The 54022-nt window shown below is 68.1% G+C and carries 58 protein-coding genes (2 of these 58 cut by a window edge); 32 read left to right on the forward strand and 26 right to left on the reverse strand.

Annotation, left to right across the window (positions count from 1 at the left end):
* Positions 1 to 194, reverse strand: partial view of a DUF4184 family protein gene (locus ACYVN4_RS39695; protein WP_460728488.1) — the 5' portion only. Its footprint begins 502 nt before the window's first position; only the first 194 of its 696 coding nucleotides appear in the window; the start codon lies at positions 192 to 194; its stop codon lies beyond the left edge, outside the window.
* Between the two features lie 82 nt (positions 195 to 276).
* Here ACYVN4_RS39695 and ACYVN4_RS39700 point away from each other — a divergent pair, with 82 nt between their 5' ends.
* Complete coding sequence (locus tag ACYVN4_RS39700; RefSeq protein WP_460728490.1) at positions 277 to 966, forward strand: pyridoxamine 5'-phosphate oxidase family protein; 690 nt, start codon at positions 277 to 279, stop codon at positions 964 to 966.
* Here ACYVN4_RS39700 and ACYVN4_RS39705 read toward each other — a convergent pair whose 3' ends face one another.
* Positions 967 to 2208, reverse strand: coding sequence for a hypothetical protein (locus ACYVN4_RS39705; RefSeq protein WP_460728492.1), 1242 nt, complete (start codon positions 2206 to 2208; stop codon positions 967 to 969).
* Positions 2209 to 2313: 105 nt separating this feature from the next.
* Positions 2314 to 3075 (reverse strand): crotonase/enoyl-CoA hydratase family protein, encoded by a 762-nt coding sequence (locus ACYVN4_RS39710; protein WP_460728493.1) that lies wholly within the window; start codon positions 3073 to 3075, stop codon positions 2314 to 2316.
* A gap of 65 nt (positions 3076 to 3140) precedes the next feature.
* On the opposite strand from ACYVN4_RS39710, the gene ACYVN4_RS39715 reads away from it, so the two are divergent.
* On the forward strand, positions 3141 to 3770 hold the full coding sequence (locus ACYVN4_RS39715) for a TetR/AcrR family transcriptional regulator (protein WP_460728495.1): 630 nt from the start codon (positions 3141 to 3143) through the stop codon (positions 3768 to 3770).
* A 13-nt stretch (positions 3771 to 3783) separates the two neighbouring features.
* Entirely contained in the window at positions 3784 to 5406 is a 1623-nt protein-coding gene (locus ACYVN4_RS39720; RefSeq protein WP_460728497.1) for an acyl-CoA dehydrogenase family protein, read from the forward strand.
* On the opposite strand, the gene ACYVN4_RS39725 is transcribed toward ACYVN4_RS39720, so the two are convergent.
* Positions 5399 to 5590 (reverse strand): helix-hairpin-helix domain-containing protein, encoded by a 192-nt coding sequence (locus tag ACYVN4_RS39725; protein WP_460728499.1) that lies wholly within the window; start codon positions 5588 to 5590, stop codon positions 5399 to 5401. The genes ACYVN4_RS39720 and ACYVN4_RS39725 overlap by 8 nt on opposite strands.
* Before the next feature lie 74 nt (positions 5591 to 5664).
* Here ACYVN4_RS39725 and ACYVN4_RS39730 point away from each other — a divergent pair, with 74 nt between their 5' ends.
* Positions 5665 to 6744, forward strand: a complete 1080-nt coding sequence (locus tag ACYVN4_RS39730; RefSeq protein WP_460728501.1) for a CaiB/BaiF CoA transferase family protein — start codon at positions 5665 to 5667, stop codon at positions 6742 to 6744.
* A gap of 8 nt (positions 6745 to 6752) precedes the next feature.
* Here ACYVN4_RS39730 and ACYVN4_RS39735 read toward each other — a convergent pair whose 3' ends face one another.
* Both ACYVN4_RS39735 and ACYVN4_RS39740 read right to left on the reverse strand, forming a co-directional pair.
* Positions 6753 to 7484: an SDR family oxidoreductase gene (locus tag ACYVN4_RS39735; RefSeq protein WP_460728503.1), complete on the reverse strand. Its 732-nt coding sequence runs from the start codon at positions 7482 to 7484 to the stop codon at positions 6753 to 6755.
* Positions 7484 to 7888: a DUF3224 domain-containing protein gene (locus ACYVN4_RS39740; RefSeq protein ID WP_460728505.1), complete on the reverse strand. Its 405-nt coding sequence runs from the start codon at positions 7886 to 7888 to the stop codon at positions 7484 to 7486. The genes ACYVN4_RS39735 and ACYVN4_RS39740 overlap by 1 nt, the downstream gene beginning before the upstream one ends.
* Positions 7889 to 8107: 219 nt before the next feature.
* Between ACYVN4_RS39740 and ACYVN4_RS39745 the strand changes: the two genes are divergently transcribed.
* From ACYVN4_RS39745 to ACYVN4_RS39760, 4 genes are all read left to right on the forward strand, one after another.
* Positions 8108 to 8584, forward strand: coding sequence for a hypothetical protein (locus ACYVN4_RS39745; protein ID WP_460728507.1), 477 nt, complete (start codon positions 8108 to 8110; stop codon positions 8582 to 8584).
* Between the two features lie 70 nt (positions 8585 to 8654).
* Entirely contained in the window at positions 8655 to 10037 is a 1383-nt protein-coding gene (locus ACYVN4_RS39750) for a DUF1731 domain-containing protein (protein ID WP_460728509.1), read from the forward strand.
* A gap of 87 nt (positions 10038 to 10124) precedes the next feature.
* Positions 10125 to 11702 carry a cytochrome bc1 complex cytochrome b subunit gene (gene qcrB / locus ACYVN4_RS39755; protein WP_460728511.1) on the forward strand — a complete coding sequence of 526 codons (1578 nt, stop codon included), beginning with the start codon at positions 10125 to 10127 and terminating at the stop codon, positions 11700 to 11702.
* Entirely contained in the window at positions 11699 to 11938 is a 240-nt protein-coding gene (locus tag ACYVN4_RS39760) for a hypothetical protein (protein WP_460728513.1), read from the forward strand. The genes qcrB and ACYVN4_RS39760 overlap by 4 nt, the downstream gene beginning before the upstream one ends.
* Here ACYVN4_RS39760 and pcrA read toward each other — a convergent pair whose 3' ends face one another.
* Positions 11939 to 14416: a DNA helicase PcrA gene (gene pcrA / locus ACYVN4_RS39765; RefSeq protein WP_460728515.1), complete on the reverse strand. Its 2478-nt coding sequence runs from the start codon at positions 14414 to 14416 to the stop codon at positions 11939 to 11941. It abuts the gene before it with no gap.
* A 322-nt stretch (positions 14417 to 14738) separates the two neighbouring features.
* On the opposite strand from pcrA, the gene ACYVN4_RS39770 reads away from it, so the two are divergent.
* Positions 14739 to 15044, forward strand: coding sequence for a chorismate mutase (locus ACYVN4_RS39770; protein WP_033085726.1), 306 nt, complete (start codon positions 14739 to 14741; stop codon positions 15042 to 15044).
* Between the two features lie 158 nt (positions 15045 to 15202).
* Here ACYVN4_RS39770 and ACYVN4_RS39775 read toward each other — a convergent pair whose 3' ends face one another.
* The gene (locus tag ACYVN4_RS39775; RefSeq protein WP_460728518.1) at positions 15203 to 16654 is read right to left on the reverse strand and encodes an NAD-dependent succinate-semialdehyde dehydrogenase; all 1452 of its coding nucleotides are present in this window, start codon (positions 16652 to 16654) and stop codon (positions 15203 to 15205) included.
* A gap of 108 nt (positions 16655 to 16762) precedes the next feature.
* Here ACYVN4_RS39775 and pgi point away from each other — a divergent pair, with 108 nt between their 5' ends.
* Positions 16763 to 18403, forward strand: a complete 1641-nt coding sequence (pgi, locus tag ACYVN4_RS39780; protein WP_460728520.1) for a glucose-6-phosphate isomerase — start codon at positions 16763 to 16765, stop codon at positions 18401 to 18403.
* Positions 18404 to 18534: 131 nt separating this feature from the next.
* On the opposite strand, the gene ACYVN4_RS39785 is transcribed toward pgi, so the two are convergent.
* Positions 18535 to 19500, reverse strand: coding sequence for a M23 family metallopeptidase (locus ACYVN4_RS39785; RefSeq protein WP_460728682.1), 966 nt, complete (start codon positions 19498 to 19500; stop codon positions 18535 to 18537).
* Positions 19501 to 20221: 721 nt separating this feature from the next.
* On the opposite strand from ACYVN4_RS39785, the gene sucC reads away from it, so the two are divergent.
* The 6 genes from sucC to purH all read left to right on the forward strand — a co-directional run bounded on the left by sucC (position 20222) and on the right by purH (position 27402).
* A complete protein-coding gene (gene sucC, locus ACYVN4_RS39790) occupies positions 20222 to 21388 on the forward strand; it encodes an ADP-forming succinate--CoA ligase subunit beta (protein ID WP_460728522.1) in 1167 nt (388 codons plus the stop codon).
* A gap of 12 nt (positions 21389 to 21400) precedes the next feature.
* Complete coding sequence (sucD, locus tag ACYVN4_RS39795; protein WP_460728524.1) at positions 21401 to 22315, forward strand: succinate--CoA ligase subunit alpha; 915 nt, start codon at positions 21401 to 21403, stop codon at positions 22313 to 22315.
* 173 nt (positions 22316 to 22488) lie between these two features.
* Positions 22489 to 23487 (forward strand): DUF5336 domain-containing protein, encoded by a 999-nt coding sequence (locus tag ACYVN4_RS39800; protein WP_460728526.1) that lies wholly within the window; start codon positions 22489 to 22491, stop codon positions 23485 to 23487.
* Between the two features lie 134 nt (positions 23488 to 23621).
* Entirely contained in the window at positions 23622 to 25151 is a 1530-nt protein-coding gene (locus tag ACYVN4_RS39805; RefSeq protein ID WP_460728528.1) for a cell division protein PerM, read from the forward strand.
* Positions 25152 to 25177: 26 nt separating this feature from the next.
* A complete protein-coding gene (gene purN, locus ACYVN4_RS39810) occupies positions 25178 to 25831 on the forward strand; it encodes a phosphoribosylglycinamide formyltransferase (protein ID WP_460728530.1) in 654 nt (217 codons plus the stop codon).
* Complete coding sequence (gene purH, locus ACYVN4_RS39815; protein WP_460728532.1) at positions 25828 to 27402, forward strand: bifunctional phosphoribosylaminoimidazolecarboxamide formyltransferase/IMP cyclohydrolase; 1575 nt, start codon at positions 25828 to 25830, stop codon at positions 27400 to 27402. Before purN ends, purH begins: the two co-directional genes overlap by 4 nt.
* Positions 27403 to 27483: 81 nt before the next feature.
* On the opposite strand, the gene ACYVN4_RS39820 is transcribed toward purH, so the two are convergent.
* On the reverse strand, positions 27484 to 27948 hold the full coding sequence (locus ACYVN4_RS39820; protein ID WP_460728534.1) for a hypothetical protein: 465 nt from the start codon (positions 27946 to 27948) through the stop codon (positions 27484 to 27486).
* A gap of 216 nt (positions 27949 to 28164) precedes the next feature.
* Here ACYVN4_RS39820 and ACYVN4_RS39825 point away from each other — a divergent pair, with 216 nt between their 5' ends.
* Positions 28165 to 28725 carry a LysM peptidoglycan-binding domain-containing protein gene (locus ACYVN4_RS39825; RefSeq protein WP_460728536.1) on the forward strand — a complete coding sequence of 187 codons (561 nt, stop codon included), beginning with the start codon at positions 28165 to 28167 and terminating at the stop codon, positions 28723 to 28725.
* A gap of 86 nt (positions 28726 to 28811) precedes the next feature.
* Here the strand turns inward: ACYVN4_RS39825 and rpsR are convergent, their stop codons facing one another.
* The 4 genes from rpsR to rpmB are packed head-to-tail and all read right to left on the reverse strand — an operon-like array spanning position 28812 to position 29824.
* Positions 28812 to 29066, reverse strand: coding sequence for a 30S ribosomal protein S18 (gene rpsR, locus ACYVN4_RS39830; RefSeq protein ID WP_011211513.1), 255 nt, complete (start codon positions 29064 to 29066; stop codon positions 28812 to 28814).
* A gap of 33 nt (positions 29067 to 29099) precedes the next feature.
* On the reverse strand, positions 29100 to 29405 hold the full coding sequence (gene rpsN / locus ACYVN4_RS39835; protein ID WP_460728538.1) for a 30S ribosomal protein S14: 306 nt from the start codon (positions 29403 to 29405) through the stop codon (positions 29100 to 29102).
* Between the two features lies 1 nt (position 29406).
* Positions 29407 to 29577 (reverse strand): 50S ribosomal protein L33, encoded by a 171-nt coding sequence (rpmG, locus tag ACYVN4_RS39840; protein ID WP_379359948.1) that lies wholly within the window; start codon positions 29575 to 29577, stop codon positions 29407 to 29409.
* Positions 29578 to 29587: 10 nt separating this feature from the next.
* A complete protein-coding gene (gene rpmB / locus ACYVN4_RS39845; protein WP_460728540.1) occupies positions 29588 to 29824 on the reverse strand; it encodes a 50S ribosomal protein L28 in 237 nt (78 codons plus the stop codon).
* Positions 29825 to 29935: 111 nt separating this feature from the next.
* On the opposite strand from rpmB, the gene mrf reads away from it, so the two are divergent.
* The 3 genes from mrf to rpmF are packed head-to-tail and all read left to right on the forward strand — an operon-like array spanning position 29936 to position 31729.
* Positions 29936 to 31264 carry a ribosome hibernation factor-recruiting GTPase MRF gene (gene mrf / locus ACYVN4_RS39850; protein WP_460728542.1) on the forward strand — a complete coding sequence of 443 codons (1329 nt, stop codon included), beginning with the start codon at positions 29936 to 29938 and terminating at the stop codon, positions 31262 to 31264.
* 4 nt (positions 31265 to 31268) lie between these two features.
* Entirely contained in the window at positions 31269 to 31553 is a 285-nt protein-coding gene (locus ACYVN4_RS39855; RefSeq protein ID WP_460728544.1) for a type B 50S ribosomal protein L31, read from the forward strand.
* A 2-nt stretch (positions 31554 to 31555) separates the two neighbouring features.
* On the forward strand, positions 31556 to 31729 hold the full coding sequence (gene rpmF / locus ACYVN4_RS39860; protein WP_460728546.1) for a 50S ribosomal protein L32: 174 nt from the start codon (positions 31556 to 31558) through the stop codon (positions 31727 to 31729).
* On the opposite strand, the gene ACYVN4_RS39865 is transcribed toward rpmF, so the two are convergent.
* Both ACYVN4_RS39865 and ACYVN4_RS39870 read right to left on the reverse strand, forming a co-directional pair.
* The gene (locus tag ACYVN4_RS39865) at positions 31726 to 31950 is read right to left on the reverse strand and encodes a hypothetical protein (protein ID WP_379359938.1); all 225 of its coding nucleotides are present in this window, start codon (positions 31948 to 31950) and stop codon (positions 31726 to 31728) included. The two genes, rpmF and ACYVN4_RS39865, sit on opposite strands and share 4 nt — an antisense overlap.
* Before the next feature lie 325 nt (positions 31951 to 32275).
* Complete coding sequence (locus tag ACYVN4_RS39870) at positions 32276 to 33304, reverse strand: DUF1906 domain-containing protein (RefSeq protein ID WP_460728548.1); 1029 nt, start codon at positions 33302 to 33304, stop codon at positions 32276 to 32278.
* Positions 33305 to 33458: 154 nt separating this feature from the next.
* Here ACYVN4_RS39870 and ACYVN4_RS39875 point away from each other — a divergent pair, with 154 nt between their 5' ends.
* On the forward strand, positions 33459 to 34253 hold the full coding sequence (locus ACYVN4_RS39875) for a VOC family protein (RefSeq protein WP_460728550.1): 795 nt from the start codon (positions 33459 to 33461) through the stop codon (positions 34251 to 34253).
* Positions 34254 to 34256: 3 nt separating this feature from the next.
* Here the strand turns inward: ACYVN4_RS39875 and ACYVN4_RS39880 are convergent, their stop codons facing one another.
* The 5 genes from ACYVN4_RS39880 to ACYVN4_RS39900 are packed head-to-tail and all read right to left on the reverse strand — an operon-like array spanning position 34257 to position 39733.
* Positions 34257 to 35081, reverse strand: coding sequence for an MHYT domain-containing protein (locus ACYVN4_RS39880; protein WP_460728552.1), 825 nt, complete (start codon positions 35079 to 35081; stop codon positions 34257 to 34259).
* A gap of 12 nt (positions 35082 to 35093) precedes the next feature.
* Positions 35094 to 35822, reverse strand: a complete 729-nt coding sequence (locus tag ACYVN4_RS39885) for a GTP-binding protein (protein ID WP_460728554.1) — start codon at positions 35820 to 35822, stop codon at positions 35094 to 35096.
* Positions 35803 to 36180 carry a DUF742 domain-containing protein gene (locus ACYVN4_RS39890; RefSeq protein WP_326306162.1) on the reverse strand — a complete coding sequence of 126 codons (378 nt, stop codon included), beginning with the start codon at positions 36178 to 36180 and terminating at the stop codon, positions 35803 to 35805. The genes ACYVN4_RS39885 and ACYVN4_RS39890 overlap by 20 nt, the downstream gene beginning before the upstream one ends.
* Before the next feature lie 11 nt (positions 36181 to 36191).
* Positions 36192 to 36602, reverse strand: coding sequence for a roadblock/LC7 domain-containing protein (locus ACYVN4_RS39895; RefSeq protein WP_040812791.1), 411 nt, complete (start codon positions 36600 to 36602; stop codon positions 36192 to 36194).
* Complete coding sequence (locus ACYVN4_RS39900) at positions 36599 to 39733, reverse strand: sensor histidine kinase (RefSeq protein WP_460728556.1); 3135 nt, start codon at positions 39731 to 39733, stop codon at positions 36599 to 36601. The genes ACYVN4_RS39895 and ACYVN4_RS39900 overlap by 4 nt, the downstream gene beginning before the upstream one ends.
* Positions 39734 to 40065: 332 nt before the next feature.
* Between ACYVN4_RS39900 and ACYVN4_RS39905 the strand changes: the two genes are divergently transcribed.
* From ACYVN4_RS39905 to ACYVN4_RS39945, 9 genes are all read left to right on the forward strand, one after another.
* A complete protein-coding gene (locus ACYVN4_RS39905) occupies positions 40066 to 40755 on the forward strand; it encodes a response regulator transcription factor (protein WP_460728558.1) in 690 nt (229 codons plus the stop codon).
* 89 nt (positions 40756 to 40844) lie between these two features.
* A complete protein-coding gene (locus ACYVN4_RS39910; RefSeq protein ID WP_460728684.1) occupies positions 40845 to 42230 on the forward strand; it encodes an ATP-binding protein in 1386 nt (461 codons plus the stop codon).
* A gap of 442 nt (positions 42231 to 42672) precedes the next feature.
* Positions 42673 to 44199: a S1C family serine protease gene (locus ACYVN4_RS39915; protein WP_460728686.1), complete on the forward strand. Its 1527-nt coding sequence runs from the start codon at positions 42673 to 42675 to the stop codon at positions 44197 to 44199.
* Between the two features lie 98 nt (positions 44200 to 44297).
* Positions 44298 to 44792 carry a MogA/MoaB family molybdenum cofactor biosynthesis protein gene (locus tag ACYVN4_RS39920; protein WP_460728688.1) on the forward strand — a complete coding sequence of 165 codons (495 nt, stop codon included), beginning with the start codon at positions 44298 to 44300 and terminating at the stop codon, positions 44790 to 44792.
* On the forward strand, positions 44789 to 45031 hold the full coding sequence (locus tag ACYVN4_RS39925; RefSeq protein WP_460728560.1) for a hypothetical protein: 243 nt from the start codon (positions 44789 to 44791) through the stop codon (positions 45029 to 45031). The genes ACYVN4_RS39920 and ACYVN4_RS39925 overlap by 4 nt, the downstream gene beginning before the upstream one ends.
* A 247-nt stretch (positions 45032 to 45278) precedes the next feature.
* Positions 45279 to 45950, forward strand: coding sequence for an MspA family porin (locus ACYVN4_RS39930; protein ID WP_460728562.1), 672 nt, complete (start codon positions 45279 to 45281; stop codon positions 45948 to 45950).
* Between the two features lie 60 nt (positions 45951 to 46010).
* Positions 46011 to 46682 carry an MspA family porin gene (locus tag ACYVN4_RS39935; RefSeq protein ID WP_379359918.1) on the forward strand — a complete coding sequence of 224 codons (672 nt, stop codon included), beginning with the start codon at positions 46011 to 46013 and terminating at the stop codon, positions 46680 to 46682.
* A gap of 363 nt (positions 46683 to 47045) precedes the next feature.
* Entirely contained in the window at positions 47046 to 47723 is a 678-nt protein-coding gene (locus ACYVN4_RS39940) for an MspA family porin (RefSeq protein ID WP_460728564.1), read from the forward strand.
* A 64-nt stretch (positions 47724 to 47787) separates the two neighbouring features.
* Positions 47788 to 48468, forward strand: coding sequence for an MspA family porin (locus ACYVN4_RS39945; protein WP_460728566.1), 681 nt, complete (start codon positions 47788 to 47790; stop codon positions 48466 to 48468).
* Between the two features lie 75 nt (positions 48469 to 48543).
* On the opposite strand, the gene mscL is transcribed toward ACYVN4_RS39945, so the two are convergent.
* The 5 genes from mscL to ACYVN4_RS39970 all read right to left on the reverse strand — a co-directional run bounded on the left by mscL (position 48544) and on the right by ACYVN4_RS39970 (position 52402).
* Entirely contained in the window at positions 48544 to 48945 is a 402-nt protein-coding gene (mscL, locus tag ACYVN4_RS39950; protein WP_460728567.1) for a large conductance mechanosensitive channel protein MscL, read from the reverse strand.
* 87 nt (positions 48946 to 49032) lie between these two features.
* Positions 49033 to 49680 (reverse strand): SAF domain-containing protein, encoded by a 648-nt coding sequence (locus ACYVN4_RS39955; protein WP_460728569.1) that lies wholly within the window; start codon positions 49678 to 49680, stop codon positions 49033 to 49035.
* A 94-nt stretch (positions 49681 to 49774) separates the two neighbouring features.
* On the reverse strand, positions 49775 to 50080 hold the full coding sequence (locus ACYVN4_RS39960; RefSeq protein WP_460728571.1) for an FmdB family zinc ribbon protein: 306 nt from the start codon (positions 50078 to 50080) through the stop codon (positions 49775 to 49777).
* A 70-nt stretch (positions 50081 to 50150) separates the two neighbouring features.
* Positions 50151 to 50735: a 5-formyltetrahydrofolate cyclo-ligase gene (locus ACYVN4_RS39965; RefSeq protein WP_460728573.1), complete on the reverse strand. Its 585-nt coding sequence runs from the start codon at positions 50733 to 50735 to the stop codon at positions 50151 to 50153.
* Between the two features lie 23 nt (positions 50736 to 50758).
* Entirely contained in the window at positions 50759 to 52402 is a 1644-nt protein-coding gene (locus ACYVN4_RS39970; protein WP_460728575.1) for a purple acid phosphatase family protein, read from the reverse strand.
* Positions 52403 to 52600: 198 nt separating this feature from the next.
* Between ACYVN4_RS39970 and ACYVN4_RS39975 the strand changes: the two genes are divergently transcribed.
* Both ACYVN4_RS39975 and glp read left to right on the forward strand, forming a co-directional pair.
* A complete protein-coding gene (locus ACYVN4_RS39975; RefSeq protein ID WP_460728577.1) occupies positions 52601 to 53524 on the forward strand; it encodes a UTP--glucose-1-phosphate uridylyltransferase in 924 nt (307 codons plus the stop codon).
* A gap of 88 nt (positions 53525 to 53612) precedes the next feature.
* Positions 53613 to 54022, forward strand: partial view of a molybdotransferase-like divisome protein Glp gene (gene glp / locus ACYVN4_RS39980; protein ID WP_379359900.1) — the 5' portion only. 850 nt of this gene lie beyond the right edge of the window; the window shows 410 of its 1260 coding nt (coding positions 1-410); it begins with the start codon at positions 53613 to 53615; its stop codon lies off the right edge, out of view.

The following is a 54022-nucleotide window of genomic DNA, read 5'->3' on the forward strand; positions in this document are numbered from 1 at the left end:
GCGATCGCCAGCAGGATCGCGCCCAGCAACATGTCCGCGGGCAGGCCGAGCAGCGAGTGGGTGAACTCACCGTCCACCCAGACCGGCACGTAGTACGGCACATCGGGCGCGATGCTCCCGGCGACCAGCCCCGGAAACCACAGCGTCCGCCGCAGTGGCAGGACGGCAGCCGGATGCGCGAGTGTGAACGGCACGATGGATCCCCCGGAAGTGGTCTGTAGATCTTGTGAAGAATTGGCTATTCAGGAATGCCATTTCCCCCTCGAAACTGGACTCATGAGTGAGACAGCTTCGACTCGGACCCTACTGTCGCCCACCCCGCGCAGCAGCCTCACCCGTGCCAAGGAGCGGGGTCGCACCGACCGCGCCGAGCTGGACGCGGTGCTCGACGCGGGCCTGATCTGCCACCTGGGAGTGGTCCTGCACGGCGCCCCGGTGGTCATCCCCACCATCTACGGCCGCGACGGCGACACCCTCTACCTGCACGGCTCGACCGGTGCGGGCAATCTGCGCGCAGCCATGACCGGTGATGTGTCGCTGACCGTGACCGAGGTGAACGGCATCGTGTATGCCCGTTCGGCCATGCACTTCTCGATGAACTACCGCTCGGCGGTGATCCACGCCCGCCCGGTCGAACTCACCGATCCGGACGAGCGCATGCACGCCCTGCGCGTCATCGTCGAACACGCCGCACCCGGTGCCTGGGATGCCGTCCGCTCCCCGAACAAGAAGGAGATGGCCGCCACCATGGTGCTGGCCCTCGACCTGACCGAGGCGTCCGTGAAAGTCCGTACCGGCGGTCCCCGCGACGACGCGGAAGACATTGCAGCGGGCGGTGTCTGGGCTGGGGTGCTGCCCATGCGTCAGGTCTTCGACGCCCCGATCAGCGCCGAGAACCTGGATGCGGGAGTCGAAGTGCCGCAACACGTCCTGGCCCGGGTGACCGAAGCCGTCCTGGCCGGATAGTCACCAGCTCCGGCCGTGCAGCCCCAGCTCCGCCAGCGCGGACTGGGCCAGCGCCGTCAGCGCCGACGGTGTGGGCACGGCCTCCGGATCCAGGCTGATCAGCGACAACGTATAGGTGTCGGCGATGCGGGTCAGGTAGCCGGAGAGCCGGGTCCGGGGTAGCGCGTCCGCGCGCAGGCCGGGGTGGATGGCGCGCGCCGCCACCCCGGTGCACGCGTGCGGCCCCAGCGCCAGCAGGGATTCGGGCAGATTGCCGATGTTCGAGCAGAGGATGTCGCGTTCGCCCGCACCCTTGGCCAGTCGATAGGCCAGCCGGTCGGGGACGACCTGCAGCAGTTCCTCCGGAATGCCGCCCGGGCTGGTCATGCGGTGCTCGTAGGCCGCGCGCGCCTGCTTACGCAGGGTGGCCGGGGTGTCGGCGCGGGTGATGGCGACCTCGGTCATGGACATGTCGTTGTCCACGCGGGGCTCGTCGCGGGTGTCGACCGGGAGGCTCGCGGCAATGGTGTCGGCGGTAAACCCGCTGGCCCACAGCATGTTCGCGATCAGATACACGAACAGGCTGTTGGCGGTGCCGCCGTGCGACACGGCGACGCGGTTCCAGTCGCGGGCCGGGATCTCCAGCACGGCCGCGCAGGTGGCCGCCTCGGACCGGGTGCCGGGCAAGGCTTTTCGGTCGGGCGCCGCGGTGGGTCGCGCGGGGATGCCGTGGCGCAGGGCGCGGGCGGTGCCACCCAGGACGGTGGCCCACATGCGCCGCGCGTCGGCCCAGTCGGAATGGCCCGCCACGGGTGCCGCGAGGGGTGTGCCCGCGAGCGCATTGTCGATGGCCAGGGTCAGCGCCCGGCCGTCGGCGAGGGCGTGCGAACAGGTCAGCGCGACCACGCAGCCGCCGTCCTCGACCAGTGCCGCGGACAGCCGCCAGCCGGGTCCGCGCTCGGGGTTCAGATCGTCGCCCTGCCGGTCGGCCCAATCCAGTACCGCCGCAACCGGGATCGGCTCCCGGACCAGGTCGAACGGGTAGGCCGACTCGTTGGTCTGCCAGCGCGGCCGCGCACCGGGCACCTTCGGGCGCACCACTCGGCGGCCGAGCGGTCCGGTGCGCAGCTCGCGGTGCACCCGCCAGAGCAGGGCGGGATGGACGGGTTCGGCGGTACGCCAGAGTCCCTGCAGGACGATCGGGGTGCCCATGCCCCGATGCGACCGCAGGAAGATCTCGTCCAGCACGCTCAGCCGATTCATCGAACGGCTAGCGTACCGATCGGTTGCATGTGGTGCTGCCGGGTGTATTCGGGGCTATCACTCCGACCCGATTTCCCCGGTGCTCAGGCCCGGCCGCGGTGGCATTCAGGCCCGGCTGCCGTGACGGCCCGCACCCGAGGCGAAACGCTGCGCGCCATCGAGGGCCCCGTCCATCAAGGCCTTCATACCGTGCCGCAGCTCGTTGGCGATGGCCTCGGGCTCCTCGAGTCCGTCCTGCTCCAGCACCGACATCCGGTCCGAGCGCAGGCAGGTCTGGGGGAGGGCGGCCAGCTCCAGCGCGAGTTCCTCGGCGGCGCGCCGGGATTCGCCGGTCGGCACCACGCGGGTGACCAGGCCGATCTGCAGCGCCTCCGGCGCGCCCACCGCGCGGCCGGTGAGGATCAGGTCCATGGCCCGGCCCTCGCCGATGATGCGGGGCAGCCGCACGGTGCCGCCGTCGATGAGCGGCACGCCCCAGCGGCGGCAGAACACGCCGAAGGTGCTGTCCTGCTCGGCGATTCGCAGATCGCACCAGAGCGCGAGCTCGATGCCGCCCGCGACCGCGTAGCCGGAGACGGCGGCGATGACGGGCTTGGACAGCTTCATCCGGGTCGGGCCCATCGGTCCGTCGCCGTCCTCGGTGACAGCGTTCGAGCGCTCGGTGCCCAGCGCCTTGAGGTCGGCTCCGGCGCAGAAGGTGCCGCCGTCGCCCCACAGCACCGCGACCGCCGCGGTGGGGTCGGCGTCGAACTCGCGGAAGGCATCGGCCAGGGCTTTCGCGGTGGGTCCGTCGACCGCGTTGCGGGCTTCGGGGCGGTGCAGGATCACGGTGTAGACGGGGCCGTTGCGTTCCACTCGTACTGTCACGGCCGCGACGTTACGCCGTAAACCGGGGGTTGCGTCAAGAAATGAATCGGTGGTTCACTTCTTGCATGGCCTATCGCAGAACCCCCGCTGTCCAGGCGCGCCTGGACGCCCAGGCGGGGTCGATCGTGCGGTCCGCCATGACCGTCCTGTCCCGCGACGGCTTCGCCGGACTGTCCATGGCCGCCGTCGCCGCCGAGGCGGGCGTCGCCACCGGCACCGTCTACAAGAACTTCAGCGGCAAGGCCGAACTGGTGACCGCCGTCTTCCGCGAGGTCGTCACCCGCGAGGTGGAGGCGGTCGCCGCGGCCGGGGCGGCGGGGGAGGGGCGCAGCGCCGCCGACCGCGTCACCGCCGCCGTCGAGACCTTCGCCGGGCGCGCACTCAAGAACCCGAAACTGGCGTACGTCCTGCTCGCCGAGCCGGTGGATGCCGCCGTCGACGCCGAACGCCTGCGCTTCCGCCGCGCCTTCGCCGAGACGTATGTCAACGCGATCGCCGACGGTGTCGCGAATGGTCAACTGCCGCCGCAGGATCCGCGCACCTCCGCCACCGCACTGGTCGGCGCCATCGGCGAAGTGCTGGTCGGCCCGCTCTCGGAGCAGTTGCAGAGCGAATCGGTGCTGCCGGAACTCGTCGCCTTCGCGCTGCGCGCGCTCGGTGTCCCCGCCGAATCCCGCAGCGTCCCCCACGAATAGGAGTCACTCCGCCATGCATACGCACGACGTCTTCAACCAGGTGCCGCCCATCGCGCCGTTCGACAACTCCCGCCATCCGGCGCTGATCGAGGGCCTGCACCGGGAGGGCGCGGGCTGGGCCGAGGCCGAGGTGCGGGAACTGGGCGAGCTCGCGGGCGGCGTCGAGGCGCAGGAGTGGGGGCGGCTGGCCAACGAGAACCCGCCGATCCTGCACACCCACGATCGCTACGGCAATCGCATCGACGAGGTGGAGTTCCACCCGTCCTGGCATCAGTTGATGGATGTCGCTGTCTCCCACGGCCTGCACGGCACGCCGTGGCGCGACGACCGGCCGGGCGCGCACGTCGCCCGCGCCGCCAAGCTCGCCGCCTGGGGCGTGTCCGACGCCGGGCACATGTGCCCGATCTCCATGACCTACGCGGTGGTGCCCGCGCTGCGCCACAATCCGGAACTGGCCGAGAAGTACGAGCCGCTGCTGGCGTCGCGGGTCTACGACTTCGGGCTGCGTGAGCCCTCCAGCAAGGCCGGTCTGATCGCGGGCATGTCCATGACCGAGAAGCAGGGCGGCTCGGACGTCCGCGCCAATACCACCACGGCCACACCGCTTTCCGACGGCACCTACCGCATCGTCGGCCACAAGTGGTTCACCTCGCACCCCATGGGCGACATGTTCCTGACGCTGGCCCAGGCGCCCGGCGGGCTGTCGTGCTTCATGCTGCCCCGGGTGCTGCCCGACGGCACCCGCAACGCGCTGCGCATCCAGCGCCTGAAGGACAAGCTGGGCAACAAGTCCAACGCCTCCTCGGAACTGGAGTACGAGAACGCCATCGGCTGGCTGGTCGGCCAGGAGGGCGCGGGCGTGAAGACCATTATCGAAATGGTCAATATGACCCGCCTGGACTGTGTGATCGGCTCCGCGACCGTCATGCGCACCGGCGCGGTCTTCGCCACCCACCACGCCCGCAATCGCCAGGCGTTCGGCAAGTATCTGGTCGATCAGCCCGCCATGCGCAATGTGCTGGCGGACCTGGTGATCGAGGCCGATGCCGCGACCACCGTCATGATGCGGCTGGCCGGGGCCACCGACCGCGCCGACAGCGATCCGACCGAGGCGGCACTGCGCCGCATCGCGCTGGCGGTCACCAAATACTGGGTGTGCAAGCGCGCCCCCGCGCACGCGGCCGAGGCGCTGGAATGCTTCGGCGGCAACGGCTATGCCGAGGAGTCGGGCATGCCGCGGCTCTACCGCGAGGCCCCGCTCATGTCCATCTGGGAGGGTTCGGGCAATGTGGCGGCGCTGGATGCGTTGCGCGCCATGGGGCGTCAGCCCGAGACCGTCGAGGCGTTCCTCGCCGAGGTGAACCTGTCGCGGGGCGCGAACCGGCACCTGGATACCGCCATCGATCGAATCGGCAAGGAGCTCACCGACTTCGCCGATATCGAATACCGGGCGCGGCGTGTTGTGGAGCTGATGGCCCTCGTGCTGCAGGGTGCGCAGTTGGTGCGCCACGGCCACCCGGCTGTGGCGGATGCCTTCTGCGCCACCCGCTTCGGCGGCGATTGGGGTATCGCCTTCGGCACCCTCCCGACCGGTGTGGACGCCGAGGCCATCATCGAGCGCGCTTACGTCAACTGAAGTCGAGGCCCCGGGCCATGAGCTCCTCCCGGAGGATGCGAATGGACTTGGGGCCCATGCCGTGCAGGGCCAGCAGTTCGCGCTCGGCGACACCCGCCAGTTGTTCCACGCTGCGGTATCCGGCGGCGGTCAGGGCGCGGGTCGCCGGTGCGCCGATCCCGCGTGGCCAGGTCGAATCGGTCATGGGCCGAGCCTAGATCGACTTCGTCGGCCGCGCGGGAGGTGGCACACCGTTGTAGAACGTGTTCTACTTTTGCCATGACCAAGGGACCTTTGGCGGGGGTGCGGATCGTCGAATTGGCGAGCATCGGACCCGGACCGCACGCGGGGATGATGCTGGCCGATCTGGGCGCGGACGTGGTGCGGGTGCAGCGGCCCGGCGACGGATCGGCGGTCGGACCGATGCGGGCGCAGCTGCGTGGCCGGACCATCGTGCAGGCCGACTTCAAGAACCCGGACGACATCGCCGCGGTGCGCGGGCTCATCGACAAGGCCGACGTGGTGTTCGAGGGCTACCGGCCGGGCGTGGTGGAGCGGCTCGGGCTCGGGCCCGAGGAAGCGCTGCAACGCAATCCGCGGCTGATCTACGGCCGCATGACCGGGTGGGGGCAGGACGGGCCGCGCGCCGACCGGGCCGGGCACGACATCAACTACATCGGGCTCACCGGTGCGCTGAACGCGATCGGGCGCAAGGGCGAACGGCCGGTGCCGCCGGTCAATCTGCTCGGCGACTACGGCGGCGGTTCGGTCTTCCTGGTGCTCGGCATCATCACCGCGCTGTTCGAGCGGGAGCGCTCCGGGCAGGGGCAGGTCGTCGACGCGGCCATGGTGGACGGGGCCCTCACGCTCGCGCATTCGCTCTGGATTCTGCACCAGGGCGGCATGTGGTCCGACGAGCGCGGCACCAACCTGCTCGACACCGGAATGGCTTGGTACGACACGTATTCCACTGCCGACGGGAGGCATCTGGCGGTCGGCGCGTTCGAGCCGCAGTTCTACGCGGAACTGCTGCGCGTACTCGAGCTCGACCCGAAATCGCTGCCGCACCAGATGGATCCGGCCGGACAGGACGTGCTGCGCAAGGTCTTCACGGAGAAGTTCGCGACCCGCACCCAGGACGAATGGGCCGAGTTGTTCGACGGTGTCGACGCCTGCGTCACCCCCATCCGCATCTGGACCGAGGCCGCCCAGGACGAACACCTGCGCGCCCGCGGCTCCCTGATCGAGGTGGACGGCATGCTGCAGCCCGCTCCCGCGCCCCGGTTCTCGCGTACCCAGCCGCCGACGCCGCAGCCGACGCCGGCGGATCTGACACCCCTCGGTGAGGTCTGGGTGTAGCGCGACGGCTAGGCCGTACCGCCGTTGACCCGAATGTTCTGCGCTGTCACCCAATTCGCGGCATCACTGGCGAGAAATGCGACGACAGCGGCGATTTCGTTCGGCTTACCCAGTCGATTGAACGCGCTCATGGCCTCCAGGCGGGACAGGAACTCCTCGCTCTTGCCCGTCCGGTAGGTCTCGGTCTCGGTGGCGCCCGGGCTGACCGCGTTCACCGTGATGCCGCGCGGCCCGAACTCCTTGGACAGGATGTGGGTGAACTGCTCCACCGCACCCTTGGTCGAGTCGTAGACGGCGTAGCCGGGCAGCATGAGCGCGGTGGTGGAGCTGGAGATGGTGATGATCCGGCCGTTGTCGGCCATCTTGTTCCAGGCCAGCTGCATGCCGTGAAAGACGCCCTTGACGTTCACGGCGAAGCTCAGGTCGAACTCCTCCGACGTCACCTCCGCGAACGGCTTGGTGATCGCGACCGCCGCATTGTTGACCAGAATGTCCCAGCTGCCCCAGGTTTCGAGCACCCGGTCGACCATGGCCGTGTACTCGTCGCGGTCGCGCACGTCGGCGGCCACCGCCAGCGCCTGACCGCCGTCCGCCTCGATCTTCGCGACCACTTCGTCGGCGAGTTCGGGGGTGTGCGGATGGTTGATCGCGACCCGGACACCCTGCGCGGCCAGCGTTTCCGCGATGGCCCGGCCGATGCCGGTGGCGGCCCCGGTGATCAGGGCGGTCTTCGGTGACATCACTCGAACCAGTAGTCGAGCCAGATCTGCGCGCCCTCACCGAGATTGGCCTTGAAGCCACCCTCGCCGCGCAGTCCAGTCAGATCACCGGTGCCGGAACCGGGGACCACGAACCATTCGCCGCTGACGATATTGTCGGCGACGCTGCCCTGATCCTGCAGCAGGAAGGTGCCGGACTTGCCGTCCACCGAGCCGGTGATGCGCTCGATGCCGACGAAACTGGCGGTGCCGTCGGGGCTGGAGGACTGCAGGAATTCCACCACGCCGTCACCCTCGATACCGCCGGAGAAACTCTCCTCCACGTGAATTCGGGTGAGCACCGGGCCCTGCTCGGGTTCGTCATAGGGGACCGGCTCGTACTTGTGCACCGTGATGGTGCCTTCGACGCGAATCTTCTCGGTCATCACATGCCTTCTGTTGTGCTGTGGTGTTTTGGTTGTGCTGAGGCGTCGACGCGACGCCATCGCTATCTTGCTCCGGCAGTGAGGTTTTCGCGTCCCATAGCGGGACATATCGCTAATAGCGGACATTATCGAGAAGGTGTGTTTATCGATCACCGAATCCTGATTATCAATCGAATGTTCGCTGGTGTCGGTGAGATCCGATGGCTATGGTCGATGATCATGAACGCACGTACATTTCTCGGCGCGGCCGTGGCATCGGTGGCGCTCATTATCGCCGGAAACGGCGTCGCCTCAGCGGATATCGGATTGACCGAGGCCGACAACTCCCAATTCCTCGATGGTGACACGCTGTACTTCTCCGACTGGCTCGGCTCCTCCAACTGCGCCATCCACGCCAATGGCGACGTCGGCTGCGACCTCGGCCCCGGTCAGTCACTGTGGGGGATCATTCCGATCGGCGATGTCGTCATCGACAACTCCGTCCTGCCCGCCCACCCGACCTTCGGTCTCGGTGGCCAGCACGGCCGCCCGGGCAGCCGCTGGATCACCGACGTCCCCCGCGACGCGAACGTCTACCAGGGCACCCGCATCGACTACGCGGGTGTCACCTGCATCGGCGGGCTCCCGCGCGGCGGCCTGAACTGCACCTCCCGGGGGCACAAGTTCACCCTGGGCTCGTCCGTCACCATCTCCTGATCCGCGACACCACTGGGCTGCGACGAAGGCCACGCTTCCGGCTGCAGCCCAGCGGTAATAGCGTCGAACCATGCCTCGTACAACGACGTACACCCAGTGGATCGCCCTCGAACCACAGCAGCTGTGGACCGTGCTCGGGGATCCCACCCGGTGGCCGCAGTGGAATCCGGCCGTCACGGCGCTGACCCTGCACGGCGCGCCCGCCACCGGGACCACCGGCGACTACCTGCCGCGCGGCCGCGTCAACGAGGCGGTGCACGGGCGACTGGCGAAACCGTTCGTTGTATCGACCTTCGTACCCGATCGCGAACTCACCATCGAACAGCCCGAACCCGCGGGCACCCTGCGGATGCGCTGGGTGCTCACCCCGCGGGACGGCGGCACCCTGCTGACTCAGCAGCTCACCTTCACCGGGCCCTCGGGCAAGCTCATGCGCAAGGTCGTCGGCAATCTGCTCGAGACCGACACGCACACCTGCTTCGCGCGCCTCGGGCAACTGGCCGGACTGCAGCCCGCCGCCGACGCGCAGACCGTGGTGATCGCGGGCGGCACCGGCGCACTGGGCCGCACCCTCGCCGCCGATCTGACCTGCCGGGGGCAGCGCGTGGTCATCCTGACCCGCCGCACCGTGCCGGAACTGCCCTACCCGCAATACGAATGGGACGGCCGCACCGTCGGCGCCTGGGCCGACGCCCTGCGTAATCCCGGTCGCACCGCCGTCATCAATCTCGCGGGCAAGCTCGTCGACTGCCGCCCCACCGCCCGCAATGTCGCCGAATTGCGCCGCAGCCGAGTCGATTCGACGCGGGCACTGGTGGAGGCGTCCAAGACCCTGGACCGGCCCATCGAACACTGGATCCAAGCCAGCACCACCGCCATCTGGGCCGACGCGGGCGAAATCCGTTGCACCGAAAGCACTCCGCTGCCCGACCCCGGCCTGCCGCAGATGACCGGGGTGGCGCAGCCCTGGGAGGAAGCCTTCGACGGGGCCAATGCCACGCACTGGACCATCTTGCGCACCTCGATCGTGCTCGACCCGGACGCGCCCGCCATGAAACGCCTGGTGGGGCTGACCAAGGCCGGGCTCGGCGGCAGCGTCGGCAATGGCAGGCAGTGGTTCAGCTGGATCCACCTCGAGGACTGGCTGGCCATCGTGCGCGCCGGGCTCGGCCTGGATCCCCATGTGGCACTGCCCAATGGGGTGTTGGTCGCGGCCACCGACTTCCCGGTGCGCAACAAAGAGCTGATGGCGACCTTGCGCCGGCAGTTGCGGCGGCCCTGGTCGCCGCCGACCCCCGCGCCCGCGCTGACCATCGGCGCGGTGCTGCTGCGGACCGATCCGGCGCTAGGACTGACCGGTCGGCATGCCACCTCCGAGGTGCTGCGCCACAACGGATTCCGCTTCCGCTACCCGACCCTCGACGAGGCATTGTCCCACCTGCTACCGCGCTGACCTGCGGCTCGAGGGTCGGCGATGTGATCTACGACATTGTGTCGTAGAAAGGTGTCACGTTTCGAGGCCCTGCGGCGTCTGGTTTTCATGAGTACCACCGCGAACCGCGCCGATGCCGCCGACCAGCGGTACCACTTGGCCGCGGGCCTGAAACGCTCCATCAACAAGGTCTTCCCGACGCACTGGTCGTTCCTGCTCGGGGAGATCGCCCTCTACACCTTCATCATCCTGCTGCTGTCCGGGATCTACCTGACGCTCTACTTCGAGCCGTCCATGACCGAGGTGACCTACAACGGCAGCTATCAGCCCCTGCGCGGCGTGCAGATGTCGGCCGCCTACCGCAGCGTCCTGGACATCTCCTTCGACGTGCGCGGCGGACTGTTCGTGCGGCAGTTGCACCATTGGGCCGCACTGCTGTTCCTCGCCTCGATGATCATCCATATGTGCCGGGTCTTCTTCACCGGCGCGTTCCGCAAGCCGCGCGAGGCCACCTGGGTGGTCGGCGCGCTGCTGCTGATCCTGTCCATGTTCGAGGGCTACTTCGGGTACTCGCTGCCCGACGACCTGCTCTCGGGCACCGGGCTGCGCTCGCCGCTGGGCGGCATCACCATGGCCGTGCCCGTGATCGGCACCTGGCTGCACTTCCTGCTCTTCGGCGGGGAATTCCCGGGCACCGTGCTCATCCCACGGCTCTACATCACGCACGTGCTGTTGTTCCCGGGCATCATGCTGGCGCTCATCGGCGCACACATCGCCCTGGTCTGGTACCAGAAGCACACCCAGTTTCCCGGGCCCGCGCGCACCGAGCGAAATGTGGTGGGCGCGCGCATCATTCCGGTGTTCTCGCTGGATCAGGGCGCGTTCTTCGCCTTCACCCTGGGCACCGTCGCGGTCATGGGCGGACTGTTCCAGATCAACCCCATCTGGAATCTGGGGCCCTACAACCCGGCTCAGGTGTCGGCCGGTTCGCAGCCGGACTTCTACATGATGTGGACCGACGGCCTGGCCCGGCTCATGCCGCCGTGGGAGATCTACCTGGGGCGCTACACCATTCCCGCGCCGTTCTGGGTGGCCGTGATCATGGGGCTGGTGCTGGTGGTCATCCCGATCTACCCGTGGATCGAGAAGCGGCTCACCAAGGACACCGCGCGCCACAATCTGCTGCAGCGGCCGCGAGATGTGCCGGTGCGCACCGCGATCGGGGCCATGGCCATCGCGTTCTACCTGGTGCTCACCCTCGCCTGTGTCAACGACATCATCGCCCTGAAGTTCGACATCTCGCTCAACGCGACCACCTGGTTCTTCCGGATCGCGCTGCTGCTCGCGCCACCGCTGGCCTACGCCGTGGCCTACCGGTTCTGCCTCGGTCTACAGCGCAGTGATCGCGCGGTGCTCGAGCACGGCATCGAGACCGGCATCATCAAGCGGCTGCCGCACGGCGAATACATCGAGGTGCACCAGTCTTTGGGCCCGGTGGAGTACGAAGGCGCGACGGTGCCGAAGAAGATGAGCAAGCTCGGCGCGGCGGGCGCACCCGGGCAGGGCAGCTTCCTGCGCGCCGACCCACCCGACGAACGCGAGCTGCTGACCGCCCAGCATCATCATGAGGAACAGGCGCAACTCGCCATGCTGAAGAGCAAGCAGGACAACGGGAGTCGAGCATGAAACTCCGGACCCGCACCGACGAAGACGAATTCGGGCTGCTGGTGGCCGCCGCCACCGTGTATGACATGCAGTCCGCGCGTGCCGTTCGGCAGCTACTGCGCGACCACGGGGTGCGCGCCACCATGGGTCGGGCAACCATCCACCGGTGGCGAAACCTCAAGGACCGCTTCCGAATCCTGGTGTTCCCCGAGGACGCCGTACGCGCGTACGACGTCCTGCGGCTCTACACCGAGTGATCAGAGTTTGGTCAAGGTCCGGCTGTACTGCGGGATCAGCCGGATCTTGCCCGCGGTGCCGAAATCGATAGTGACCGTGGCCAAGGCGCCGAAGCCCTCCGCGGCCACCACTCGGCCGAGCCCGTACTTGTCGTCATTGACCCGATCGCCGACGGCCAGCACCAGGCCGGAGTTGTTGCGCTTGCCGCCCGCGGCCGCCGCCGGAGCCGGACGGCGTTCCCGGCCACCGAGACCCGGCCGCGAGTCCGACCAGCCGTCGCCGCGCGTCCAATCCCGATCCAGGCCCTCGTCCTCGCCGCGGCGACGACGGAAACCCTGCGAGCTCTGCGAGGGTGCGGGCTCGAGCCGCCGCCAATCCAGCAGATGACCCGGAATCTCCTGGAGGAAACGGGATTCCGGATTCGACACCGGCTGACCCCAGCCCGAACGCACGATCGCCCGCGACAGATACAGGCGCTGGCGGGCACGGGTGATGCCGACGTACGCCAGCCGTCGCTCCTCCTGCAGCTCGGTCGGATCACCCAGCGCACGCATGTGCGGGAACTGGCCGTCCTCCCAACCGGTCACGAACACGACCGGGAACTCCAGACCCTTGGCGGTGTGCAGGGTCATCATCGTGACCATGCCCGAACCCTCCTCGGGAATCTGATCGGCATCCGCCACCAGCGACACCCGCTCCAGGAACGCGGCCAGCGAACCCGGCTCGGGCTCACCCTCGGCCTGCTCGGGAATGATGCCCTCGTCCCGCGCGGCCTCCACATTGTTGCGCGCCTCGGAACTGAATTCGCGTGCGACGCTGACCAATTCGTTGAGGTTGTCCAGCCGCGCGCCGTCCTGCGGATCGTCGGACGCCTCCAGCTCGGCGCGATACCCGGTGCGGTCCAGCACGGCTTCGACCACCGAACCCACATCCGGGAAGTCCATATCGGCCTGCGTGCCCGCCGCGCGGATCTCCTCGAGCAGGTCCAGGAACCCCGAAATGGCCTTCACCGAACGGGAATTGAGCAGCGCCACCTTGTTGTCCGCCGCATCCCGCAGCGCCTGCGCGAAACCGATATTGCGCTGTTCGGCATGCACGGCCACACAGGCTTCGGCGCGGTCACCGATGCCGCGACGCGGGGTGTTGAGCACCCGTCGCAGGCTCACCGCATCGTTCGGATTCTCCAGGACCCGCAGGTAGGCCACGATGTCGCGGACTTCCTTGCGCTCGTAGAAGCGCACGCCGCCAACCACTTTGTAGGGCAGGCCCATGCGGATGAAGATCTCTTCCAGCGCACGGGAGTTGTTGTTGGTGCGGTAGAAGACCGCCACATCCGCGTAGTTGGCGTCACCCTGATCGACCAGCTTGTCGATCTCCTTGGCCACGAACATGGCCTCGTCGTGCTCATTGTCGGCCACGTACCCGACGATCAGATCGCCGTCGCCCTGATCGGTCCACAGCTTCTTGTCCCGGCGGCCCTCGTTGCGGGCGATGACCGCGTTGGCGGCGGTCAGAATGTGCTGGGTGGAGCGGTAGTTCTGTTCCAGCAGAATGGTTTCCGCATCCGGGAAGTCGCGCTCGAACTCCTCGATATTGCGGATGGTCGCGCCGCGGAAGGCATAGATCGACTGATCCGCGTCACCCACCACGCACAGCTCCGAGGGCGCGATCTGATCCCGGGTGTCCTCGGACTCCGGCTCGTCGCCCCACAGATTGCGGTGGTGCCCGACCAGTTCCCGCACCAGTACGTACTGGGCGTGGTTGGTGTCCTGGTACTCGTCGACCAGCACGTGCCGGAAGCGGCGGCGGTAGTACTCGGCCACCTGCGGATGCCGCTGCAGGATCGAGACCGTCTCGCCGATCAGGTCGTCGAAGTCCAGCGCGTTGGCCGCGCGCAGCCGCCGCTGGTACTCGTCGTAGACCCGGGCCACCAGGCGTGGCAGCTCGCTCTCCTCGGTGGCCGCGTCGGCGGCGGCCCGCTCGGCGTCGATGAGCTCGTTCTTGAGATTCGAGATGGCGGTGGCCAGCAGCCGCGGCGAGTACTTCTTCGCGTCGATCTCGAAGTCGCGAATGATCATGCCCAGCAGGCGACGCGAGTCGTCCGCGTCGTAGATGGAGAAGTTGGAGTTCATCCCCGGCAGCAGTGCCGCCTGGGTGCGCAGGATGCGCACGCAACTGGAGTGGAAAGTGGACACCCACATCCCGGCCGCGCGCAGGCCGACCAGTCCGGCCACTCGCTCGCGCATCTCGGCGGCGGCCTTGTTGGTGAAGGTGATGGCCAGGATCTCGCCGGGCCGCACCCCGCGCGCGTCCAGCAGGTAGGCGATCCGGCGGGTGAGCACCGCGGTCTTGCCCGACCCGGCCCCGGCCACGATCAACAGCGGGGTGCCGGTATGCATCACCGCGGCACGCTGCTGTGGATTCAACCCCTCGAGCAACGCTTCCCCGCCCCGCGCGTGCCCGGTCTTCTGCCCGTCCTGTGCCACCGTCGTATTCATCGCCCATCCACGCTACCGGCGCGCACCGACAGCCGGCGGCCGGGTTCGCACAGGTGTCCGATAAGTGCCGGTCCGGCGAATCTCCGGTGAACTCGACCGGGTCGGGAAACTCAGCAGATTCCTAAATGTACCTGTTTTGCTCAGGTCACCCCGCGTGGCACACTCGTCGGATGACCGGCTCTACGGCGACGCATTGCACCTGAGCCCGACACCGGGGGGACAATGTCTAGGCCAACAGGTCTGATTCTTTGGTGAAGAACCAATCGGTAACAGGATGGGTCCACCCGCCGATCGACGTTCTGGACCACGAGGAGTTGAAAGTATGAGCATCTCGACGACGGGACATTCCGAGTCTGCCACCGGGTCGGACTCCGCCCTGCCCTCCGAGGCTGAGATCGAAAAGCTGCGCTTGGAAATCGACAAGCTGGACGCCGAGATCCTCGCGGCCATCAAGCGCCGCACCGAGGTTTCGCGCATCATCGGGCGAACGCGGATGGCCAACGGCGGCCCCAAACTCGTGCACTCCCGCGAGATGAAGGTGCTGGAGCGCTTCAGCGAGCTCGGCCAGGAGGGACACACCCTGGCGATGCTGCTGCTCCGACTCGGCCGCGGCCGGTTGGGGCACTGATCAAGATCTGTCGTTAACACCGCGCACCGCTCGGACCGATACATCGAGCGGTGTGCGTTTTCGCGTGCCCACACAAGCCACAGCTGCATGCGTGCCACGGATGTAGCCTTCCCCAGGCCGCCCCGGGTGTTTCGACCCCGGGGCGGTTCTTTTTCCGTCTAGGGCAGGGCGATGTACTTCGTGTTGAGGTACTCCTCGATGCCTTCGAAGCCGCCCTCACGCCCGAAACCGGACTCCTTCACGCCGCCGAACGGCGCGGCCGGATCGGAGATGACGCCGCGGTTCACGCCGACCATGCCGGTCTCCAGACCCTCGGAAATCCGCAGCGCGCGGTCCAGGCTGCGCGTGTAAACGTAGGCGACCAGGCCGAATTCGGTGTTGTTGGCGGCCGCCAGGCCCTCCTCCTCGGTATCGAAGCCGACGATCGGGGCGACCGGGCCGAACACCTCCTCACGCAGGATGCGGGCCGCGGGCGGGATATCAGTGAGGACGGTCGCCGGGTAGAACCAGCCCGGGCCGCCGGGGGCCTTGCCGCCGAGGCGCACCTGCGCGCCCGCAGAGACCGCGTCGTCGACGAGCTCGCTCACGGTGTCGAGCTGATCTTCGTTCACCAGCGGGCCGAGGGTCGTATCCGGATCGACGCCGTTGCCGAGTTTGTACTCGGCCATGGCCGCCACCAGCTTGTCGGTGAATTCCTGGCGAACCGAATTCTGGACGTGGAAACGGTTCGCCGCGGTGCACGCCTCACCGCCGTTGCGCAGCTTGGCCAGCACCGCACCCTGCACGGCCGCATCGATATCCGCATCGTCGAACACCACGAACGGGGCATTGCCACCCAACTCCATGGAGGTGCGCAGCAGACCGTGCGCGGACTGCTCGACCAGCTTCTTGCCGACCGGGGTGGAGCCGGTGAAGGTCAGCTTGCGCAGGCGCGGATCGTTCAGCAGCGGCGCGGTGACGGCACTCGAATGCGAGGTGGTGACCACCGACAGCACGCCGTCGGGCAGTCCCGCCCGGCTGCACAGCTCGGCCAGCAGCAGCATGGTCAACGGGGTGACGCCCGCGGGCTTCACGATCATCGTGCAACCGGCCGCCAGCGCCGGGCCGATCTTGCGAGTTCCCATGGCCAGCGGGAAGTTCCACGGCGTGATGGCCAGGCACGGGCCGACGGGCTGCTTGTGCACCAGAATCCGGCCGGTCCCCGCCGGGGCGGGCTGATAGCGGCCGTGGATGCGGACCGCCTCCTCGCTGAACCAGCGGAAGAACTCCGCGCCGTAGCGCACCTCATTGCGGCTCTCCGGCAGGGCCTTTCCCATTTCGAGGGTCATCAGCAGCGCGAACTCCTCGGTCCGCGCGGTGATCGCCTCGAACACCGCGCGCAGGATCTCCCCGCGCTGCCGCGCCGGCGTCGCGGCCCATTCGGCCTGCACGGCAACGGCCGCGTCGAGCGCGCGCACCGCGTCATCGGGAGTGGCGTCGGCAACGCGGGCAATGACCTCACCGGTGGCCGGATTGTGTACCGGGAACGTCGCACCCCCCGTGGCGTCCACCGGTCCGCCGATCCAGAGTTGCGTGGGAATGGACGAGAGTAGGGCGCTTTCAGTCACCATGACGTCAGCCTAGGCCGCACCCTCGAATCTGACTCCTGCGCTGGGCGAATCCCGCGAATCACCGTTGTTACCTGCGCGTCGTCATGCGGAGGTTGTAACCTCGCCCGGGTGAGCAGCGACATCACCGCGTCGGCGGTCTGGCGGAAACTGCACGAGCACCATGCGTCCATCGCTGGGCGGCATCTGCGGGAGTTTTTCGCCGAGGATCCCGCGCGCGGTGGCGAGTTGACCGTTCAGGTCGCGGACCTGCGCATCGACTACTCCAAGCATCGGGTGACGCGCGAGACCCTCGATCTGCTGGTCGAATTGGCGCACACCGCCGAGGTCGAGCAGCGGCGCGACGCCATGTTCGCGGGCGGGCACATCAACACCTCCGAGGACCGCGCGGTCGGGCACACGTGGTTGCGCCGCCCGGCGGGGCAGCCGCTGGCCGTCGACGGTCAGGACATCGAGACCGATGTGCACGAAGTCCTGCGCCGCATGGGCGAATTCACCGATCAGGTGCGTTCGGGACAGTGGCGGGGCGCGACCGGTGAGCGCATCGCGACGGTGGTGAACATCGGCATCGGCGGCTCGGATCTGGGCCCGGCCATGGTCACGCTCGCGCTGCGGCACTACGCGGACGCCGGGATCTCCGCGCGCTTCGTGTCGAATGTCGATCCGGCGGACCTGGTTTCGAAGCTGCACGGCCTCGACCCGGCGACCACGCTGTTCATCGTCGCCTCCAAGACCTTCTCCACGCTCGAGACGCTCACCAATGCCACGGCCGCGCGCCGCTGGCTGGTGGCGGCTCTCGGCGAGGACGCCGTGGCCAAGCACTTCGTGGCCGTCTCCACCCACGCCCAGCGGGTCGCCGACTTCGGGATCGACACCGCCAACATGTTCGGTTTCTGGGACTGGGTAGGCGGGCGCTACTCGGTGGATTCGGCCATCGGGCTATCGGTGATGGCGGTCATCGGCAAGGAGCGCTTCGCGGAGTTCCTCGACGGAATGCACCGGGTGGACGAGCATTTCGCGTCCGCGCCGCTGGCGGAGAACGGTCCGGCGCTGCTGGGCCTGCTCGGCGTCTGGTACTCGAACTTCTTCGGCGCGCAGTCCCGCGCCGTGCTGCCGTACTCCAATGATCTGGCCCGTTTTCCGGCCTACCTGCAGCAGCTCACCATGGAGTCGAACGGGAAATCCGTTCGCGCGGACGGCACTCCGGTCACCACCGGCACCGGCGAGATCTTCTGGGGCGAGCCCGGCACCAACGGCCAGCACGCCTTCTACCAACTGCTGCACCAGGGCACCCAGCTCGTGCCCGCCGACTTCATCGGCTTCGCCCAGCCCACCGATGATCTGCCCACCCTCGACGGCACCGGCAGCATGCACGACATCCTGATGTCGAACCTGTTCGCCCAGACCAAGGTGCTGGCCTTCGGCAAGACCGCCGCGGAGATCGCCGCCGAGGGCACCGATCCGAAGATCGTGCCGCACAAGGTGATGCCCGGCAATCGCCCCACCACCGCCATCCTCGCCCCGCAGCTCACCCCCTCGGTGCTGGGCCAGCTCATCGCCCTCTACGAGCACATCGTCTTCACCGAAGGCGCGATCTGGGGCATCGACAGCTTCGATCAGTGGGGCGTGGAACTCGGCAAGGCGCAGGCCCTCGCCCTGGAACCGCTGCTCACCTCGCCGGAAGCCCCTGCATCCCAGGGCGACTCCTCCACCGACACCCTGATCGACTGGTACCGCTCGCACCGTCGCTGAGCGACGAGATCCGGCCGGTCGGCATCGAGCCCCGGCCGGAGCCCGCTGAGCCCGCTCTGGGCCGAGAAGGGGGCGAAAACGACGAAAGGCGCGCCCGGCCGGGCGCGCCTTTCGTCGTTTTCGCTTGCGGGTCAGTCCCGTTCGGGGCCGAGGGAGATGCCGCGCGAGGCCAGCCAGGGCAGCGGGTCGATCTTGTCGACGCCGTTGAGCCAGACCTCGAAGTGGCAGTGCGGGCCGGTGGAGAAGCCGCGGTTGCCGACCGTGGCGATCTGATCGCCCGCGAGGACGCGCTGGCCCTGGGAGACCGTCGCGGTGTCGATGTGGCCGTAGATGGTGACCGTGCCGTCGTCGTGCAGCAGGCGCACCCACATGCCGAAACCGGAAGCGGGACCGGCCTCGAGGACGGTGGCGTCGGCGACCGCGTAGATCGGGGTGCCGATCGGGGCGGCGATATCGACGCCCTGATGCGCGACGCCCCAGCGGATGCCGAAGCCGGAAGTGAAGGTGCCGTTGGCGAATCGCGTCCACAGGGGACGGTTCTTCATCGCCTCCTGGTTGGCCATATCGGCCGCGAACTGCTTGCCCTTCTCCAGGATGTCGCTGAACTGGTCCAGGCTGGCGGGCGCGTTCGGGTTCACCACCTGGGGTGAGCCGTTGCCGCCGCCGTCGCCGACCACCGAGGTCGCGGCGACCTCTTTGACCTGGCCGGTGGCCTGGATGTCGACGGTGTTGTCGTGCCCGGCGGTCTCGATGGTGGCCTGGCCCGCGGCCACGACGGCACCGGCGGCCACGGCGATGACCGCGGCGCGGCCCTTGAGCGCGGAGGGCGGGGCGGGTACCCGATGGGTGCCGCCCGCGCGGCGCTTGCCGCCGGAGCGGGTCGGGTGGGTCTCGTCCTCGGCGTTCGCATCGGCTTCGCGCGCAGCGCGATTCACCCGGGCGCCGTCGCCGGAGAACTGGAGCTTCTCGCCGGCTGCGGTACGGAATGTGTAGACCGGTCGGTACTCGTCGGACGGGGTCGGGTCCGCGGACGGATCCCAGTTCGTCCGCGACTGCGGGGCCCAATCACTCGGATTCGGTGCGGCCCAGCCGTTCACGGTGGTTTGTGCGTTCCAGTCCGGTTCGGGCTGGTAGCCGGATTCGTCCCACTGCTGCGGTTGATCCCACTGCTGCGGCTGGCCCCACTGTTCACCGGGGTTCCAGTCGGCGTCGGAGTTCCACTGCGCGTCGGGATTCCACTGGGCGTCGGAGTTCCACGCCTGGGTTGCATCCCAATCACCGTGCGCGACCGCGGTGTTCGTTTCGAATGGGGCGTCGAAGGTAGTCGCGCCGCCGTAGTTCTCGGCGTCCTCGCGATAGCGGTGGGCACGTCGGGGGCTGTGCTGCGTCAAGCCTGCCGTCCTCCTGTCCGTGACCGGGTTGTGACATCGACCGCAACGACGGTAACGAAACGATTGCGGCTCAGCAAGCGATGGACATGGTTCGACACGCTGCTGTGACATTCATCACCTTGCGCGCGGGAATGTGCTCACTGTGCTTCGGGTAACCGAGTGAGTTTTGTCAACGACAATACGTAGTAGTGGGTATCACTCCGAGGGATTCGTGTGCTCCACCTGGCACACGGTCAACAAGCTACCGATGAGTAGCATTGACAAGGGCTTTTGAGGTAGCGGAGACAGTACCGTGACCTGCGCCACTTAGGCTGTATGCGGCTGATTTCCGCTCCATGTGACTGATTAGAGTCCGATCCGACCCGCCCCCGACGACGGGCCGCCAAACCAGACGTTGTCACAACAACGCAGACGAGACGGTGAGTACATGGATCTCTTCGAATATCAGGCGAAGGAACTCTTCGTGAAGCACGGAGTGCCTTCGTCGGAGGGCCGCGTGACGGACTCCGCCGAGGACGCTCGTGCGATCGCCGAAGAAATCGGCAAGCCGGTAATGATCAAGTCGCAGGTCAAAGTCGGTGGCCGCGGCAAGGCCGGTGGCGTGAAGTACGCCGCCACCCCGGACGATGCCTTCACCCACGCCCAGAACATCCTGGGCCTGGACATCAAGGGCCACATCACCAAGAAGGTCCTGGTCGCGGAGGCGAAGGACATCGCCGCCGAGTACTACATCTCCTTCCTGCTCGATCGTTCCAACCGCACCTACCTGGCCATGTGCTCGGTCGAGGGCGGCATGGAGATCGAAGAGGTGGCCGCCACCAAGCCGGACCGCCTGGCCAAGGTGCCGGTCGACGCCGTCAAGGGCGTGGACCTGGCCTTCGCCCGTTCCATCGCCGAGCAGGGCCACCTGCCCGCCGACATCCTCGACGCCGCCGCGGTCACCATCCAGGCGCTGTGGGAGGTGTTCATCAAGGAGGACGCCACCCTGGTCGAGGTCAACCCGCTGGTGCGTACCCCCAACGACGAGATCCTCGCCCTCGACGGCAAGGTGACCCTGGACGAGAACGCCGAGTTCCGCCACCCCGACCACCTCGAGTTCGCGGACATCGACGCCACCGACCCGCTCGAGCTCAAGGCCAAGGAAAACGACCTCAACTACGTCAAGCTCGACGGTGAGGTCGGCATCATCGGCAACGGCGCCGGTCTCGTGATGTCCACCCTCGACGTGGTCGCCTACGCCGGTGAGAACCACGGAGGCGTCAAGCCCGCCAACTTCCTCGACATCGGTGGCGGCGCTTCGGCTGCCGTCATGGCCGCCGGTCTCGACGTCATCCTGAACGACGCTCAGGTCAAGTCCGTGTTCGTGAACGTCTTCGGCGGCATCACCGCCTGTGACGCGGTCGCGAACGGCATCGTCGGCGCCCTGAACACCCTGGGTGCCGAGGCCAACAAGCCGCTGGTCGTGCGCCTCGACGGCAACAAGGTCGAGGAGGGTCGTCAGATCCTCGCCGACTTCAACCACCCGCTGGTGACTCTCGCTCAGACCATGGACGAAGGCGCCGACAAGGCTGCCGAGCTGGCTGCGGCCAAGTAAAGGACCACGAACATGTCTATCTTCCTGAACAAGGACAACAAGGTCATCGTCCAGGGCATCACCGGCGGCGAGGGCACCAAGCACACCGCGCTGATGCTGAAGGCGGGCACCAACGTGGTCGGCGGCGTGAACGCGCGCAAGGCGGGCACCACCGTCAAGCACACCGACAAGGACGGCAACGAGGTCGAGCTCCCCGTGTTCGCCTCCGTGGCCGAGGCCATGGAGAAGACCGGCGCCGACACCTCGATCGCCTTTGTCCCCCCGGCCTTCTCGAAGGACGCCATCATCGAGGCCATCGACGCGGAGATCCCGCTGCTCGTGGTCATCACCGAGGGCATCCCGGTGCAGGACACCGCGTACGCGTGGGCCTACAACGTGGACAAGGGCAACAAGACCCGCATCATCGGCCCGAACTGCCCCGGCATCATCACCCCGGGTGAGTCGCTGGTCGGCATCACCCCGGCCACCATCACCGGCAAGGGCCCGGTCGGCCTGGTCTCCAAGTCCGGCACCCTGACCTACCAGATGATGTACGAGCTGCGGGACTTCGGTTTCTCCACCGCCATCGGCATCGGCGGCGACCCGGTCATCGGCACCACCCACATCGACGCCATCGAGGCGTTCGAGAAGGACCCGGAGACCAAGATCATCGTCATGATCGGCGAGATCGGCGGCGACGCCGAGGAGCGGGCCGCGGCCTACATCCAGGCCAACGTCACCAAGCCGGTCGTCGGCTACGTCGCGGGCTTCACCGCGCCCGAGGGCAAGACCATGGGCCACGCCGGCGCCATCGTCTCCGACGGTGCGGGCACCGCGCAGGGCAAGAAGGAGGCCCTCGAGGCCGCGGGCGTGAAGGTCGGCAAGACCCCGTCCGAGACCGCCGCCCTGGCGCGCGAGATCCTCGAGAAGGCAAGCATCAGCGCGTAATTTTTCCGCGCAATCGCTGATCACGAAGGCCGCCTGTCGAATTCGACAGGCGGCCTTCGGCCGTTATTTACGGTATTGCGGTAAGGCCACGGCCGGTGGTAGATGGTGCCCCCGGCCGTCGAGTGCAGTAGCGTCGGTGGAGGTTCGTGAACGACTCGATAGGAGACGACGACATGTCATACCCGACCGGGGGCTCGGGATACAACGCGCCCCAGCCGACGCCCTCTTCCGCACCCGGATACGGCTCGCAGCCCGCAGGCGCTCCCGCTGCCGGTTCTGGGACGTCGTCCGTCGCGGGCAAGGGCCTGCCTTTCTTCCTGACCGTGGGCATCGCGGTCCTGGGCGTTCTCAACTTCCTGCTGGGCTTCGCGCCCTACGTCGGGACCAAGTCCCAGGATGTCCTGGGGACCACGGTCAAGGGCACGAGCTTCAGCCTGTTCGAGAGCAACCCCGCGCTGATCACGCTGCTGCTGCTCGCCGGCCTGCTGGCGGGCCTGTCGCTGCTGCCGAAGGGTGCGGCCAACACCACGCTGGTGGCGGCGATTTCGGTGGCCGGTTTCCTGGCCATCCTGTTCAGCTCCTTCGATCTCGGTGAGGGCGCGGAGCTGAAGTGGGGCGGCTGGGTGATCCTGTTCCTGGCCTTCGTGCAGACCGTGGTGGCCGTGCTGGCGCTGCTGTTCGAGCTCGGCCTGGTGAAGGCGCCGGCGCCGAAACCGGCTGCGGTGCAGGGTGGTTACGGCCAGCAGCCGTTCTCCACGACGGGCGGGCAGTACCAGCAGCCGACCTTCGGGCAGCAGAGCGGTTTCGGCCAGCCGGCGCAGCCGCAGCAGCCGTCGTTCGGTCAGCAGCCCGCGCAGCAGTCCTACGGTCAGCAGCCGTCGTACGGCCAGCAGCCGCAGCAGCCGTCCTATGGTCAGCAGCCGGCCGGGTACGGCACCGGTTCGCAGCCGACCTACGGTCAGCAGCCGCAGCAGCCGTCCTACGGTCAGCAGCCGGCCCAGCCGGCCTACGGTCAGCAGTCGCCGTACGGTCAGCAGCCCGCGGGTAGCGCGGACGCGACCCAGCACTACGGTGCCGCGCAGCGCCCGGCGCAGCCGTTCGGTGGCGAGCAGGCCGCGGATCCGGCGGCGGACGCCACCCGTGCGTTCCGGCCGGGCCAGGACGACAAGTAGGTCTCACGACCGCCTGATGAAGACTCGAGCGCGGCCTCCGGTGTGTCACCGGGGGCCGTTCTCTTTGCCTGTGCGCCGGTCGATCCGGCGCGCCTGACCCCCCGGTTTCCGAGATGCTGCCACGCTGGTTGTCCATGAGTGCCCCGAGAACTGCCCTGGCTCGCCTGAGCGACCCCGATCTGCGGGAGTCGCCGGCGCCGCCGGTACGGCGGCGGGGCGGCGGCTTCGGGTCGCTGACCCCCGAACGCGCGCGGGTATTGATGCTGGTGGCCGCCCGGCCATCGGCGATCACCCTGCTGGTGATCTTCATCCTGGTGTACGCCACCCTGTTCGCCGCGGGCAGCGCCATGAGCGGTTCGTCCGGGGCGATCGCAGCGAGTTGGCTTGCGGTGCATCAGGTTCCGCTGGTGATCGGCAAGACCGGGATCGGCCTGTGGCCGCTGCTGCCGACACTGGGCATGCTGTGGCTGGTGGCGCGGGAGAGCGCGGAAGCCGCGGGGCCGGACTGCGACACCACCGAGCTGGGCTGGGTGGTGGCCGCGGCCGTGGGCGGCCCGCTGCTGATCACCGCGGTATGCCTGGCGGTGGCCGGTGATGCCGCGGCGGTGGTTGCGCTGCAACCGCCGGACACCTTGGCGGCCTTCGGCTGGGTGCTGGGCCTGAGCCTGGTGGCCGCGGCGGTCGGCATCGGGGCCCGGCGCTGGCGCGATCTCGCCGACCTGCTGCCGATCGCGGTGCCGGACTGGGTGATCGCGGGCTTCCGGGTCGGCGTGACCGCGGTGACCCGGCTGTTGGCGGTGGCGGTGGTGCTGACCGTGGTGTCGGTGCTGGTGCACTGGTCCCGCATCGGCGACACCTACCGGGCGGCCGACGGAAGTGTTTCCGGCGCACTGGGTTTGACGCTGCTGTCGCTGGCCTACCTGCCGAATGTGGCGGTGGACGCGGTGAGCGTGCTGGTCGGCGGGCAGGTGCACATCGGGGCCGGTCTGCTGAGCCTGTTCCGGATCGACGGTGCGGCGGTGCCCGCGGTGCCGGTGACGGCGGCGGTGCCCTCGGGTCCGGTGGCGCTGTGGTGGCTGGGGCTGCTGGTGGTGCCTGCGGCGGTGGGTGTGCTGTCGGGGCTGGAATGCGGTCGGACATCGCGGGATCGGGCGACTGCGCCGTGGGCGACGCTGACCGCCGCGGCGGTCGCAGCCGTCCTCACGGCCTTGCTCGGGGTGGCGGCCGGGGGCGAACTCGGCACGTTCGGGCGGATCGCGCCCGCGGCGTCGACGGCGGTGTTGGTGTTCGGCTGGCTGGCGCTGCCCGGCTATGTCGGCATGCTCGGTGCGCGCTGGTTCGGCGGCCCGGCGGTGCTGGCGGACGAGTACGAGGACGAGTACTACGACGACGAGGACGAGTACTACTACGCGGACGACGAATACGACGACGAGTACGAGTACGACGACTACGACGAGGAACTCGACGACGAGGCCGACCCCGAGGTCGAGGCCGAACCCGAGTCCGGCGAAACCGGTGGCTGGTACGACGAATCCGATCACGACGACGCGCTCGACGCGGAACTGGTCGACGACCAGGACGACCCCGCACCGCCTGTGAAATCGGCCGAGAACTCCGACATCGTGGACGCCGAAGTGGTAGAGGGAGACCTGCCGGACAAGTAGCAATCGGCCGATAGTTACTCTTAGGCGTGTCCACGCCCGCCCGTCTGCTGCCGCCTACCGCGCCCGCGACCATTGTCGTGCTGGCCTCCGGCACCGGATCTCTCCTACGTTCGCTGCTGGAAGCGACTCGGCAGCCGGGTTATCCGGCCGAGGTGATCGCGGTCGGGGTGGATCGCGATTGCGCGGCCACCGCGCACGCCGAGGCGTTCGACGTCTCCTCCTTCAAGGTGGCATTGAGCGATTTCGCCGACCGCACCGAATGGGATGCGGCGCTGACCGAGATCGTCGATGCCTTCCAGCCGGATCTGGTGGTGTCGGCGGGTTTCATGAAGATCCTCGGTCCCGAGTTCATGGGCCGGTTCGCCGGTCGCATCATCAATACCCATCCCGCGCTGCTGCCCGCCTTCCCGGGCGCGCACGGGGTGCGGGACGCGCTCGCCTACGGGGTGAAGGTCACGGGTTCGACCGTGCACCTGGTCGATTCGGGTGTCGACACCGGGCCGATCCTGGCGCAGGAGGCGGTCGAGGTGTTGCCCGACGACGACGAGGCCGCCCTGCACGAGCGCATCAAGGTTGTGGAGCGTCGGTTGCTGGCGGAGGTCGTCGCCGCCGTCGCTACCCGAGGCATTGTCTCCGATGGACGAAAGGCAGTTATTCCAGATGAGCGAGTTCTCCGGTGAGTGAACGTAAGCCGATCAAGCGGGCCCTGGTCAGCGTCTACGACAAGAGCGGTCTGATCGAACTGGCGACCGGCCTGCATCAGGCGGGCGTGGAGCTGGTGTCGACCGGTTCCACCGCCAACAAGATCGCCGACGCCGGCATCCCGGTCACCAAGGTCGAAGACCTGACCGGTTTTCCGGAGACCCTGGACGGTCGCGTCAAGACCCTGCACCCGCGCGTGCACGCGGGCATCCTGGCCGACACCCGCAAGGAAGAGCACGTCGACCAGCTCGTCGAGCTGGGCGTCGAGGCGTTCCAGCTGGTGGTGGTGAACCTCTACCCGTTCACCCAGACCGTGGCCTCGGGCGCGAGCATCGACGAATGCGTCGAGCAGATCGACATCGGCGGCCCGTCCATGGTGCGTGCCGCCGCCAAGAACCACCCGTCGGTCGCCGTCGTGGTGAACACCGGTGACTACGCCGAGGTGATCGCGGCCGTGCAGCAGGGCGGCTTCACGCTGCCGCAGCGGACCGCCCTGGCCGCCAAGGCTTTCCAGCACACCGCCACCTACGACGTGGCCGTCGCCAGCTGGATGACCAATGTGGCCGTGCCGGCCGCCGCGCCGGAATCCGATGCGGCCCAGCAGTTCCCGGCCTGGATCGGCGCGACCTGGAACCGTGACAACGTGCTGCGTTACGGCGAGAACCCGCATCAGGCCGCGGCGCTCTACGTCAACGAGGCCGGTCCGGCCGGGCTGGCGCAGGCGAAGCAGTTGCACGGCAAGGAGATGTCGTACAACAACTACACCGATGCCGATGCCGCCTGGCGCGCCGCCTACGACTTCGACGCGCCCGCGGTCGCTGTGATCAAGCACGCCAACCCGTGTGGCATCGCGGTCGGCGCGGATATCGCCGAGGCGCACCGCAAGGCGCACGCCACCGACCCGGTCTCCGCGTACGGCGGCGTGATCGCGGCCAACCGTGAGGTCTCCGTCGAGATGGCCGAGCAGGTCGCCGACATCTTCACCGAGGTCATCGTCGCCCCCTCCTACGCCAACGGTGCGGTGGAAGTGCTGCAGCGCAAGAAGAACGTGCGTGTGCTGGTGGCCGAGCCCGCCCAGCGCAAGGGTGCGGAGCTGCGTCCGGTCAGCGGCGGTGCGCTGCTGCAGGAGCGCGACATCCTCGACGCCGACGGTGACAGTGCCGCCAACTGGACCCTCGCGGCCGGTGAAGCCGCCGACGAGGCGACGCTGCGTGATCTCGAATTCGCTTGGCGCGCTTGCCGGGCCGTGAAGTCCAACGCCATCCTGCTGGCGGACGCGGGCGCGGCCGTCGGTGTGGGCATGGGCCAGGTCAACCGGGTGGATTCCTGCAAGCTGGCCGTCGAGCGGGCCGGTGACCGGGCCAAGGGTGCGGTCGCGGCCTCGGACGCGTTCTTCCCGTTCTCCGACGGTCCGCAGATCCTGGTGGCCGCCGGCGTGCGTGCGATCGTGCACCCGGGTGGTTCGATTCGGGACAAGGACACCATCGAGCTGTGCCGTGAGGCCGGGGTGACCCTGTATCTGACGGGTTCGCGTCACTTCGCCCACTGAGGCGAGACCCATACGGGGTTAATGGATTTCGGGGCCGGTGCGCTGATGCGCACCGGCCCCGAGCCGTTTCGGTGGCCGGGACTATCCGGCGCTCAATACTTTTCGATCACCCAGCGGGGACTTCAGCGGGAGTTCCAGCGTGCCGAAGACGGCGATCATGGTGCACATCTTGCCGACCGCGCTGGGCAGGGTGCCGGATTTCAGTTCGACGGTGACGGTCGAGGAGGTCTCGGTGACGGCGGCGTCGACGCCGTAGCATTCCGGCGAGCCGGTCTGGAAGTTCACCGCGATCCGGTCGGGAGCGACGCGGGTCCAGCTGTCGAACGGAATGGCGTGCGGGCTGACGATGGTCGGGTCGGCCGTGAAGGCTCGCCCGATTTGCCCGTTAGGTGCCTCGGTGGGCGTATTCGTGGTCGTGGTGGCAGCGCTGCTGCTGGATTTCGCTTGGTCGCCACTGTTTTCCGTGCTCCCGCATGCGGTGATGGTGAGCCCGATCAGGGCGGCCGCGGTGGCAGCGAACAGACGGCGTCCCCGGGTCCGGTACATGGCTGACACCCTAATGTCCCGCGACCGTACGGCCGGTTCCGAGCGCGCGTTTCGACCCGCTGGCGAATTTCCGGCGAAGACACGCCGAAATCTACGCAGAACCGGCGCGTAACAGTGCGGTGACCGGCGAAGGATCGCTAACCTTGTCCCAGATGTGCGAATGCAGTTCCGCGCCATCGACTTATCTCATGATCTCCCCTCCCGAAAGGACATACCGTGGGCGACTCGTTGAAGGTCGGCGAAGAACTCGGTCGTGGAGAGTCGCTGCAAGGCGGCGCCTACACTCTGACTCTGCAAGATGATGGCAACCTGGTCCTGACCGAACCGGACGGCAATGTCGTGTGGGCCTCGGCGACCAATGGCCAGGGCGTCGTCCGGGCCACCCTGCAGGACGACGGCAACTTCGTCCTCTACAAGGAGGACGGCGCCGCCTGGTCCACCGAGACCAACGGCAAGAGCGCGGACCGCCTGGTGGTTCAGGCCGACCGCAACGTCGTGCTCTACGGTTCCGACGGCGGCGCGCTGTGGGCCTCCGACACCAAGACCGACAACCCGCTGCCCGCGCCGGAGCCGGTCCAGACCCAGGCCGCCGCGGTCGAGGAGGTTCCCCCGCCGCCGCCCGCCGCCCAGACCTACACGGTCGAGCCCGGCGACACCCTGTGGGCCATCGCCGAGCGCTTCTACGGCGACGGCAACCGCTACCAGGAAATCGCCAACGCCTCGGGCATCAGCAACCCGGACGCCATCGACGTCGGCCAGGTCCTGACCATCCCGTAATCGGCATCGTGCCAAGTACTTTGGGATGAACAAAGAGGCTCCGATGCGAAAGCATCGGAGCCTCTTCGTTTTTCGTCCCTACGGGCTTACCGGCTCGTGAACGGCAGCAAAGCCATCTCTCGGGCATTCTTCACCGCCACAGCGACCTGGCGCTGCTGTTGCGGGGTCAGGCCCGTGACCCGGCGCGACCGGATCTTGCCGCGGTCGGAGATGAACGTGCGCAGCAGGTTCACGTCTTTGTAGTCGACGGTCTCGATGCCGGCGGCGATCAGGGGGTTCTTCTTCGGGCGGCGGGCCTGCTCGGCGCGGACCTTCTTCGACGGTGCTCGCTTCACTGCCATGTCAGCGGTTCCTCACTCACGAATGTGGATGCTTTACCAACTCGATTTGTGTACACCGGGCAGCTCTCCCCGATGGGCCATCGCGCGTACCCGCACACGCGAGAGGCCGAACTTCCGGAGATGACCACGCGGGCGTCCGTCCGCGGCGTCCCGATTGCGCAATCGTACCGGACTGGCATCCCTGGGCATTTTCGCGAGGGCGGCCTGAGCGGCGATCCGCTCGGCATCGTCGCTGGTCGGCTTGCGAATGATCGCCTTCAGCTCCGCCCGCCGTTCGGCGTAGCGGGCCACGATCCGTTTGCGCTCTTCGTTTTTGACGATCTTCGATTTCTTCGCCATGTCACCGGTCCTCGCGGAAATCGACGTGCCGACGTGCGACCGGGTCGTACTTCTTGAGCACCATCCGGTCGGGATCATTGCGCCGGTTCTTGCGGGTGACATAGGTGTAACCCGTTCCGGCGGTGGACTTCAGCTTGATGACGGGCCGGATATCGGTCGACTTCGATGCCATTGCTTCCCTTTCAGATCTTCTCGCCACGCGCCCGCAGGCGCGCCACGACCGCTTCGATCCCGTCGCGGTCGATGGTCTTGATGCCCTTGGCGGAGACGGTCAGCGTGATGCGCCGGCCCTCGCTGGGCAGGTAGTAGGTCTTGCGCTGGATATTGGGGTCCCAGCGCCGGTTGGTCCGCCTGTGCGAGTGCGATACGGACTTGCCGAAGCCCGGCTTGCGGCCGGTGACCTGGCAGATGGCCGACATGGGCACTCCCTTCCCGGGTTACATGTTCATGACAATCGTTTTCGACAACGAACTTATTCCAAGGTACATTGACTCTCCGGTAATTGAAAATCATTGTCGAAAGGGGGAGTGGTGCCGTTCCACAGCAACCCGGGATCGTCCCAACGCAAGCCCGTACTCGTCCTCGCGGGACTCCCGGGCCGCGCCGCCGACGGTGTGGACCGGGCCGCCCGCCTGCTCGGGGCCGAGTCCGGCACCGTCGTGGTCCGCCACGATCTGCGTGAACTGCGGCAGGGCGTGGTGCGCCGCATCGTCCGCATCGGCGGCCGCGAGAGCATCACCGTGCTGGAACTCGCGCACGGCTGCGTCTCCTGCACGCTGCGCGCCGATCTGCTGCCGTTCCTGTGTCTGCTCGCCGCGCGGGATTCGGTGCGTCGCATCGTGCTCGCGCTCGACCCGGCCTTCGAGGCGGAAGCGGTGTGCCAGGCCATCACCGACGTGGAGGTCACCGGTGTCGTCGGCCGCGTGGACGGCCCGGCCGGACGCAGCGTGCGCATCGATGCCGTGCTCACCTGTGTCGACGCCCGCGACTGGCTGGCCGACGCCACCGGCGACGAAACCCTCGCCGAGCGCGGCCACGCCACCGCGGAGGACGAGCGCACCATCGCGCAGCTCGCCGTCGGTCAGGCCGAATTCGCCGACGCCGTGGTGGCTTTCGACGGCGGGGCCGATCTCTTCGATCGGGAGCGGACGGCCGCCGTGCTGGCCCGGCTCACTCCGCGCGCCCCGGTCGCCTGGGTCCACGGTCCCGACGCTCTGGACGCCGACGACCTGACCTGGCTGCTGCGCCGGGTGCCCGAGGACGCCCGCCGCGGCGTGCCCTTCGATCCGCACGCGCCGCTGCTGGCCGGGCAGCCGCCGCTGACGCCGGATTGCGGTGTGGCACTGCTGGAATTCGCCACCGACCGCCCGTTTCATCCCGACCGCCTGCACTCGGCCATCGACGTGCTGCTGGACGGCGTGGTGAGCGCCAAGGGCCGTGTGTGGCTCGCGACCCAGCCCGACGAGGTGGTGTGGCTGGAGTCGGCCGGTGGCGGGCTGCGGGTCGGCGGGGCGGGAAAGTGGCTGGCCGCCATGACATCCGGGGAACTCGACGAGGCCGACGCGGAGGGCGACCGCCGCTGGCGGGAACGCCGCGCCATGGCCTGGCTGCGCTGGCGCGAGGAGTTCGGCGACCGGCACACCTCGCTGGTGATCCTGGTCGCGGACGCCGATGCCGACGAGATCCGCCACGCCCTGCACTGGGCACTGGTCGACGAGGACGAACTGCGGCAGGTGCGTTTCGCGCCGGAACGGGTCGCCCTGTGGCCGGACCCGTTCGGCGATCAGCACGAAGAGCCGTGCGACACCACCAGATCCACGCCCGCGGGCGACGGCGCTACCCGCAACAACGAAAGGTGAAGTGATGAAACAGGGAATCCATCCCGCCTACCATCCGGTGGTCTTCCAGGACGTGAGCACCGGGAAATGCTTCCTGACCCGTTCCACCGCGGTCTCCACCCGCACCATCGAATGGGCCGACGGCAATACCTATCCGCTGCTGGTGGTGGATGTGACCTCGGATTCGCATCCGTTCTGGACCGGCAATCAGCGCGTGCTCGATACCGCGGGCCGGGTGGAGAAGTTCGAGCGCCGCTACGGCAAACGCGTTCGCGGCGGCACGAATTCGACGATCGACAGGGAGAACTGAGCATGGCCGTTCCGAAGCGGAGAATGTCACGCGCCAATACCCACAGCCGCCGCTCGCAGTGGAAGGCGACGGTGCCGGATCTGATTCCGGTCAAGGTTGGGGGAGTGGAGTATCAGGTGCCGCGCCGCCTCGCCAGGGCGGTGCAGCGCGGCCTGATCGATCCGGCGAAGCTCTAGCCTTCCTTGGCCGCCAGGTCCACGAGGGTGGCGGCGAGGCGGAAGTACTTGTTCTTGCCGAGGTCGGCGATGGTCTTCACGCCGAGCGCCTCGAGCAGCTGGGCGTCATGCTTCTCGGTGAGTCCGGCGAGCGCCGAGGGCGGCGCGGCCAGGAGTTCATCGACGGTCTTGGTCTCATAGGCCTTGTCGAGAGCTTTGTCGAGTACCACGCTGACGGCCACGAGAGCCTCCTTCATCTGGAACTGAGCAAGAGATCGGACGACGCCGACAATAACCCCGAAGTTGCTGTCCCACCAGAGATCTGCCCGAGTGTTGCGGATCGGTGAACCGGACGTCCAATTGTTTCGGGAGTGCGAAAAAGTCTTCCTAAAGTTGTGAACTCGTGGCCTGGCGGCGGTATCCTCGTGCCTTGAGGGCGGGTTCTTCTGATTACAGAAGAACCCGCTCATCGCCACTTCAGGGCCAGTTCAGCAAGGGTTTCCGTACCGTTCGCGGGCCGCGTGGCCGCTTTTCGCATTCCGGAGAAAATCCGACATTTCACCCAGTTCAGTTGCCGGATGGGGCTTTCGGCGGCGCAGCTACCGGAGCTTGTCCGCTTTCGCCGGACTTGCCCGAATCCCCGTTGGGTCCGGTGCCCCAGCCCGGCAACGGCACGCCCGGCAGCAACTGCTCGAGCTTTGCCAACTGGTCCGCGACGGCGGTGGCCGGACCCTCCACCAAGGAGAAGGGGAACGGCCAGCGATGCTGTGCGGACACCCGGTTCAGCTCGCTGCGGAGTTCGGCCGTCGTGGCCTCCAGATCGCTGATCTCGGTGCGTAATTCGTCGATCTTGGTGAGGGCGGCCGCCAGGCCGTCCACGACGGTCAGGTGGTGGCCCTGTGCGTCGGTGCCCAGTTGCGGCCAGCCGCTGAGGCCGGGGCCGCGCAGCTGGGTCTGGATATCGCGCAGCACTTCGTCCTGTTCGGGTGTCAAGTCCGGTTCCTCCGTGTTCACATCCCATTGACCGAAATCTGCCCGGTCGGTTTGGTTCACATCGCAGGGCACGCCGTCGACCGTCACCTGTTCGCCGGTCTGGAACAACGCGATCCGAGGATCCACATTGCCGCCCGACCAGGCCACCGTCTGCCACGCCCAGGTCGCGGTCCCGGCGTCCAGGGCCCGGCTCACCGGCCAATAGCCGCCGTAGAGACCGACATTCGCGCGGCCCAGCACATCGGCGGCCCCGTTGAGGTAGTCGTTGATCGGCACCTGCTGCTGCGGGGTGGCGTCGAAGTCGGCGGAGAAGTAGATCGGCCGATCCGCCCGCCCGCCGCAGCGCAGCACCTGCGCCAGCGCCGAATGCGCGTCCGTCACGCCCGCGCCGTAGCCGTCGAGCATGCGTGCGGCCGTGGTCTCCCAGTTCGAGACGATCGAAATACCGTGTGCGCGCAGATCGTCCGCTTCGGCGGGAGTGAGAAGTTTGCCCGGCAGCGTGGGCCCGCCATCGGACAGATACCGGACGACGAAGTCGTACCCGGCCGCGCGAATGGCACTGGGAGCGGGCCGACCTGCGGCGTAGTCCAGCCCGAAACGCATGCCACCCACTGTAATTCGCCCGACACGCCAGGTGTGAGCCATTTCGAAAGTCCGAACGGGGACACCGCCGAACGCCCGCGACCACCTTGGCGGAGTGGTTGACTGGGGCTACTTGTGAGCTGCGTCACGAATAGTTCAGAAACGGAGATGTGGGATGCCTGTACGCAATGAGGCTTGGCCGCCCGGTACGCCGTGTTGGGTCGACTGCCAGGTCGATGATCCGGTCAAGGCCGGTGAGTTCTACGGAGAGTTGTTCGGGTGGGATATGCAAGGGGGAGGGGAGGACTCCGGCGGCTATCTCATGGCACTACGGGACGGGCAGGCCGTGGCGGGCATCGGACCCAAGCCGGAGGACGGGGTGCCGTCGGTGTGGACCACGTATTTCGCTGTGGCAGACGCGGACAAGAGCGCCGAGCAGGTCACGGCGGCCGGTGGCACGCTGCTGGTCCCGGCCTTCGACGTGATGGAGTTCGGCCGCATGTTCGTGGCCGCCGACGCCTCGGGCGCACCCTTCGCGGTGTGGGAGGCGCGCGCACACGACGGTGCCGCCGTGTACAACGAGCACGGCTCCTACGTCTGGAACGATCTGCACACCGGCGATCTGGATGCCGCCAAGCGCTTCTACGGTGAGGTGTTCGGGTTCACCTTCACCGAATTCGATGACGAGAACATGCGATACGCCACCTTCACCCCGCCGGGCGGCGGCGAGGCGGTGGGCGGCATCAACGATGACAGCGTGAACGGCGTGGCCGCCGCCCAGCCGTACTGGCTGGCCTGGTTTCAGTTCCAGGACATCGATTCCGGGCTGACCCGTGCGGTCGAGTTGGGCGCGACCGTACTGATGTCCGCGACCGACGGCCCGTTCGGGCGGATGGCCATCATGGCCGCGCCCCAGGGCGAACTGTTCGGTCTGCTCGACCCCACGACGTCCGTGGCTGTCGCCGACTGAGAGTCAGCGTCGGCCGTTGTAGGCCGCGGCCTGCTGCGAGGCCGCCTGCAGCGAGGTGCTGTGCAGTGTCGGGGCGACCGGCGGTTCGGGGGGCGCGCTCGGCGCCCGCGTCTCCCGGCGGTCCGGCGCGACCAGGATGGCGGTGATCGGAATCGCCAGCGACAGCGTGCCGACGATGAAGAACGGCACGAAGAAGTTGAACAGCACGTTCCCCTGCGGCTGTGCCCGGGTCGGATCCAGATGCACCTGCAGCCCGGTCAGCCCGGCGTAGTGCATGCCGGTCACCAGAATCGCGTAGACGAGCGCACCGAGGAGCACCAGCGGCACCGACGACACCCACAGGCTGAACCACAGGGTCAGCGCCGAGAGCACGAACGCGATCACGTACACCGCGACCGTGGACACCAGCGACTGGTCCACGCTGCCCTGGATGCGAATCGCGCTCAGCAGCAACTGATGGACGCCGCCGAAGCCCAGGGACATCAGTGCCGCGCCGACCAGCAGCCGCCACCACACCAGTCGTTTGCCGTTGAGCAGCATGGCGATCAGCACCGTGGCCGCCGCGACCACCGAGAACAGCGTGATCGACAGGTTGTCGTAGCGCAGCTGGCTGCCCTTCACGTCGAAGCCCAGCATCGACACGAAGATCGGCATGGCCACGCCGACGCCGCCGATGGAAATGGACGCCACGAACAGCCACACCAGCCGGAACTTCTGTGTCACCGACTTGGTCGACTGGCGAATGCAGGCCAGCCCGCACGCCGCGCCCGCGAAGGACACGATCAGCGCCAGCAGGAGGACCCAGTAGCCCATCGAGAAATAGATCATCCGGTTGTCCCCCTAGCCCCGGGCGGCGTTTTCGCGCTGCGCCGCCATCAGCCTCTCGATCGCGTATTCGGTGACGGCGGCCAATGATCGGCGAACCTCGACCGGATCGCGCGCGTCGATGTCCACGATCGGGACGCCGTCGCGCACGCTCAACGCCTCACGCAGTTCCGCGACCGGGAAGCGGGGCGCGTCCGGGAAACGGTTGACCGCGATCAGGAACGGCAGCGATTTGGCCTCGAAGAAGTCCACGGCCGCGAAGCTGTCCTCGATGCGCCGGGTGTCGACCAGCACCACCGCGCCGATGGCGCCCTTGATGAGGTCGTCCCACATGAACCAGAACCGGCGCTGCCCGGGCGTGCCGAACAGGTACAGCACCAGGTTGCCGGGCAGGATGATGCGCCCGAAATCCATGGCCACCGTGGTGGTTTCCTTGCCCGGCGTGGCGGCGAGGTCGTCGACCCCGTCGGAGTAGCCGGTCACCATGGCCTCGGTGCGCAGCGGCACGATCTCCGAGACCGCGCCCACGAAAGTGGTCTTGCCCGCGCCGAATCCGCCCGCTACGACGATCTTGGTCGAGGCGGTGCGGGCCTCCTCGCCGAGTCGCGGCGGGATCGGGAACTGCCCGGTCGTATACGCCGGAACCTGCCCGGTGGTGTACGCGGGAGCCTGCCCGGTCGTGTACGCGGGGGCCCCGTGCGGGCCGCCCGGGTACCCTCCGCGGTCAAAGGGCGCGGAGTCCATGCAGGGTCCTCTCCATCAAAGATCGCCGCTCGTCGAAGGTCGCCTGATCGCTCAAGGTGGAATGCACGCGCAGGGTTCCGGCAACGACGAGATCACCGATCACGACCCGGATCATGCCCAGCGGACGTCCCAGGTGCGCGGCGATCTCCGCGACCGAGAGCCGCGCGGTGCCGAGTCGCAGGATCTCGGTGCGCACGTCACCGGCGGGCCAATCGAAATGTGCGGTGTAGGACAGCGTTTCGACGACCGCCTCGAGCGGCAGATCCACTGCCGGCTCGGTGCGACCGCTGGTCAGAGCGTAGGGACGAACACGTGTGGTCGGTGGCCGGTTACCGCCACCGCCAAGGGGATTGGTCATGGGCGGCTCATCTAGGAGGCTGTGCGGGCGGTGGCCGAGACCACGGACCCGACCCGGTCGACGAGTAGGGCCATCTCGTAGCCGATGCGGCCGATGTCGTGCTGCTTGTTGGCCAGCACCGCCAGGTGCGAGCCATTGCCGACGCTCATGACCAGCAGGTAGCCGCGCTGCATCTCGACGATCGACTGCATTACCTTGCCGCCCTCGAAAAGCTGTGCGGCACCGGCGGACAGGCTGGCCAGACCGGCGGTCACCGCGGCCAGCTGCTCGCCGCGATCGGACGGCAGGTGCGGGCTGGTGGCCTGGAGCAGACCGTCCGCGGAGACCAGGACGGCGTGCGAGACGCCCGGCACCTCCCGGGTGAAGCGAGTGACCAACCAGTTGAGGTTCTCATCCGTGGTGGTGCTCTGGGTGTCGGTCATGCATACCCTCCGTCGTTGTACTGGGAGTCTGCCCGTCCGGAGCGGACGCCGCTGAGATGCCTGCTCAGGCTGTTGCGGATCTCGTCCGGATTGCGGCCTTCGCCGTCGTCCTCCTGGGCGACGGCGCCGGGCACCAACTGGGCGCCGGGCTGCCGGATCGGCAGCCCGCCCTGGGTGCGACTACTGGTGGTCGGGTTGGCCGCTTCCTCGGCCGCGGCCCAGCCGGCGTCCGAGCTCGACGACCACTCCGCGGCGTCCTGTGCAGCGCGATCCTGTTCCGCGGCGGCCGGTTCCACCAGCCACTCGGAGACCATGCGCTGGAAGATCGGCGTCGGGGCCTCGCCCGCCGGACGCGGGGCGACCGCCGGGGCGGTCGGCTGCGGCGCGGCGGGTGCGGTCTCGGTGCCGCGAATACCGTTGGCGGCGTTGCCGACGGGGGCCGGGCTGTTGTCGAAGGCGACGATCGCACGGGGTGCGGTGCGTTCGACGTCGCTGTTTCGGTCGACGTCACCGTTGCGTTCGATGACACCTCCGCGCTCGGCGGCACCGTTCACGGGAGTCACCGGGCCGACGACATAGCCGTTCTCGGTCGGACGGGCCACGGGGTGCTCGCCGGTGCCGAAGGCGCTGTAGCCGTTGCCGAACGAGCTGCCCGCACTTTCGGCTTCGGCGCTGAAGACGTATCCGGAGCTGTGCCCGCCCGCGGTGATCGGGGTGACCGGTTCGGGCTGCTGCTCGTCCGGCTCGGCGGTCCCGGTCTCACCCCAGAAGTCCAGCTCCGCGGGCGCGGGTGCGGCCTCGGATTCCGGCCGCACTGTCACCGATTCCGGTCGCACTGTCCCGGATTCCGGCCGCAATGCGGGCAGGCCGTAGGCGCGGGCCTCGTCCGGTGCGGTGAACACATCGGTGAAACCGTCGGAGAAGCGATCCTGGGTCTGCTGTTCGCGCCGGGCCAGCACCGGCAGCACCGGCTGTTCCCCGGTGTCCGGGCCCGGCTTGCGCTGCGGCAGGCCGGAACTGGTGGTCGTGAAGCGCCCGGTGGTGGTGGCCGCGGGCTGGGCCGGTTCGGGCGGGTTGGGCACCGGCGTCAGCCGCGGCGGCGTGATCACCGGCTGCGGCGCCGAATTCGGCCCCGCGGGCATGCCGACCGGTGCGAACGGCATCGGCCCCGAACCCATTCCGGCGTTCATCGGGATGGGACCCGAGGCCATCGCGGCCGGGGGCACCGGCAGTGCCGTCGGCACCGCGTACTGCCCGGTCGGGTCGCCGCCGCGTTCCGGCGCGGGCGAGACCAGGCTGCCCGGCAGGTGCACGCTGGCGGTGATGCCCGGCTGCTGCACCATGGCCGAGGTGCGGCGCAGGCTCACGGTGATGTTGTGCCGCTTGGCCAGGCGGCCGACCACGAAAAGACCCATGCGGCGGGCGGTCTCGACATTGACCTCGCCACCGGAGGCCAGGCGGTCGTTGATGCCCTGCAGGTCCTCGGCGTTCATGCCGAGGCCGCGGTCGGTGATCTCGATGAGGTAGCCGCCGTCCACCGCACGCGCCACCGACACCGCCACCGGGGTGGTGGGCGGGGAGTAGCGCAGCGCGTTGTCGATCAGCTCGGCCAGCAGGTGCTCGATGTCGACGGCCGGTTCACCGGCGACGATGCCGTCGGGCACGGTGCCGATCTCGACGCGCTGGTAGTCCTCCACCTGGGAGACCGACGACCACAGCATGTCCGAGAGCGGCACCGGCGCGAGATGGCCACGGCGCAGCGCGGTTCCGGCCAGCACCAGCAGGTTGTCGCCGTTGCGGCGCATGCGGGTGGCGAGGTGGTCGAGGCGGAACAGCGACTGCAGCCGCTCGGAGTCGTCCTCGTCGCGCTCGAGTTCCTCGATCAGGCTCAACTGCTGCTCGACGAGGGATTGGCTACGGCGCGAGAGGGTCTCGAACATGTTGCCGATCTGCAGGCGCAGCCGCGCCTGTTCGGCGGCCAGGTGGAGCGCCTGGGCGTGGATGTCGTCGACGGCTCGGGCCAGCTGCCCGATCTCCTCGGTGGTGTGCACGTCGACCGGGCTGATCTCGGGGGTCGCGCCGCCGGCGCGCACCACCTCGAGTTCCTGCGGCAGGTCGATGTGGGCCACCTGCAGGGCATCTCGCCGCAGGCGCCGGACCGGCACGACCAGCGAGCGGGCCACCACCAGCGCGAGCGCCAGACCGGCCAGCAGCATCCCGATCACGATCGAGGTATCGCGCAGCACGTTGTTGCGGGCCTCGGTGGTGAGCTGGGACAGCTTGCCGTCCATGGAGTTCGCGACGCCGGAGGTTTCCTTGTCGTAGGCGTCGGCGCTGCTGCGCAACGAATCCTGCATGGCGGGCAGGGTTCCGGCGTCGGGCACGTTCTGCATCAGGATGCCGACACGGGTGCCCGCATTGTCCTTGAGCGTGTTGGCGTTCACCGCCGCCTCGGGCGCCAGCCCGCGGTACACCTCGATCATGGTGATCTCGGCACCGATGGCGGTGAGCAGCTTGGTGCGCAGCGCCGGGTTGTTGCCCGCGCCCGGCACCGCGAGCATGACCCGCTCCTGGGTGAGCAGCCGCGCGGCGGTCAGCGCCGCACCGAACTGCAGGAAGGATTGCTGGACCCGGAGGTCACCGACGGTGGGCGCGTTGGTAAGTGCGTTCTGGGCTCGCGTCTGGACCTCGTCGGCCTGATCGCCGATGGTTTGCGGAGAGCTGGTGCGCAGGCTGTTGCGCATCGTCTTGGCGACCGCGACCGAGGTGCCCAGTTCCTTCACCACACCGGGATCGGCGTTGGAGGACTTGAGCACGGTGTCCAATTCGGCCTGCGCCTGATCGAACTTGGTGGTGGCCGCGTCGAGTGCGGGGTCGGAGTCCTCGTTGCCGCCGGTGATGGCGGCGACCGCGAGTTCATTGGTGGCGGTGACGAATTTGACCGACGAGCGCATGACGTCCATCTGTTCGGTCGCCGCGCTCAGTTTCGAAATGGTCTGCAATTCACTGTTGATGCGCAGTACCGCGAAGGTCGCGGCGAGGAGCACCGGGAGCACCAGCACGATGCCGACCTTGCGGGTAACGGGCCAGTTGGACAGGCTGAATTGCCACGACCGGGGTGCTGCTTCCATCCCGCTTCCGTTGCCTCCGCTTTTCACGAGTGACCCCCGGGTACGTATGCGGTTGTACGGCTTTGGGGTCGAACCCACGCAGAACCAACTAGAGGTCTTCTTTTACGGCCTGCAACATACCGCGTGAGCTGCGTAACGGCAATTCGGGCGACTCGCTGGTTTAGTTTCCGAATGCGCCCTTCCCGCAACGTTTTTCGTGCGGATTTGGGTGACACTCCAACCATGTCGGGGCGGCCGTCCGAAAAACCCGCAGGTCACCTGCTCGAGCCGCTCGGCGTGTCGGAGGGGACCTTCTCAGTCACCTCTCAGTCGCTGTGGGCAGACTGGTTGCCATGCGCATTCTGGTAGTCGACGACGATCGCGCGGTGCGGGAATCGCTGCGTCGTTCGCTGACCTTCAACGGGTACACCGTCGACCTCGCGGTCGACGGTCTGGACGCCTTGGAGAAGACCGCCGGTCAGCGACCCGACGCCCTCGTCCTGGACGTCATGATGCCCCGCCTCGACGGCCTCGAGGTGTGCCGTCGCCTCCGCAGCACCGGCGACGATCTGCCGATTCTGGTACTCACCGCACGGGATTCGGTCTCCGAACGCGTTGCCGGACTGGACGCGGGAGCCGACGACTACCTACCCAAGCCCTTTGCGCTCGAGGAACTGCTGGCCCGATTGCGCGCCCTGCTGCGCCGCACCGCCAACGATCCGATCGACCCGGCCTCCGAGGCCATGGGCTTCGCCGACCTGTCGCTGGACCCGGTCACCCGCGAGGTCACCCGCGGCGAACGCCCGATCAGCCTCACCCGCACCGAGTTCTCGCTGCTGGAAATGCTGATGGCCAACCCGCGCCGGGTGCTCACCCGCAGCCGCATCCTCGAAGAGGTCTGGGGCTACGACTTCCCCACCTCCGGCAATGCGCTCGAGGTGTACATCGGCTACCTGCGCCGCAAGACCGAGGCCGACGGCGAAATTCGTCTCATTCACACCGTGCGCGGCGTCGGCTACGTGCTGCGCGAGACCCCGCCGTAGGAGCCGAGCTCGTGGGTAGAACCGTTCCCCGGCGGCCGGTGGTCGCCGGACTCGGGTCCCGTACGGAGACGGCCGAACTGCGGCCGCCCATGCCGTTGACCCGATCGGTGTCACTGCGCTGGCGCGTGACCCTGCTGGCCGCCTCCGTGGTGGCCGTCGCCGTCGCCTTCACCTCCATCGCCGCCTACGCCATGGTGGCGCGTTCGCTGTACGCCGACGTGGATTCGCAACTGCGGGCCCGCGCCTCGGTGATGATCGACAACAACCTCGACAGCCTCGGCTTCCAGTCGCTGGTGTTCGTCGGGCTGTACACCAGCGATGTCGGTGTGGCCCTGGTCTTCCCGGACCAGTCGCAGTACGTGCCGCCGCAGACCACGCTGCCGCCCATCGGCGATCAGGAGCGGGCGGTCGCGACCGGCCAGCTGGGCTCCTCGCTGCGCACCGTCGGCGATCAGCGGGTGCTGGCGCGGCGCACCCACTCCGGGTCCACCCTGGTGGTCTCGCAGCGGCTGCAGCCCACCAAGGAGGTGCTCGACCGGCTGGCGTGGCTGCTGTTCGTGGTCGGCGGCTGCGGGGTCATCGTGGCCGCGGCGGCCGGAACCACCGTGGGCCGCACCGGTTTGCGGCCCATCGCGCGCCTGACCGCGGCCACCGAACGCATCGCCCGCACCGACGACCTCACCCCGATTCCGGTCACCGGCGACGACGAACTCGCCCGGCTCACCGAGAGTTTCAACACCATGCTGCGCGCCCTCGGCGAATCCCGGGAACGGCAGCGGCGACTGGTGGCCGACGCCGGGCATGAGCTGAAGACGCCACTGACGTCTTTGCGCACCAATATGGAACTGCTCATCGCCTCCTCGCGGCCGGGCGCACCCCGCATTCCGGACGAGGACATGGCCGAGCTGCGCTCGGATGTGATGGCCCAGATCGAGGAGTTGTCCACGCTGGTGGGCGATCTGGTCGACCTCGCCCGCGAGGACGCCCCGGAGACCGTCTACGAGCAGATCGACCTCGGTGATGTGGCCGAGCGGGCGCTCGAGCGAGTCCGGCGGCGGCGCACCGGCATCGAATTCGACGCCAAGCTGCGGCCCTGGTTCATCTACGGCGACGAACCGGGACTGGAACGCGCACTGCTCAATGTGCTCGACAACGCCGCCAAGTGGAGTCCCGAGGGCGCGAAGGTGTTCGTCACCATGCGCGAGAGCGGCCGCGGCCTGCTGGAATTCGCGGTCGACGACGCCGGGCCCGGCATCCCGCCCGCCGAACGCGAGCTGGTGTTCGAACGCTTCTACCGCACCACGGCGTCGCGTTCCATGCCCGGTTCGGGCCTGGGCCTGGCCATCGTCAAGCAGGTGGTGACCAAACACGGCGGCACCATCAACATCGATACTTCCGACCGAGGGGGCGCTTTGATCCGTATCGTGCTGCCAGGAGAAGGTGCACCACCGCATTCCGTCGTGGCGGACAACTGAACCCGGAAAGCTCGGCTAAAAGCAAGCACGGTCTCAGTCCACTCTCAGTCGTTCCCGCCAGGCTTGGCGACGAGACTCGAGGAGAAAACGAGAAATGACCGAGGATTCGAACAAGCAGGGCACCGAGCCCGAAGGCAACGCCGCAGGAACCGAGGGCGCTGCTGCCGGGACTGCCCAGCCGAACCCGCCCGCGGGCGATGTGCCCTTCACCGCGCCCGCGGCCCCGGCCGATTCGCCTCGAACCGCCGACGCACCGGAAACCACCGCGTCCGGCCTGCCCAAGCGCGACACCACCGGCGCGGCCACCCCGGACGCCGGTTCCCAGCCCTTCGACGGCTTCTCCGCCCCGCGGCCCCCGGCGGCGCCTGCCGCCCCTGCCGCGCCCGTACCCGGTGCGCCGGGATTCGATGCGGCGCAGTCGTTTTCCGCGGGCGCATCGCACGTGCAGGGCGGCGACCCGGCCACCCAGATCCTGCCCGGCGCGGCGTACGGCGCTGCGGGACAACCGGGTTCGGGTCCGGCGCAGCCCGGTCCGGCATCGCCGGGTCCGGGCTCGCCGCAGGAGCGGGCCTGGGCGCCCGGCGGCGGTCCCGCCTACGGCGCGGCTTTCGGTGGGGCGCAGCCCTATTCGGAGCAGTACGGGGGCGGCAAGCATCCGACGGAGGAGATTCCGGTCGGATCGCCCTACGCGCCTCCCGGGGCGTACGGGCAGGCGTATGCGGCGTCGGGGGCCGGATACGCGACGGGCCAGCACCCGGCCTACGCGACGGGTCAACATCCGACACAGGTCATTCCGGGACCGGGTGGACCGGGGATGCCGCCGGGCGGACCGGGCATGCCGTACGCGGCGGCCCCCGCGCCCAAGCGCTCCGGCAAGGCCGGACTGGTGGCGGGCGCGGTGCTGCTGGCGCTGCTCAGCGGCGGCATCGGCGGCACCGTCGGTGCGGTGCTCGAGCACAACAACAATCACAGCGTGGCGACCAACGCCCTCGATCAGCCGGTCGGCAAGGGCAAGGCCGAGCCCGCGCCGGACGGTTCGGTGCAGGCCGTGGCGCAGAAGGTGCTGCCCAGCGTCGTCATGATCCAGGTGGCGGGCGTGAAGGCCGAGGGCGAGGGGTCCGGCGTGATCCTGTCCACCGACGGCCTGATCCTCACCAACAATCACGTGGTCAGCGGCGCGGGCCAGAACGCCAAGCTGACCGTGGCCTTCAGTGACGGTTCGACCGCCCCGGCCACGGTCGTGGGCGCGGATCCGATCTCGGACATCGCGGTCATCCGGGTGACCGGCAAGGCTGATCTGAAGCCGGTCGACCTGGGTTCGTCCGCCGATCTGGCGGTCGGCCAGGGCGTGGTGGCGATCGGTTCGCCCCTGGGCCTGGCGGGCACCGTCACGAGCGGCATCGTGTCCTCGCTCAACCGGCCGGTCTCCACCAGCGGGGAGCCGGGCTCGCAGGGCACCGTCATCGACGCCATCCAGACCGACGCCGCCATCAACCCGGGCAACTCCGGTGGCGCGCTGGTCGATATGAACGGCAAGCTGATCGGCATCAATACCGCCATCGCCACCATGGGCACCGCGGAGTCCGCGGGCGCGCAGAGTGGTTCCATCGGGCTGGGTTTCGCGATTCCGGTGGACACCGCGCGGCGGGTGGCCGATGAGCTGATCAAGAACGGCAAGGCCACCTACGCCCAGATCGGCATCACCGTGAAGGCGCAGGACGATGTGAACGGTGCGCGCGTCATGGACGTGTCACCGGACGGCCCGGCCGCCAAGGCGGGCATCCCGAAGAACGCGATCATCACCAAGATCGATGACCAGATCGTGGATTCGGGCAACTCACTGATCGCCGGGGTGCGCTCGCACCGGCCGGGCGACAAGGTCAAGGTGACCTACACCGACGACCAGGGTAAGAACCCGAAAACCGTCGAGGTCACCCTCGGCGAAGCAGCTGCGGAGGGCGGCCGATGATGAATCGCACGAACGGCAGAGAACCGGTACCGACGATTCGTGTCACCCCGGACGGGGGTTGGGAGCTGTTGTCGGACAAAGGCACTACGGTGAGCACCATGGAAATCGATGCCGCTGTGGCCGGCCGTGCTCTTGTCGTGGTCGTCGACGATCGAACCGCCCATGGCGGGGTGGATTCGCTGGGTCCGCTGGTCACCGAGCTACTGACCGAGGCCGGGTTCCTGGTGGACGCCTCGATCTCGGTGCAGGCCGACGAGGTGGAGATCCGCAATGCGCTCAATACCGCGGTGATCGGCGGTGTCGATCTGGTGATCTCGGTCGGCGGCACCGGTATGTCGCCGCGCGACGTGACGCCGGAGGCCACCGAAGAGGTGCTCGACCGCGTGCTGCCGGGGATCAGCGAGGCGCTGCGCTCCTCCGGGCTGGCCTCGGGTTCGCTGGACGCGGGCCTGTCGCGTGGGCTGGCCGGGGTGTCGGGCAGCACGCTGGTGGTGAACCTGCCGGGCTCGCGGGCCGCGGTGCGGGATGGCATGGCGACCCTGGGTCCGCTGGCCAGCCGCGTGATCGATGAGTTGTCCGGCCTGTCGGAATGACCGACGCCGATAACCCTGATTCCACGGAGTCGACAGACTCCGGTTCCACCGAGTCGCCCCGTCCGGCCGAGCGCCGGGCGGGGCCTCGTCGTTTGACACCTGCCGAGCGCGCCCGTCTGGCGCGCATCTTCGGCGACGAACTGCCGTCCACGACCACCGACGAGCGCTCTCCCGAGCCCGATTCCGGTGGCACTTCCGATGATTGGCTGCGTTCGCAGGTCCCGCCGCATCACGGCTGAATCACGTTCTTATCCCGGCTGCTGAGAATTTGCCATTGCTCTCACGGCGGGATTTGGCGTGTCCTTAATGATTCTGTTGCCATTTGGTAGCTGTTGTGGCTAAGGTCTCCATCGGGTCAACAAAGCTACGGCTCTATCGGTTTTGTGTTGCGTGCTCGAGCGTTGCTTCCGATAGGAATGCCGAGCCGTAGCGACCTCTTCAGCCCCGGTGGTCGGGGTTGTCCGCATGAAAACTGATGAGGGAACTATGAGCGACAACCGGACTGCCGGTTTGCGGCGCGCCGCCCGTATCGCGGGTGTGGGCGCGGCCGCCTCTGTGGCCTTGGGCTTGATGTCCACCGGCGCCGCCAACGCCGACACCTTCGTACCGTTGCCGGACGGTCACAAGGTCGCCGCGGGCGTCACCATCGATCGAGTCGGCGAGTCCGCCGTCATCTCGCCGTCGCTGTCGGCGAACGGCGCGGGACGCACCGCCTGGCTCTCGGGCAAGGTCATCGCCAATGTCGATACCCCGGACGGCAAGGTCGGCCCGAACAACGGCCCGAAGAACGGCCCCGGTTCGAACAACTCCTCGACCCACGGCACCTCGCAGGTCAACACCGGTTACATCATCGGCTGCCAGGTGAACATCTCCGACAGCGCGATCTCCGCGGGCGTCTCCGGTGGCGTGAGCCTGACCGGCGCCAACGCGGGCGGCTCGATCGGTCTGAACCTCGGCCCCGGCCAGGTCACCTTCGTGCAGGTCAACTCCAAGGACATCCCCAGCTCGGGCACGTACTCCATCGATTACAAGGACGTGCCGGTCGACGTGCAGGGCTGCGCGGGCTACGCCCAGGCGCGCGCCTACACCGTGGTCGAGATCATCGGCGACAACTACTCGAAGACCACCCTCTACGGGCAGCCGTTCAGCCTCGGCTGACGTGTGGTCATTACCCGATTCATTTCTCGCGTAAGCGAATTCGACCCTTGAGGGAAAATCATGAACGTTCGTAAGACGATGGCGCGGGCCGCCGGGATCGGCGCTGTCGCCACCGCCGCCCTGGGCCTGTTCTCGACCGGCGCTGCCAATGCCGACACCTTCATCCCGCTGCCCGGCGGCTCGATGACCCAGACCATGGACGACGGCACCGTCGTGACCATCACCATGACCGGCGAGTCGGCCAACATCAACCCGTCCATGGGCGCCACCCCGCTGCACCGCAACGCCTGGGCCTCCGGCTCCGCGCAGGTGCAGCTGTCGGGCACCAACGGCACCGTCGGCGGCAAGATCGTGCCCGGTTACGTGGTCGGCTGCCAGGTCAACATCTCCGGTGGCGGCGCCAACGGCGGCCCCAGCGTGGGCGCCAACTACGACGGCTCGAGCCCGACCGCCGGCGCCAATGTCGGTGGCAACCTGACCCTGGGCCCCGGTCAGTCGAAGGCCTTCTACCTGCTCGATCAGGAAATGCCGGACGACTACGGCCAGGAAGCGCACTACGTGCGCAACAAGTTCTCGGGCAACTCCGGCTCGGTGACCTGGTCGGACGAGACCATCAACCTGAACGGTTGCGGCGGCTACGCGCAGGCTCGCTCGTTCGTGGCGGTCCAGATCGAGACCGATCACGTCATCACGGCCTACACCCTGTGGGGTCAGCCCTTCAGCCTCGGCTGAGAACCGATCGGCTCTGACTGAGAACCCGTCAGCTCTGGCCTGATCAGTTTCCGCTCAGCGGAATGCCCAAGGGGCCCGGTGCAATAGCACCGGGCCCCTTTTGCTATCCACGACTTTCTCGACATACCTGCGGGTTTGTCTCGATGCGTGACCGATCCTGTTCGCTCACGTCTCAAAGCTCACAGCGGTGATGTAAAGTGCCCTCCGTCGCTACGCGAAAAGAATTTGTTACCAGTAACACAGTGGCAACAATGTGGCGACAAACTCTACCGGGGATTCGCAAGGGTCCCAGGGGATTCGCAAGAGTCCCATTTCAACCTCGGTGGTCGAGGTTGAACCGCTAGAAACCTGATGAGGGGAAGTATGAGCGAGAACCGCACCCACGGTGTGCGCGTCGCGGCCCGTTTTGCGGGCGTCGGCGCGGCCGCGGCCGTGGCCATCGGCCTTTTTTCCACTGGTGCCGCTAACGCTGACACCTTCGTGCCGTTGCCGGACGGCCAGAAGGTGAACCCGGCGGGCACCGTCACAATCACCCGAACCGGAGAGCACGCGATCGTCTCGCCGTCGCTTTCCGCCAACGGCGCGGGTCGCGTCGTGTGGGTCAGCGGCGCCGCGAGCGCCGTCGTCGACACTCCGGACGGCACCACCGGTCCGTGGAACGGCCCGACCAACAGCCCGGGTTCGAACAACTCGTCCACCCACGGCACGTCGATCATCAGCACCGGCTACATCGTCGGCTGCCAGATCAGCATCGGCGAGGACGCGATTTCTGCCGGAATCTCCGGCAACGTCAGCCTGAACAGCGCGGGCGTCGGTGGCTCGCTCGGCGTCAACCTCGGCCCCGGCCAGGTCGCGTTCGTTCAGATCGACTCGAAGGACATCACCAAATCCGGCACCTACTCGGTCGAGTACCGGGACGCGGAGATGCAGATCCAGGGTTGCGCGGGGTACGCCCAGGCGCGTGCTTACACCACCGTCGAGGTCATCGGCAACGACTACTCCAAGACCACCCTCTACGGCCAGCCTTTCAGCATCGGCTGATGTGGTCTTCACCCCGCCAAATCCTTTCTCGCGCAAGCGATTCGAATCTTCGAGGGACAACCAAATGAACATCCGTAAGACCGTGGGTCGGGTGGCCGGTGTAGGAGCCGTCGCTACCGCCGCTCTTGGCCTGTTCGCTCCCGGCGCTGCCAACGCCGACACCTTCATTCCGCTGCCGGGCGGATCGATCACTCAAACCCTTTCCGACGGAACCGTTGTCACGGTGAACCTGGTCGGCGAGTCCGCCAACATCTCCGGTTCGATGGGTGCCACCCCCGTGCACCGCAACGCCTGGGTCTCGGCCTCGGCGCAGGTTTCCATCTCCGGTGACACCTCCGCCACCGGCGGAAAGATCTTCCCCGGCTACGTGGTCGGCTGCCAGGTCACCATCGATGGCGGCAACGTCAACGGTGGCGCCACCGGCGGTGCGAGCTGGGACAACTCGGGTAACGTCACCCCGCAGGCGGGCGCCAACACCGGTGCCAACCTGACCCTCGGCCCCGGCCAGGCCAAGTCGTTCTACATCCTCGATGAGGAAGTGCCGGACGACTACGGCAAGGAAAGCCACAAGACCCGCAACAAGTTCACCGGCAACAGTGGCTCGGTGACCTGGTCCGATGAGACCATCGGTCTGAACGGCTGTGCCGGTTACGCCCAGGCGCGCGCCTTCGTGAGCGTCGAGGTCGAGACCGACAACGTGATCAGCTGGGTCACCCTGTGGGGCCAGCCCTTCAGCCTGGGCTGATCCGCCTGAGCTGAGAAGCTGAAATACCAACGGGCCCGGTGCTTTACGCACCGGGCCCGTTTGCGTTGTCCGGCTTCAGCTTTCGTGTTTGCCACCGGCGCTGCGTTCGGCCAGTAGATCCCGGATCTGGTGCAGCAGTTCGTTATCCGTGAGCGCGGCGTCGTCCTTGTTGCCCCAGCGCGACTTGGCCTTGTTGGCCGGGACCACCAGCACGACGTAGAGCAGCGCCGCGATGATGACGAAGTTGAGCGCCGCGGTGATGATCGGCCCGATGGCCACGAAGGTCGCGGGTTTGTCGGCCACCAGCTGGAAGCCCAGACCGAGTTGATTGGTGCCGCCGAACAATGCCAGCAGCGGATTGATCACGCCGTCACTGAAGGCGGTGACGATGGCGACGAACGCGGTACCCATGACCACGGCCACGGCCAGGTCGACGACATTGCCGCGCAGCAGAAAGTCCTTGAAACCCTTGAGCATTGCCGAAACTCCTCTACTCGAGCTGATCGAACGCAGTGGTATTCGGGTGTAGGGCGCAATTGGGGCTGTACGGCGATGCTAGTTCATTCAATGAAAGACGACGGTGAGCGCCGTGCGCAGCGAGGCGGCCGCCACCGTGGTGGCGCGGCGGGCGTCCAGGGCCACCAGCACCACCCGGTCGGCGCGCCCGCGCCCGCCGTCGGCGCCCGACACCAGCACCACGACCGCGTCCGAGGCCAGCAGCCGAGCCGGGCGACCGGTACCGCCGGAGTCGGCCCCGGCGACCACGTCGACCCGGTCACCGGCCCGCAGGAGCTCGGCAACGGCATTGTCCGCCAGGCGAATCGGGACGATGCGCGCATCGGGCGCGGCCGCCGCCACCGCCGCCAGACGCGATCCGACCACGCGCAGCTCGGTCACGATCTCCCCGGCCGCGAGACCGCCCGCCAGCGTGGCTCCGCGCACCTGTCCGGCCGCGTGCAGCGCCCCGGCGGGCAGGGTCGCCGTCTCCCGCGGCGCGATCCGCACATCGCTGTCGGCCAGTACCTCACCGGGAGCCAGGTCCCGCGCGGCGACCAGGACGTCGGAATGCCCTGCCGCCGGGTCCGCGCGGACGGCCAGCAGAGCGGACAGCGCGAGCAGCCCGACCGCCAGCGCGCGCCGCGCTCGCGTGGCGTCCGCCCCGGTCAGGCGGCCACGGATCTCCTGCAGAAATGCTCGGATCGATCGCGTCATGGGGGGCAGCGTAGGACCGAGCCCAGGCCGACACGCGCGCCAAAAAGCCGGGCTGTGGAGAACGGCCCGGCTGTGGATAACGACGAGAAGTGGCTTACGCGGCGGAGGTGCTGCTCGGGGTGCTCGACGCGGCCGGGGTCGAGGTGGTGCTGCTCGACGCGGGGGTGCTGGAGCTGCCGCCGTCGGTGCTCGGCGCCTTGGCCGGCTCGGACGAGGTGGAGCCGTTGCGGCTGTCGGTGCGGTAGAACCCGCTGCCCTTGAAGACGATGCCGACCGAGTTGAACAGCTTGCGCAGCTTGCCGTTGCAGCGATCGCAAGTGGTCAGTGCGTCATCGGAGAAGGACTGCACGATGTCGAACTTGTTGTCGCACTCGGTGCATGCATACGAGTAAGTAGGCATCGGGTAACCTCCACGCTCTTCGTCGAATTGGCACTCTACAGCTGGCAGTGCCAACGCTGCCAATCGGGTGTCAATTCCCGATGTGATCTTCGAGCCGCCGCAGCCCGCCGAACGGGGTCAGTGCCCATCCCATTCTGTGGTCATGGGACTCCTCCGGCAAACGCGCCACGAGTTCGTCGTCACGCACCACCGCGACCAATCGCGCATCGGCGCGGCGGGCGCCCAAACTGCGATCGTAATAACCGGCCCCGCGCCCCAATCGGACTCCCCGCCGATCCACCGCCAATGCCGGAACCAGAATGGTCGTCGCGCGCGCGATCCCATTCGCGACCGGCTCGCCTTCGGGTTCGCGGAGGCCGAAGCGCCCGCGCCGCAAGCCTTCCGGGCCGGTGTACTCCGCCCACTCCAACGGGCCGGGCTCGCCGGTCACCGGGAGCAGCACCCGGGTCCCGGTGGCCCGCAGCGCGTCCAGCATGGCGAGCGATCCGGGCTCGCCGCCGACGGGGACGTAGGCGCACACCCACTCGTCACCGCCGAGTCGCGAGGCGGCCGCGGCCAGCGCCGCCGCCTCGCGCTCCCTGATCTCCGCCGAGAGGGCATTGCGTGCCGCGAGGATCTCCGCGCGCCACGCTCGCTTGTCCCGTTCGCCCGTCACGCTCCCACCCTAGGGAGCGGGCCTCAGCGGTCCGAGCGGGGGCGGGTGAGGGTGAAGGTGTCGATCGCCTTCAGCTCGCTGGTCGGCCCGGTGATCGCGTAGTAGGTGCCCTTGATCGTGGTGTTGCCGCCCGGCTGCCCCGGGTCCACGTCGAAGGAACAGAAGCCGTACGCGTTCGCGGCGTCCTTGAAGGCCGACCAGGGCGCGTCCTCGAGCACGTACACCGGGGCCTTCTTGCCGGTGGCCGGGTCCACGTCGCCGACGGAGGTGATGACCCGGCACTTGTCGCCCGGGAAGAACAGCTGATTGGACGGCGAGGAGGTGCCGCCGCCGCCGATCACCAGGTGCACGGTGCCCTTGGTGGTGTCCACCACGTCCTTGCGGGTGTCGGCGGGTTTGGGGGTGAGGGTCTCGAATCCGGTGGTGCCACGCACCGGGTGGGATCGCTCGTAATGGTGTTCGTGCCCGCACAGCACCAGGTCGACCTGGTACTTGTCGAACAACGGCAGCCAGTCCTGCCGGATGCCCAGGTCCGCGCCGTTGAATTTGTCGGCCGAGGAGATGGCGACCTGGTGCATGAACACCACCACCCAGTCGATGCCCTTGTCCGCGCGAGCCTTGGTCAATTCGCTTTCCAGCCACCGCTTCTGGGCCCCGCCGGAGTAGCCCTTGACGTAGCTGTTGCCGCCGTCCTGCAGGCAGATGTCGTCGTTGGCGACGGCGATGACACGCACGCCGCCGACGGTGAACGAGTACCACAGCCCCTTGGCGTGGTCCTCGGCTCCGGCGTCGGGCACGCTGAAATACGTTTGGAACGCCTGATATCCGATGGGCCCGTTGCCGAGTTCGTTCTCGTGATTGCCGGGCGCGGGCATCCAGGGCCGGTAGCGCGCGGAACGGGAATTGTTGGTCCAGTAGTCGTTCCAGGTGCGCACGCGATCGGTGGCGATATTCGCGTAGCAGAGGTCGCCGTTGATCAGATTGAACAGCGGGGCCAGCGACTCCACGGCCGAGGTGACATCCCCGGCGTACTGGGAGCCGAGGTTGTCGTTGAGGGCCTTGCCGTCGACGATCTTGCCGACCGTCGGGGTGCCCTGATCGCCGAAACTGGTGAAGCGGAACTTGGCGCGCCCGGCGGGTGCGGTGCGAATGGTGCCCAGTTCCGGCGGCGCACCGTCGTGCCCGGCGGCGTACACGTAGTCGGTGTCGGGGGACAGGCCGGTGATGCGGGCGTGGTGGGCCTGAATCTCGATGCCGGACTTGGCATCCCGGTAGGTGCGCGTCTCGGCCTGCACGCTCTTGCCGAACCCGGCGTCGGCGGTGCCGTAGCGCACGGTGGGCTTGTCGACCGATCCGGTGGTGTGCCAGGTGACCACGACCTCGCGGGAGGCGTCGGCGCCGAACTGCAGGTGCAGTCCCGAAACTCGCGGCGCGGCAGCTCGATCCGGGCTGGTCACCAGTTCGGCCGAGCGCGGCCAGGCGGCGGCGTTGGAGGTGTCGCTGCCGCGCAGGGCGACCGCGCCGCCCCCGCCGACGGCGAGTCCGGCGATGCCCGCGATCGCCGACGCCCCGAACAGCCGACGGCGGCTGAGTCCGGCGGCGGGAGCGTCCGGTGCGACGGTGTTTTCCGAGTGATTGGAGCTGTGGGGATCCTCACGGTCGGTCATAGGTGTCAGCTAACAACCGCTGGGTACGGCGAAGGTCACGGCGTGGCGAACATGAAATGAAATAAACAGGTCGGTCTACCAGATGAGACTCGGTCCGGCGTTCGATGCGCCCTTCACCGCCGCGACCTTTAGGCTCTCGGGGATATCGAGGCGGCCACGAGCCGCTTCGAGCTTTTCACGGATGGATAGGGTGAATTCATGACAGCTAACGGCGGCGGAGCCGATGCGTGCTTCCGCACCGCGGTGGTACCCGCGGCGGGGCTCGGCACCAGGTTCCTGCCCGCGACCAAGACGGTCCCCAAGGAGCTGCTGCCGGTGGTCGACACCCCGGGCATCGAATTGGTCGCCGCCGAGGCCGCGGAATCCGGCGCCAATCGGCTGGTGATCGTGACCTCGCCCGGAAAAGACGGCGTGGTCGCGCATTTCGTCGAGGACCTGGTGCTGGAGAGCACCCTCGCCGAGCGCGGCAAATTCCATCTGCTCGAGAAGGTCCGCAAGGCCCCCGCGCTGCTGGACGTGACCTCGGTCGTGCAGGAGGAGCCGCTGGGCCTGGGTCACGCGGTGGCACAGGCGGAATCGGCGCTCGACGACGACGAGACCGCCATCGCGGTGCTGCTGCCCGATGACCTGGTGCTGCCCTCGGGCGTGCTGGAGCTGATGGCCCAGGTGCGCGCGGAACGCGGCGGCTCGGTGCTGTGCGCCATCGACGTGCCCAAGGACGAGGTCAGCGCCTACGGCGTTTTCGATGTCGAGGAACTGCCGGGCGCTCCCGCGGACGTCCTCAAGGTCAGGGGCATGGTCGAGAAGCCGGCCGTCGAGGACGCGCCCTCCACCTTCACCGCCGCCGGGCGATACCTGTTGGACCGCGCCATCTTCGACGCACTGCGCCGCATCACCCCGGGCGCGGGCGGCGAACTGCAACTGACCGACGCCATCGCACTGCTGATCGCGGAGGGCCACCCGGTGCACGTGGTGGTGCATCGTGGGTCGCGACACGATCTGGGCAACCCGGGCGGTTATCTTCGTGCTGCGGTCGATTTCGCGTTGGAGCGCGAGGAATACGGTCCCGCCCTGCGCGAGTGGCTCGAACAGCGACTCGGCCGGGCCGGAACGCACGGCTGACCGCACCCGAACAGACCAGTGCAGATGAGGGTCCGCGCAGCGGTGCACGTGAGGGACCGCGCGGCGGGCGAGACAACGGAAGGGCGGCATGCGCTCGGTTGAGGATCAGCAGATCAAGGTGACCGCCGCGGCTGTGGCCCCGCGGCCGGTCCGGGTCGCGATCAGCGAGGCCCAGGGACTGCTGTGTGCCGAGGACGTGGTCACCGAGCGTCCGCTGCCCGGATTCGATCAGGCCGCCATCGACGGATATGCCGTCCGCAGTGTGGATGTGGCGGGCGCCGGCGCGAGTATCCGTGACGAGGACGGCAATTCGGTGGATCTGAGCCTGCCGGTGGTGGGCGAGGTGGCCGCGGGTTCGCGGCAGCCCATTCGCCTGCAGCCGCGCCAGACCGTGCGGGTCGACACCGGCGCGCCGCTGCCGACCCTCGCCGATGCCGTACTGCCGCTGGAGAACACCGACGGCGGCCGGGCTCGGGTGAAGGTCTACGAGTCGGTGCG

This window comes from Nocardia heshunensis (assembly GCF_054782115.1).

What these genes read in the sequence shown, in the direction of transcription:
- ACYVN4_RS39940 (WP_460728564.1), top strand. Translation starts at nt 47,046, where the DNA reads ATGAGCGAGAACCGCACCCACGGTGTGCGCGTCGCGGCCCGTTTTGCG.
- ACYVN4_RS39820 (WP_460728534.1), bottom strand. Translation starts at nt 27,948, where the DNA reads ATGTACCGGACCCGGGGACGCCGTCTGTTCGCTGCCACCGCGGCCGCC.
- ACYVN4_RS39740 (WP_460728505.1), bottom strand. Translation starts at nt 7,888, where the DNA reads ATGACCGAGAAGATTCGCGTCGAAGGCACCATCACGGTGCACAAGTAC.
- ACYVN4_RS39745 (WP_460728507.1), top strand. Translation starts at nt 8,108, where the DNA reads ATGAACGCACGTACATTTCTCGGCGCGGCCGTGGCATCGGTGGCGCTC.
- rpsR (WP_011211513.1), bottom strand. Translation starts at nt 29,066, where the DNA reads ATGGCAGTGAAGCGAGCACCGTCGAAGAAGGTCCGCGCCGAGCAGGCC.
- ACYVN4_RS39760 (WP_460728513.1), top strand. Translation starts at nt 11,699, where the DNA reads ATGAAACTCCGGACCCGCACCGACGAAGACGAATTCGGGCTGCTGGTG.
- ACYVN4_RS39705 (WP_460728492.1), bottom strand. Translation starts at nt 2,208, where the DNA reads ATGAATCGGCTGAGCGTGCTGGACGAGATCTTCCTGCGGTCGCATCGG.
- ACYVN4_RS39870 (WP_460728548.1), bottom strand. Translation starts at nt 33,304, where the DNA reads ATGCGTTTCGGGCTGGACTACGCCGCAGGTCGGCCCGCTCCCAGTGCC.
- ACYVN4_RS39930 (WP_460728562.1), top strand. Translation starts at nt 45,279, where the DNA reads ATGAGCGACAACCGGACTGCCGGTTTGCGGCGCGCCGCCCGTATCGCG.
- rpmB (WP_460728540.1), bottom strand. Translation starts at nt 29,824, where the DNA reads ATGTCGGCCATCTGCCAGGTCACCGGCCGCAAGCCGGGCTTCGGCAAG.
- ACYVN4_RS39725 (WP_460728499.1), bottom strand. Translation starts at nt 5,590, where the DNA reads ATGACCGATTCGACCTGGCCACGCGGGATCGGCGCACCGGCGACCCGC.
- ACYVN4_RS39800 (WP_460728526.1), top strand. Translation starts at nt 22,489, where the DNA reads ATGTCATACCCGACCGGGGGCTCGGGATACAACGCGCCCCAGCCGACG.
- ACYVN4_RS39890 (WP_326306162.1), bottom strand. Translation starts at nt 36,180, where the DNA reads ATGACCAATCCCCTTGGCGGTGGCGGTAACCGGCCACCGACCACACGT.
- ACYVN4_RS39920 (WP_460728688.1), top strand. Translation starts at nt 44,298, where the DNA reads ATGGAAATCGATGCCGCTGTGGCCGGCCGTGCTCTTGTCGTGGTCGTC.
- ACYVN4_RS39715 (WP_460728495.1), top strand. Translation starts at nt 3,141, where the DNA reads ATGGCCTATCGCAGAACCCCCGCTGTCCAGGCGCGCCTGGACGCCCAG.
- ACYVN4_RS39775 (WP_460728518.1), bottom strand. Translation starts at nt 16,654, where the DNA reads ATGGTGACTGAAAGCGCCCTACTCTCGTCCATTCCCACGCAACTCTGG.
- ACYVN4_RS39750 (WP_460728509.1), top strand. Translation starts at nt 8,655, where the DNA reads ATGCCTCGTACAACGACGTACACCCAGTGGATCGCCCTCGAACCACAG.
- ACYVN4_RS39945 (WP_460728566.1), top strand. Translation starts at nt 47,788, where the DNA reads ATGAACATCCGTAAGACCGTGGGTCGGGTGGCCGGTGTAGGAGCCGTC.
- ACYVN4_RS39700 (WP_460728490.1), top strand. Translation starts at nt 277, where the DNA reads ATGAGTGAGACAGCTTCGACTCGGACCCTACTGTCGCCCACCCCGCGC.
- rpmF (WP_460728546.1), top strand. Translation starts at nt 31,556, where the DNA reads ATGGCCGTTCCGAAGCGGAGAATGTCACGCGCCAATACCCACAGCCGC.
- ACYVN4_RS39935 (WP_379359918.1), top strand. Translation starts at nt 46,011, where the DNA reads ATGAACGTTCGTAAGACGATGGCGCGGGCCGCCGGGATCGGCGCTGTC.
- ACYVN4_RS39735 (WP_460728503.1), bottom strand. Translation starts at nt 7,484, where the DNA reads ATGTCACCGAAGACCGCCCTGATCACCGGGGCCGCCACCGGCATCGGC.
- ACYVN4_RS39875 (WP_460728550.1), top strand. Translation starts at nt 33,459, where the DNA reads ATGCCTGTACGCAATGAGGCTTGGCCGCCCGGTACGCCGTGTTGGGTC.
- mscL (WP_460728567.1), bottom strand. Translation starts at nt 48,945, where the DNA reads ATGCTCAAGGGTTTCAAGGACTTTCTGCTGCGCGGCAATGTCGTCGAC.
- ACYVN4_RS39730 (WP_460728501.1), top strand. Translation starts at nt 5,665, where the DNA reads ATGACCAAGGGACCTTTGGCGGGGGTGCGGATCGTCGAATTGGCGAGC.
- ACYVN4_RS39910 (WP_460728684.1), top strand. Translation starts at nt 40,845, where the DNA reads ATGCCGTTGACCCGATCGGTGTCACTGCGCTGGCGCGTGACCCTGCTG.
- pcrA (WP_460728515.1), bottom strand. Translation starts at nt 14,416, where the DNA reads ATGAATACGACGGTGGCACAGGACGGGCAGAAGACCGGGCACGCGCGG.
- ACYVN4_RS39955 (WP_460728569.1), bottom strand. Translation starts at nt 49,680, where the DNA reads ATGACGCGATCGATCCGAGCATTTCTGCAGGAGATCCGTGGCCGCCTG.
- ACYVN4_RS39960 (WP_460728571.1), bottom strand. Translation starts at nt 50,080, where the DNA reads ATGCCTACTTACTCGTATGCATGCACCGAGTGCGACAACAAGTTCGAC.
- sucD (WP_460728524.1), top strand. Translation starts at nt 21,401, where the DNA reads ATGTCTATCTTCCTGAACAAGGACAACAAGGTCATCGTCCAGGGCATC.
- ACYVN4_RS39975 (WP_460728577.1), top strand. Translation starts at nt 52,601, where the DNA reads ATGACAGCTAACGGCGGCGGAGCCGATGCGTGCTTCCGCACCGCGGTG.
- ACYVN4_RS39855 (WP_460728544.1), top strand. Translation starts at nt 31,269, where the DNA reads ATGAAACAGGGAATCCATCCCGCCTACCATCCGGTGGTCTTCCAGGAC.
- ACYVN4_RS39970 (WP_460728575.1), bottom strand. Translation starts at nt 52,402, where the DNA reads ATGACCGACCGTGAGGATCCCCACAGCTCCAATCACTCGGAAAACACC.
- rpmG (WP_379359948.1), bottom strand. Translation starts at nt 29,577, where the DNA reads ATGGCATCGAAGTCGACCGATATCCGGCCCGTCATCAAGCTGAAGTCC.
- ACYVN4_RS39900 (WP_460728556.1), bottom strand. Translation starts at nt 39,733, where the DNA reads ATGGAAGCAGCACCCCGGTCGTGGCAATTCAGCCTGTCCAACTGGCCC.
- ACYVN4_RS39770 (WP_033085726.1), top strand. Translation starts at nt 14,739, where the DNA reads ATGAGCATCTCGACGACGGGACATTCCGAGTCTGCCACCGGGTCGGAC.
- ACYVN4_RS39885 (WP_460728554.1), bottom strand. Translation starts at nt 35,822, where the DNA reads ATGGACTCCGCGCCCTTTGACCGCGGAGGGTACCCGGGCGGCCCGCAC.
- ACYVN4_RS39925 (WP_460728560.1), top strand. Translation starts at nt 44,789, where the DNA reads ATGACCGACGCCGATAACCCTGATTCCACGGAGTCGACAGACTCCGGT.
- ACYVN4_RS39880 (WP_460728552.1), bottom strand. Translation starts at nt 35,081, where the DNA reads ATGATCTATTTCTCGATGGGCTACTGGGTCCTCCTGCTGGCGCTGATC.
- rpsN (WP_460728538.1), bottom strand. Translation starts at nt 29,405, where the DNA reads ATGGCGAAGAAATCGAAGATCGTCAAAAACGAAGAGCGCAAACGGATC.
- ACYVN4_RS39895 (WP_040812791.1), bottom strand. Translation starts at nt 36,602, where the DNA reads ATGACCGACACCCAGAGCACCACCACGGATGAGAACCTCAACTGGTTG.
- qcrB (WP_460728511.1), top strand. Translation starts at nt 10,125, where the DNA reads ATGAGTACCACCGCGAACCGCGCCGATGCCGCCGACCAGCGGTACCAC.
- ACYVN4_RS39805 (WP_460728528.1), top strand. Translation starts at nt 23,622, where the DNA reads ATGAGTGCCCCGAGAACTGCCCTGGCTCGCCTGAGCGACCCCGATCTG.
- ACYVN4_RS39720 (WP_460728497.1), top strand. Translation starts at nt 3,784, where the DNA reads ATGCATACGCACGACGTCTTCAACCAGGTGCCGCCCATCGCGCCGTTC.
- sucC (WP_460728522.1), top strand. Translation starts at nt 20,222, where the DNA reads ATGGATCTCTTCGAATATCAGGCGAAGGAACTCTTCGTGAAGCACGGA.
- ACYVN4_RS39905 (WP_460728558.1), top strand. Translation starts at nt 40,066, where the DNA reads ATGCGCATTCTGGTAGTCGACGACGATCGCGCGGTGCGGGAATCGCTG.